We start from the raw sequence: 56,891 nt of genomic DNA, 5'->3' as shown, positions 1-56,891 counted from the left end.
CCCTTTTCCCTGCTGCGACACGCGGCGGACAATCGCACCAGCCCCAGCGGCAAGTTCCCGACTGCCGTCGCTGCTGTTATTGTCGAACACATAGATGTCGGCGGCAGGCAAAGCGCGGCGGAAATCCTCAACCGTCTGCACGATCGCGCCTGCTTCATTGTAGCAGGGCAGGATGACCGCGATCCGAGGCGTGGCAATCCCCTCTGCGCCCTCCACTGCCGGAAATTCCTTCATCGACCCCAAACCTTTTAAGCCCCTGTCTTCAGACCCGAGTCAGCCCTGCACCTGCCGTGGCAAGAGCATGATCTGGCCTGAATTCATTATCATGCCCGGGGATGACCGGGGTTGATTAACATTTCATCTGCCATGCCAAGGCAGAAATGAAAAGCGCCCGTCCTTCCCTCGGAAAGACGGGCGCTTTCACATTCCTGGCCTTTCGCCCGCCGGATGGACCATGGCGCAAAGGTCGAACCGCGCAGGCATTCGCCTGCCGCCTTATTCCGCCTTGGCGGCAGCCTTCTTGGCCGGTGCCTTCTTGGCCTTGGGCTTTTCTTCGGCAGCGACTTCATCAGCCACGGCCTCGTCCTTCTTGGCTGCAGCCTTTTTCGCCGGTGCCTTCTTCGCGGGTGCTTCAGCGGCAGGAGCCTCTTCAGCTTCGGCAGCCTTCTTTTTAGGAGCAGCGGCCTTCTTCGCCTTGGGCTTTTCGTCATGATCATGACCACAGCCCGGCCCGTGGACGTGGGGCTTCAGATCGCCGTCTTCGGCCTCGATCGCAGCTTCCAGCTCTTCACGGCTGACGGCGCGTTCGCTGATCTCGGCCTTTTCGAACAGGAAGTCGACGACCTTGTCTTCATAGAGCGGCGCGCGCAGCTGAGCGGCAGCCATCGGGTCCTGGCGGACATATTGCACGAAGCGCTCGCGATCCTGCGGACCATATTGCTGTGCAGCCTGCATGATCAGGCGGTTCATTTCCTGGTCGGAAACGGTCACGCCGTTCGCCTGGCCGATTTCCGAAAGCAACAGACCCAGGCGGACGCGGCGCACGGCGATGGCGCGATAGTCTTCCTTCTCCGCTTCCATTTCCTTGATGGCGGCTTCGGGATCTTCCTCATGGCCAGCTTCATGCTGAAGCTGCGCCCAGATCTGGTCGAACTCGGCCTCCACCATGGTCGGCGGCACATCGAAATCATGAGCAGCGGCCAGCTGGTCGAGCAGCTTACGCTTCATATAGGTGCGCGTCAGGCCGTTATGTTCCTGCTCGATCTGGCCCTTCAGCAGTTCCTTAAGCTTGTCCAGACCTTCAAGGCCCAGCGACTTGGCGAAATCATCGTCCAGCTTGGGCTTGTCCGCGTTCAGGATCGCCTTGACGGTGACGTCAAAGGTCGCCGTCTTGCCGGCGAGGTGCGCTGCGCCATAATCTTCAGGGAAGGGAACCGTGATGGTCTTTTCGTCGCCCTTCTTGACGCCGGTCAGCTGTTCTTCAAAGCCGGGAATGAACTGGCCGGAGCCGATCTTCAGCTTCACATCTTCAGCCGAACCGCCTTCAAAGGCTTCGCCGTCGATCTTGCCGACGAAATCGATGGTCAGCGTATCGCCGTCCTTCGCCTTGTGCGAAGCGGCATGTTCTTCCAGTGCGCCCTGCTGAACGGCGATGCGGCCAGCGGCCTCATCCACCTGAGCGTCGGCGACTTCGACCGTGAGCCGTTCCAGCTTCAAACCATCAATGCTGGGGGCTGCGATTTCCGGCAGCACTTCGAGTGCAACCTTCACCTCGGCGTCCTTGCCGAATTCGAACCCTTCATCCAGTTCAACCGACGGCTGCATCGCGGGACGCAACTTGTTGTCGGAAATCAGTTTCTGAATGCTGTCCTGAATGGAGCCGTTGAGGGCATCCCGCTGCAGCGATTCGCCATGCATCTTCTTGACGAGGTTGGCGGGCACCTTCCCAGGGCGGAAGCCGGGCATGCGGACCTGGGGGGCGATGGCGGCCACTTCCTTTTCCACCCGCGCGTCGATATCCTTCGACGTGATGGTCACGGTGTAGGCGCGCTTCAGGCCTTCGTTCAACGTCTCAACAGTCTGCATCTCTTCTCTCAAACGCTTTCTTCAGCTGAAATTCGATGGCGCCTGCTGTGACACAAGGCCTGGCGCACTGGTGCGGGCGAAGGGACTCGAACCCCCACATCTTGCGATACCAGAACCTAAATCTGGCGCGTCTACCAGTTTCGCCACGCCCGCATCGGTCGCCGGTCGGCGCGGCATAGAGAAAAGCATCCGGGGAGGCAAGCAATAGTGGACAAGGGGCATGGAACCCTATGTCCCGCCTGCGCGTAGCCTTTGTAAAGGAGACACGCATTGGCCACACAGCCCGACCCGGATCCGATCAACGTCCCCCCACCGGACACGATCCAGCCGCAATCGCCCCCGGAAGCGCCGCCGCCGTCGACGCCAAATGAAATGCCAGGCGATCGACCGCCCGGCTTTGCCCCCGCCCGTCCCGACTACGACCAGCCTGATCGATCGATTCCAGAGATTCCGCCGGATTGAAACACGCTTATCGGGGCATTTTGCGGACCAGCGAACAGTTTCATCACCGCCTAGCGAATTTTTCCTTCCGGCGCTGGACAGGTCCTTGCAGGCATGATTGAACCGCGAGAAACATGGAAAGCGGGAGAGGCGCGGCTGGCAACAAGGGAGTCGACGTGCATCAGGTTCGCGCCAAGTTAGATTGGTTCAAGACGGTCATCCTTCCTCAGGAATCGGCTCTTCGGGGACGGCTTCGACGGATATTGCCTGCCACTCAGGAACTGGACGACATGGTCGCCGAGGTCCTTACCCGCGCTTACGCCACTGAAAATTGGCAGAATGTGCTCACCGGTCGCGCTTATCTCTTCACGATCGCGCGCAATCTGGTCATCGACGCCGCCCGCCGCAACAAGGTCGTCAGTTTCGAGACGATCGCTGACCTGGAGCTGCTGCAGGGCGGCCATAATCTGGAGGCGCAGATTCATGCACGTGAAGCACTCCGCCAGGTGGAAGCGATTGTCGACACGCTGCCACCCCAGTGTCGCAAGGTGTTCATCCTCCGCCGCGTCCATGAAAAATCGATGTTGGAGATAGCGGCGGATCTGTCCTTGTCCGTTTCTACAGTTGAAAAACATCTGGCCAAAGCAATCGGGATAGTTATGCGGGCTTGGGCAGAACGTGAGGAAACGGATTTCGAGCGTGCAGGCGTCGGGGCCAAGTTCAAGCTGCGGAGGCAGGAGCGAGATAGAGGCGGAAGCCGCGCGCCTGCTGGCTAGGGTTCAAAGCGAACCCACGCCGCAGGATGAAGCTGAACTTTTGGCATGGATAGAGGCCGACCCACGCCATGCCGTGGCCTTCGCCAAGGCAGAGGCTGCGTGGGACGCGGCGGAACGGCTAAAATGTGTTGCAGCCGATATCCAGTTGTCATCCCCCGCGGCGGTCGTCGACACGAAACCGCGGTCGAGGCCTTCCCGAAATTGGTTGATCGCTTTGGCTCTCCCGCTGACATTGTTCATCATCGCGGCGCTTATTATTTTCTACAGCGTCGGCGCTGCAGACCTCTGAGCGTCTTCAACGGACCAGATTAGCTGAGCGAAGGCGTAGCGATGGTCAGAACCAGAAGCGCACGCCCGCGACAAAGCTGGTCGCCGACGCGTCATCGCCAGCGGCGCGCGTGAACCGGGCCGTATCCCCCAGCTTGCGTTCCCAATTCACCCCGACATAGGGCGCAAATTCGCGCGCCAGTTCGTAACGAAGCCGCAACCCCAGCTCAATGTCCGACAAGCCGGAACCGGTGTTCAGCTCGCGCACATCCTGCGCCGCGATGTTCAGCTCAACGGCAGGCTGCAGGATCAGGCGCTGGGTGATGCGCTGGTCATAGCTGCCCTCCAGCCGCAGGTGCGCGTCGCCCTTGTCCGACAGGAACGCCTGGGCGCTGACTTCAAACCAGTAGGGCGCGAGGCCGTCGATGCCGATCACGGCATAGCTGCGCTGCGGTTCGGGACGGATGTCGTGGCGAACCCCGACCTCCAGGTTGAACCAAGGATCGATCGCGCGGCTGAAAAGCGCCTGCACTTCGGCGCTCTCCAACGAGCCGCCGACCTCGCCTTCCCCTTCGGTCTTGACGGCGAAGCGATTGATGTCGCCGCCGATCCAGCCTTCGCCTTCCCAATGATAGCCGTTCGCGCCGCGCGCAGCCCGATATTCAAGGCGGTCCAGCATCCAGCGGGAAAAGGTCATGCCGCCATTTTCCTTGACCATCAGGCGGCGAGCGCGGGCCATGGCAGCGGGACCATAGACGGCGTCGGCGGCATGTTCGGTTGGCGGCGGCGGGGCGAGGCCGTGGGGAATGGCCGGGTCCGCCTTAGACGGGCCGTGACCAGCGTGGGGGTCGGCTGGCGGGGCTGGCGCTGATGGAGGAGCCTGATGGGCGGAATGATCCTGCTCCATCGCGCCGTGGTTCATATGCTGATGGTCTTGCGCTGCGCCGGACAGCGGTAGGGCAGCGAGCGTCAGCGCGGCGGCGGCCAGCGCTTTCACGCTCCCTCTCCGTCATGGCGGACGGTAACGACCCGCATCATGCCCGCATGCATGTGTAGCAGCATGTGGCAGTGAAAGGCCCAGTCCCCCAGCGCGTCGGCGGTCAGGTCGAAACTGACCTTGCCGCCCGGCAGCACGTTCACACTATGTTTGCGCGGATTATGGTCCCCTGCCCCGGTCACCAGTTCGAAGAAATGACCGTGCAAATGGATGGGGTGCGGCATCATCGTATCGTTGATGAGGTTCACGCGAACCCGCTCCATATGGCGCAAGGCGATGGGCTGCGCCCCATCCGACAGCTTTACCCCGTCGAACGACCACATATAGCGTTCCATGTTGGCAGTGAGGTGGATGTCCAACGTCCGGCTGGGCGGTCGCTTGTCGCTATTGGGGGTGAGCGATTTCAAATCGGCATAGGTCAGCACCCGGTGGGTGACATGCTCAAGGCCGGTGGGCCGTTCAGCGGTGCGATCGACCGGCATGGGGGACAGGGTGGCGACGCCCGGTCCCATCTTCACCTGCGGCGCGACGGCGGGATCGCGCATCTTCATGGAGTGGCCCTCCATGCCGTCATGGCCCATGCCGGACATGTCCATTCCCATGTCCTTCATGCCCAGCAGTGGGCGCGCGCGCAGCGGCGGCACTTGCGCAGCCATGCCGATGCGCGGAGCCAAGGTCGCGCGGACCAGCCCGGAACGGTCGATCGCTTCGGCAATCAGGCCATAGGCCTTCGCCTCGGACGGCTGCACCACCACGTCATAGGTTTCGGCGATGCCGATCTGGAACTCGTCGGTTTCCACCGGCTGAACATTCTGGCCGTCGCATTGGACCACCGTCATCGGCAGGCCCGGCAGCCGCACATTGAAGTTGGTCATGGCCGAAGCATTGATGATGCGCAGCCTGACCCGTTCGCCGGGCGTGAACAGGCCGGTCCAATTTTCCGTCGTGCCATGGCCGTTGACGAGGAAGCTGTATGTCGACCCGGTGACGTCCGAAATATCGGTGGGGTCCATCCGCATCGCGCCCCATCGCAGGCGTTCGTCGATGTCCTGATCCCTGCCCGCCAGCAGCCCTGCCAGCGTTTGCCGCTGCATGTTGAAATAGCCGCCATTCTGTTTGAGGCGCTTCAACAACATATGGGGGTGGATGGGGGTCCAGTCCGATAGCACTATCACATGTTCGCGGGTCGCCTGCACCGGGTCAGGCCCGGCGGGATCGATGACGATTGGGCCATAATGGCCGACCGCTTCCTGCATGCCCGAATGGCTGTGATACCAGTAAGTGCCGGACTGGCGGACGGGGAAGTCGTAGACAAAGGTTTCGCCCGGCGCGATGCCGGGGAAGCTGATGCCGGGGACACCGTCCATCTGGAAAGGCACGATCAGGCCGTGCCAGTGGATGGACGTATCCTCATCCAGCCGATTGGTGACGGCGATGCGGACATTGCGCCCTTCTTTCAGGCGGATGAGCGGCGCTGGCAGCGTGCCGTTGACGGTCACCGCATGACCCGAACGGCCGCCGGTCGAAAAGTGGCTTTTGTCGACCGTGAGCGCGATGGCGTCTCCGCTCAGCACGCCTGGCGAAGGCATGAGGCCGGGCGTTCCGCTGCGCGCCCAAGCGGGGAACGCGCCGCCCAGTCCAGCCAGCCCCGCAAGGCCTGCCGCACCCATGATCAGGTTGCGGCGGTCGACTTTGCCGTCGGGAGTTGGGGTCAAACCCATCCTTCCAGCACCTGATTGGGCGGGCGGTGGCCATCGGCCCAGCTGCGGATATTGGCGATGACGCGCGCGCCGGTAGCGTCGCGGCCTTCAAATGTCGCCGACCCCATATGTGGCAGCAGCACCACGTTCGACAGCGCCAGCAAACGCGCATCGACCGCCGGTTCGTGGGCATAGACATCCAGCCCCGCGCCCGCGATCCGGCCTTCGGAAAGGGCGGCGATCAACGCTGGCTCATCCGTGATTTCGGCGCGCGAGGTGTTGATCAGATAAGCGTCCGGCCGCATCAGCCCGATGCGTCGCGCATCGATCATGCCCCGGCTGTCACTGTTGAGCGGGCAGTTGATCGACACGATATCGCTGTCAGTCAGCAGCGAATCCACATCCGCATGCCATGTCGCCGACAATTCCTGCTCCACCTCGAAAGGCAGGCGATGGCGGTTGTGATAGGCGACGCTCAGGCCAAATGCCGCGGCTCGGCGAGCGACGGCGCGGCCGATCCGCCCCATGCCGATGATGCCCAGCCTCTTGCCACGGATGCGGTGGCCCAGCATGCCTGACGGGCTCCATCCGGGCCAGTTGCCCGACCGCACCAGCTTTTCCCCCTCCGCCAGTCGCCGGGGCACGGAAAGGATCAGCGCCATGGTCATGTCGGCGGTATCTTCGGTCAGGACGCCGGGCGTGTTGGTGACGATAATGCCCCGGCTGCGCGCGGCGCCAAGGTCGATATGATCGACGCCGCTGCCGAAACTGGCGATGAGTTGCAGCCGATCCGGCGCGGCTTCGATCAGGGCGGCGTCGATCTGGTCGGTGACGGACGGCACCAGCACGTCGCATTGCGCCATCGCGCGGGTCAGGGCGGCGCGATCCATCGGGACGTCGCCCACGTTGAAGACCGTATCGAACAGATCCGCCATCCGCGCCTCTACATTGGGAGGCAGGCGGCGCGTGACGATCACGCGCGGCGTGGCGGGACGCGGTTTCTTGGCCATGCAAGGCCGCTATTCCCCGTTGCTGCGATGGTCAAGCGCTTATGCCCGACAGAAAGACAGCGTGGGGAATAGAGTGGTTGTCGGGCAGGGCTGGCAACGGCTATGGTCTCATTCGTGAATTCAAGGGGAATAGATCAGCCATGAAGGGGTATCTGCTCGGCGCGGGAGCGGTCGCAGCGCTTTGCGTCGCGGCGGGAGCATGGGCGTCGCCCACAAAGGCCGTGCCTTACTGGGCCTCCATCAGTCAGGACGAGGCGCGGATGCGCGTGGGGCCCAGCCTGGATTACCCGTCCAACTGGGTCTACCGCCGCCGCGACCTGCCCGTAAAGGTCGTTCAGGTGCTGGGCCTGTGGCGCAAGGTCGAGGACCCAGCCGGAACCCAGGGCTGGATGCATGTCCGGTTGCTCAGCGATACCGCAACCGCCATCGTCACTGCCCCGGCCGCGCCGATGCGCGCCGCCGCCGATGATGGCGCGCGCACGGTCTATCGCGCGGAAAAGGGCGTGGTGGGCCGCCTGGCGTCCTGCAATGATGGCTGGTGCGCTTTTGACGTGGGCGGGCAACGGGGCTTTGTGCGGGCGAGCGACATATGGGGCGCGACGCAGTAGCGGATCATCCGACTGGCCCCTCGCCTTTTGGGTGGCGCGCCAGGCTGTCTTCCTCATTCAGTCGGTCGACATGCATCAGCCGCTTCACCAGCGGCGCGAGCGCCATCACCACGACCCCTATGGCAATCGACCACCAGCCGATCCGGTCATAAACCGCCAGCACCCCGTCGCGCGACGCAAGCCCGTCGTCCCCGCCCGTGGCCGCTGCGATCATGCCTGCCGCATATTCGCCCAGCGCCATGGCCAGAAACCATATCCCCATCATCAGGCCGATCATCCGTGAAGGTGCCAGCTTCGACATGGCTGACAGGCCAACGGGCGACAGGCACAGTTCGCCAAGCGTGTGGCAGAGGTACAGGAGGAAGATGAACAGCAGCGGGGTCAGCGTGCCCGGTGCGCCGCTGCCCGCGACCAGGACAAGGAACCCTGCCCCCACCAGCGCCAGCGCCAGGCCGAATTTGGCCGGGGTCGATGGCTCCCACCCCCGCTTCGCCATCCAGATCCACAAAGCGGCCATCACCGGTCCGAACAACAGGATGTAGGCCGCGTTCACTGACTGAAACATGGAAGCAGGCACATTGAAGCCCAGGATGCTGCGGTCGGTGTAGCGGTCCGTGAACAGGGCGAGCGAAGAGCCGGTCTGCTCATAAAGTCCCCAGAAGATCGGGTTGATGACCAGCAGGAACAGCACCGCCAGCATCCGGTCCCGCCCGATCCGCTCCATCCGGCCAAAGGCTTCCCAGAGGATGTAGACCACCACAAGTGCGCTGGACAGCGCCAGCATCCAGCCGACAATCGCATGCTGCTGGATCAGGAACCAGCATAGCGGGATCGACAACAGGCTGGACAGATAGACCAGCCATTCCCGACTGATGATGCCGCACACCCGCTCGGCCAGGCGCGCTGGGTCGGGCGGCTCACCGCCACCCTGCAACAGCGGCCTGCACCAGACGAAGCCGATGACCCCCGCGATCATGCCCACCGACGCCGCGCCAAAGCCCCAGTGCCAGCCCCAGCGTTGCCCCAGATAGCCGCAGATCAGCGGGCCGATGGTGGCCCCCACATTGATGCCCATGTAAAAGATCGTATAGGCCGGGTCCCTGCGCATGTCGGCGCGCGGGTAAAGCTGCCCCACCAGCGCGGACGCGCTGGATTTGAGAAATCCGGTCCCCGTGATGACGGTTGCAAGGCCAAGCCAGAACAGTCCCAGGCCCATGCCGCCGTCGGATATACCGCCTTCCAGCCCCAGGATGATGTGGCCCATGGCGATAACGACGCCGCCGAACAGCACCGCCTTGCGCTGTCCCAGATATCGGTCGGCCAGATAGCCGCCCATCAGCGGCGAAATGTAGATCAGCGACATATAGGCGCCATAGGCGTAGGAGGCGTCGCGATCGGAAAACAGGAAGTGCTGCGTCAGGTAGAAGATCAGCAGGGCGCGCATGCCGTAGAAGGAAAAGCGTTCCCACATTTCCACGAAGAACAGCAGGAACAGTCCGCGCGGGTGGCCGAGCCAGGTCTTGCCCGTTTCGCCCCCGCCCGTTTCCCTCGCAGTCGAAGTTGAGCCTGTCATCCACTTCCCTGCATGCTGTTCCCCCGTCGCGGGAGCCGTGCGGGCGAGCGTAGAGCGGAAATCATAGCAGTGTCAAAGTACGGGGCGCACTTGCGCGAAAAGGTGCGGCGCGCCATTTGGGGCGGCATGTTCAATGACCTCAGCAGCCCACTTTCCCTTCTTCGCACCCGCCGGTCGGGCAAGCCGCGCGACCTGATCGCGCCCGGTCCCGATGACGGGCAGCTGCGCCAGATATTGGAAGTCGCGCTGCGGACGCCCGACCATGGGAAAATTGCCCCCTGGCGCTTCGTCATCGTGCCGCAGGACAAGCGCGATGCACTGGCGGGTGTACTGGACGCGGCCTATCGCGCGGAAAAGCCGGGCGCTGGCAGGCTGGAGTTGGAGGCCATGCACCAGTTTGCCCATCAGGCCCCGACGCTGGTGGTGGCGCTATCCGCGCCCGTGGCGGGCAGCAAGATTCCAGTTTGGGAGCAAGAGCTGTCCGCTGGAGCCGCCATCATGAACCTGCTTCACGCCGCCCATGCGATGGGCTTTGCCGGGGGATGGCTGACCGGGTGGCCCGCCTATAATGAAGATGTGCGCGCCGCCTTCGCGAAAGATCAGGAGCGCATAGCGGGATTTCTGTTCATCGGCACACCGGGAAGAGCGCAGGAAGAGCGGCCACGCCCTTTATATGATGAAAAAGTGTCCTTTTGGGACAGATAGTTGCCGGGCCGGGTTCGACTTACACTGCGCTTTGCTTGACCTGAATGGCTGTATTATGGCAGTGATGCACCCATGGCCGAAGAGTCCAAGCCCGTATATCTGCGACTAAGGGAGATCATCGCGGCGTCCATATTGGACGGCAATTACAGCGATGGCGACCTGCTTCCTTCGGTGCGGGCGCTGGCAGCGCGGCAGGGCGCTAATCCACTGACCGTCGCGAAAGCCTATCAATGTTTTCAGGATGACGGGCTCATCGTGGTGAAACGTGGCGTCGGCATGTTCGTGGCCGATGGCGCGAGCCGCCGCCTGCGGGAAACGGAACGCCGCCGTTTCCTTGACTCCGTCTGGCCCCCGGTTGCCGACCAAATCAAAAGGCTGGGTATTTCTGCCGAGGATCTTGACCTCCAGCGCGTGTAGCGGGTTCAGCGCGCCGCCAGTTTTCCGCTACTTTCCTTCATCGCGGCATAAGCCTTCGCCAGATGCGCGCGCAACATTGGGTGGCGCGGGGCCAGCGCAACGGCCTTTTCCAGCAGATCAACGGCTGGTTGACGTTCTCCGTTTGCGAGCAGGACCCAACCATAAGCGTCCGCCGTCACCGGGCTGCCCGGCAACAGGCGATAGGCATGAGCGGCATAGGCGCGGGCGGCGCGCACATCGCCTGCTTCAAGCGTTGCGCGGGCAAGATCTGACATCAGCAACGCGTCATTGCTGCCAATGCGCGCCTGGACGCTGCGCAAAAGGCGTGTCGCGCCGCGCCAGTCGCCCTGCTGCATCGCCATTGCTGCCATGAGCCGCGATGCTTCTACATCATTGGGATTTTGGGCGAGATAAGTTTTGACGATCTGCGCCGAACGGGTCGCATCGCCGAGCCGCTGCCATGCCGCCGCCAGCCGCAATACAGCTTCCCGTGAATAGCGGATGTTCGCGCCCGCTTCATAAGCGCGGACGGCTTCGCGCAGCCGCCCAGCGGCATCGAGCGCGTCCCCCAGCACCAGCCATCCCGCCGGAGCGCCTGGATTGGCCTGGTTCAACAGCCGGGCGCGATCGACCGCCTGATCGGCGCGGCCGTTGTTCAGTAGGGCGCGGATATAGGGAATATTCTCGCTCGCGGACGCCGGATCGGCGGGCGCTGGTCCTTGCGCGATCATGGCGTCGCGCGGGCTGGCGAAGGGAGTGGCGGCAGGACGCACGGGCCATGCGGCGCGCGCCAGCATATCCTGCGCCATGTCCATTTGTCCCATCGCTTCCTGCACGCGCGCGGCGAGGGTCAGGACATAGGGATCAGCATCGCTCTGGGCGACCATGGGGGCCAGCGCCTGAGCCGCCCCGCCATGATCCCCGGCATCATGCAAGGCACGCCCCAGCAAGGTACGGGCGACGTCATTGTCGGGCTGTTCAGCGACAAGTGGGGCGAGCGTCTGGGCCGCCAGCACCGCATTGCCATTTTCCACCAGCAGCACGCTGCGCAGCAGGATCGTGGCCGGTTCAGCATCCAGCCTGCCGCCCGTGCGCGCCAGTAGCGACCGGGCGAGTTCCACCCTGCCCGCGCGCGCCGCCATCACCGCCTGCATGAACCAGGCGCGGGCATTGCCCGGATCAATCGCCAGCAATCGCCGCGATACGCTCAACATCCGTGCCGCCGCGCCGCTGTCCGCCAGCGTCGCGCCATATTGTTCCAGCGCAGGGACATTTTCAGGGTCGCGCGCCAGCGCACGCTCAAACCATGGAAGCGCGGCGGTCAGGCCATATTGCTCCCGCACCAGTTCGCCACGCACGGTCAGCGCCTTGAAGTTGCCGGGCGCGAGTTGCAGCGCGCGGTCCGCCGCCAGGATCGCACCCGCCTGATCGCCGACAGCCATCCGAAAGCGGGCCATCGCCACCCATGCCTGCGGATCGGTACCATCCAATTTCAGCGCGCGGTCAAAAGCCGCGGCGGCGGAGTGAAGCTCTCCCTTGGCGAGCCAGGCCTGCCCCTCTACCCGCGTCGCGATGGCGCGGGAATTGGCGGGAACATCGGCCATGCGGGCTTCGCGTAGCGCCGCGTCGGCATCGCCCTGAAGCAGCATCGCTTCGGCCATCAGATGGCGCGTCGCACCTGCGTCGCCGCTCAATTGCCGGGCGCGATCAATCTGGACACGCGCGCCTTCGCCGTCATGAAGGTCCAGCAGCGCCCGCGCCTGGGCGATGCGCGCCGCGATAGATCGCGGATGGGCGCGGATCGCGTTCATCAGTTCGACCCGAGCCGTGCGGGCATCCCCCTTCGCAAGGGCGGCGACGCCGCGCGACAGGGCCGCGTCCGCCCTCCCCCTATGCCATTGCCACAGCCCCGCCGCCGACAGCAGCACAGCCACGATGGCCGCAAACAACAGGAAGCGGGCGCGGCTCACAGCGTGCCTCAGCGCGCGCCTTCGGGCCATAATACGACCCGCAACGTCTGGATCAGGATCAGGAAATCCAGGAAGGGCGTATAGTTTTTCGCATAGTAGAGATCATATTCCAGCTTGTGCCGGGCGTCCTCTATCGATGCGCCATAAGGGTAGTTGATCTGTGCCCAGCCCGTAATGCCGGGCTTTACCATATGCCGTTCCGCATAATAGCGCAGATGCTGTTCCAGATCGTCGACGAACTGACGCCGTTCGGGGCGAGGCCCGACGAAGCTCATTTCCCCTTTCAACACAGTCCAGGTCTGGGGCAGTTCATCGATGCGCAGCTTGCGCAGCCAGTAGCCCAGGCGCGTGATGCGCGGATCGTCCTTTTCAGCCCAGACTGCCTGGCCGCTGACCTCCGCATCCTGCCGCATGGTACGCAGCTTCACGATCCAGAATTCCTCGCCGAACAGGCCGACGCGCTGCTGTCGGTAGAAAGCAGGCCCCTTGCTGTCGAGCTTCACCAATATGGCGGCGAGCAGAATGATGGGGCCGGTCAGCAGCAGCAGCAGCGAACTGGCGAGAATGTCGAACAATCGCTTGGCAATGGTCGACAGGCGGCGGCCCGATGAAAAACCGTCGGAAAAGATCAGCCAGCTGGGGTTCACGCTGTCCAGGTCGACGCGACCGGTCTCACGCTCCAGAAATGTAGATATTTCATTCACATGCACGCCGGTCGTCTTAATCCGTAGCAGGTCCGCCAACGGCAGCGCGTTACGCCGTTCCTCCAACGCCAGCACAACTTCGCTCGCGCTAAGACGGACGACAAAGTCGGCGAGATTGTAGATGGCGCTGCGGTTGATCGCTTCCTGGATCACCTGCGGCCCGTCATTCATCGCGATATAGCCGACGATCAGGAAACCCGACCCCTTGCGCTGTTCCAATTCACGGATGCGGTTGGCACGGTCTCCTGCGCCCAGCACGACCAGCCGCCGCTTGAAGGCTTCCCCGCCCAGCATCGATCCCAGCAACAGCCGCACCGCAAGCAGCAACGCGATCGACAGGCTCATGGCGTAAAGCGAATTGGACCGCCACAGCGTCAGGTCGGGCAACGCGAAATGCATGACCGACAGGAATATCACGCCCAGCGAAATCGCGACGAGCAGCCGCGCGAGGGCGAACCGGATCGATTGCAGTGCCTCCGTCCCATAGACGCCCACTGCGATCATGCCGGTCTGGATGGCCAAGGCAAAGCTCAACAACGGGCCGATGCGTGTAGCGATATGGTCTACGTCCATCCCGATCTGGCGGGCACGGATGATCCAGCCCGCCTCAGCGGCGCAGAGCAGCAGAATGAAGTCAAGCAATCCCAGCAGAAGCACCGCATGCGGCACATAATGTTTGAACAGCCTGATCATCGTTCGCGCTTATTCCCGGTGGCGGCCGCAAGGAAGGGGCCTGTGGCGTCAAACCGGCATGGCGCTGCAAGACGATCCGACGATGATCGGACCCTTGCATGAAATTCGCAAAGATTCTCTGAAGATAGCGCCTGGGGCGGGAAATGTGGGTGAGTGGGTCGCTGGGGAGCAAATAGGATTTAGCGGCGGTTCACCAATTGGCCAGCCGCATTGTCTGCCGCGTCGCCGACCAGCCGAACTGCGTCGTCCGCCGACGCTGCGGCCTCCGTCACGTTGCGGCCCTGCTCATTTTCCCGATCTTTCGTTAGGTAGAAAAAGCCGATGGCGAGGATCAGCGCGATAGCGATCAAAAAGAAGATCAGGCCGCTGCCACGCGCGTCTGCGGGTTCCGAAGCGTCATGCACTTCAGGATCATCGTCTGGCAGGCCTTGTCCATTCCCTACCACGCGTCCTCTCCTATAACCGCCTCTCCCCACCGAGACGGACCTCAGGATCTATTCCGCACTGGAGCCGCTTTCGTCTTCTTTCGTTTCCCGTCCTCGGCTCAGCCGGTCAACATCGTCCATAATCTCGTCCAGCACTGCTGTATCCCTGGTTTGCTGGCTCCGTCGCGACGGCAGGTCACCGCTATCCAGAATCTGCTCGAGTGCCGCGCGACCGCGTGCAACCCGGCTCTTGATCGTGCCGACGGCTACGCCGCAGATTTCCGCTGCTTCTTCATAGGCAAAACCGCCTGCGCCTACCAAAATCAATGCTTCGCGCTGCGGCTGCGGCAGTTGCAAAAGGGCGCGTTGCATATCCGAAAGCTCTACATGCTTATCCTGACCCGCTGGGGCGGCCAGCAACCGATCAGCCGTCAGATCATCCCAATCGCCACGAAAGCGCGAACGCCGCATTTGCGATAGATAATGATTGCGCAAGATGATGAACGTCCAGGCGCGCATATTCGTTCCAGCCTGGAACCGCGCACGCGCCGCCCATGCCTTTAGCAGCGTTTCCTGAACCAGATCGTCGGCCAGGTCGCGATTACCCGAAAGCGACCGGCCAAACGCGCGCAAATGAGGAATGACCGCAGCCAACTCTCGCTTGAAGTCGGAATCCGACAGCGCTTCGCGCGGTGGTTCCTGATGCTCCACCTGATGGCCCGGCCCTTCGCTCACGGGAACAGCCCCCTCATTGGCCGTCGCCCTCGTCACATGAATCGAAGTCGTCAAAGCCACAAAAGCGTCCGCATCCTATACTCATTGTTGCCGGCAACCAATGAACTTCACCCTTTATAATATGCCCAAAGCACAATCAGCATCCCGATCACCACCAAGGGCAAGGATATGCCCAGGATATAGCGGACGATGTGCGGCGTGGATCCTGAACGAGCTTCTTCCGTAACGATATGCTGTTCATCGTCCTGCATTGCGTCGTCTCCCGATCGTTACGCATCAATAACGCGGGGTCAGGGCAGCGGTTCCGCCTGCCTTCCACTCTTTCACCCGAGCGGGGCGGCAAATCAGGCAGGCGCGGTTGCTTCGTCAAAGAACAGGGCCTGCGAAATCGCCGCCTTCACGGTCGAACGCTGGAACGGCTTGGTGATAAGGAAGGTCGGCTCTGGCCGCTCGCCGGTCAGCAGCCTTTCGGGGAAGGCAGTGATAAAGATCACTGGGACCGAAAATTCGGCGAGGATGTCCTTCACCGCATCGATACCGCTGGAATCATCGGCCAGCTGAATATCGGCAAGCACCAGCCCCGGTCGTTCCGCCATCGCTTCGCGCACGGCATCTTCGCGCGTGACGGCGATGGCGGTGACTTCATGCCCCAGGTCGCGAACGATGGTTTCGATATCCATCGCGATGATCGGTTCGTCCTCAATGATCAGAACCTTGGCGCGGGTCTGCGATTCGATCTCGCTCAGAGCCTCTTCGACCAGCGCTTCGACATCGACGGGCTGCAACCCGACAAGGTAGCCCACATCATCGACGGTAAAACCTTCCAGCGCGGTCAGCAGCAGCGCCTGCCGGGGCAGCGGGGTCAGTCGTGCCAGCCGTGCCTGCGCGACGGCTTCGTGCCCGTCAGCGCCGGACAGAACAGGGCCGTCTTCCAGATGAGAGGACGACCAGATGGCATGGAAAATCTTGTAAAGCCCCAGTCGGGGATCGACATCAGCCGGAAACTCTTCCGGTGCGGCCACGATCGCTTCCAGCGTAGCTCGAACATAAGCGTCGCCGTGCGCCTGGCTGCCCGTGAGCGCACGCGCATAGCGGCGCAGAAATGGAAGGTGGGGGTGCAGTTGCTGTCCTAGCGACATCTGTAAATCTTCTCCCAGCCCCAGGGGGCGCATTGTTCCGAACCATTGCCAGAGGAGGAGGATGGATCGCAGATGCCGATGTGGCAAGTCCCCCGCCCCTGTGAAGCCGCCGATTGCCTGACAGCAAAAAATGCTTCGTGGGACGGAACCAACAAAGAAGCGATTTGTTTCACAGCCGTTCGGTTTTTTCATTGACGCCCTGAAATTTTCGTTGCGCGCCTTGCTCTACGATCGATTGACGTCATCCGGGAAAGCCGCGAAGAGATAGGTCGGGTATTCAAAGGGGCATTATTTTGGTGGCTTCAGCGACGGAACGGGATGTGAAGGGAGGGGACAAAACAGATGTCGGTGCCAACACCCCCACTTCGGGCGTGAAAGCTGGCCCCACATCTCGGAAAAGCCCGTCTTCTTCCAAGGAAGGGACCGAGGTTTCCAACGCCCTGCGCACCGTCTATCAGCGCGCCGTTGAAGAGGACATTCCCGCCGAAATGCTCGACCTGCTGCGCAAGCTGGACTAATCAGCAAGCTAGGCGACCTTGACCGCCGTTTGAATGCGGGCATGCAAAGGGGGTGATCTTGCGGTTCGAAGCGAGCCAGTCGAAACCATCAGCCGTCCCACCGGTTCATCGTGATTTAACGGGCGCTTTGTCCGAAAGCACGGAAACTGTTGCGAAATGCCGAATGCCCCTGACGATCACATGATCGCACGCTGCCCCTTTCGGCGAACCTGTTGCTCATGCGCCCTTTGAACAGCATCATCCAGTCCACCGGCGTCAAGATGTTCCTTATCCTGACGCTCGCATTGCTGCCGCTGGGCCTTCTCGCCCTGATCGCATCCCTGCAGGCGATCCGCACCGCCGATCTTGAAAAGGAAGCGTTGTTGCGGGTGGCCGTGACCCAAAGCGCGCGTAAGCTGACAACCGACCTCGCTTCTGACCGCACGGCGATGATGCTGACGGCGAATGCACTTGCGAGCGGAGATGCCGACATCCGCATGTGTCGCAGGCTCGCAGTCTTTCTGACGTCGCATGACCGCGAAGGCGCGCGCTATTATATTTATGATCGCAGCGGACGCCGCCTTTGCGGGTCGTCCCGGCCGGAACCGCGCGGACTGGCTGGGGAAAGCCGCTTTACAGCGCGGGCAGTCGAACTGCTGCCGCAGTCAGGCGTTCTGGTCAGCCGCGCGCGAAGCAGTAATGGCGGCATCGTGGCGCTGGCCTATTATTCGCGTGCCTATCTGGAGACGATCACTAATCCGGCAACCGGGTTGCAGAACCGACAGCTTAGCCTGCAACAGGGAGACCGCACCCTAATCGTCAGTCGCCCGGCCCATGACCTTGGCGGCCACAGCAGCAGCCTGTCGGCACGGCTGGATCCGCCCGACATCCTGTTGACCATGACCCTGCGCGATCCACCAGTCACTCTTGCACGTATGCTGTCGCTATTCCTGCCGCTGGTCATGTGGTTCGCGGCGGCGGCCATTGGCTGGTTCGTCGTGAACCGCCTGTTGATCCGTCCACTGGTCATGTTGCGCCGGACGGTCGCCGCCTATCACCCCGGCGAAGTGCTGGAACCGATGCGCCGCATCCGCACTCCCGCGCAGGAAATCGTCGCGCTGGGCGAAACCTTCCGCGAAATCAGCGAAGATGTCGCCACGCATGAGGCCGAAATGGCCGAAGGGCTGGAAACGCAGCGCAAACTGACGCGCGAAGTGCATCACCGCGTCAAAAATAACCTTCAGATCATCGCCAGCCTCATCAGCCTGCATGCGCGTTCGGCGCATGACCCGGAAGCAGTGGAAGCCTATGCATCGATACAGCGGCGCGTAGATGCCCTGTCAGTCGTCCACCGGAACCATTATGCGGAATTGGAGGAAAATCGCGGCGTGGGCGTTCGATCCCTGATCAGCGAATTGTCCGCCAGCCTGCGTGGAACCGCCCCGGCGGAGGCCCGCCGCTTCGCCATCCAGATCGACAGCGACAACCTGCACATCAGTCAGGATGTGGCCGTCCCGATCGCTTTCCTACTGACCGAGCTGGTGGAGCTTGCCATGGCGTCGGATCCCTACGCCAGCATGCGGATTTCCGCTCATCTCGACAGCGACAACGCCAACAGGGCCATCCTGCATGTCAGTTCACCCGCGCTGCGCGGTTCCGATGACATGAACGCCCGGATCGACGAACGCTATGGCCGGGTGATGACCGGGCTATCTCGGCAGCTCCGGTCGCCGCTGGAACATGACGCCGAAATTGGCGACTATGCCATCGCGATGACGGTTTTGCCTGACAATCAGGCGCGCTGATAATCCCTGCGGAAATCCGCCGCGAATGAAGCGAATTGGCCTTGAGCGATGCTATCGCGGATGGCCTGCATCAACGCCTGGTAAAAATGGATATTATGTTGCGTCATCAACATGGCGCCCAGCATTTCGCCCGCCTTCACCAGATGATGCAAATAGGCCCTGCCCCACGTCGCGCAGACTGGGCAGCCGCAGCGGGGATCGAGCGGTGACGTGTCTTCGGCAAAGCGCGCGTTGCGAATGTTGAGCGGTCCGGCCCAGGTGAAGGCCTGGCCATTGCGGCCGCTGCGTGTGGGCAAGACGCAATCGAACATGTCGATCCCCCGCTCCACCGCGCCGACGATGTCGTCCGGCTTGCCCACGCCCATCAGATAGCGGGGCTTGTCCACGGGCAGCATGCCGGGCGCATAGTCCAGGCAAGCAAACATCGCTTCCTGCCCCTCTCCCACAGCAAGGCCGCCGACCGCATAGCCATCAAAGCCGATCTCGATCAGTTCTTGCGCGGAAGCGCGGCGTAAATCCCCATTCAAAGACCCCTGCTGGATGCCGAAGAGCGCTGCTCGTTCCGCATGATCGCCGCCCTGGTCGAACCCGTCGCGCGACCGCTTGGCCCAGCGCATGGATCGTTCCATGCTTTTCCCGGCTTCGTCATGCGTGCAGCCATTCTTTGTGCATTCGTCGAAGGCCATGACGATGTCGCTGTCCAACAGCCGCTGGATTTCCATCGACCGTTCGGGCGTCAGCATGTGGCGCGAACCATCAATGTGGCTTGCAAAGGCGACGCCTTCCTCGCTCATCTTCGTCAGTGCCGACAGGCTCATCACCTGATAGCCGCCGCTGTCTGTCAGGATCGGTCGGTCCCATCCCATGAAACCATGCAGCCCGCCCAGCCGGGCGACGCGTTCAGCGCCAGGCCGAAGCATCAAGTGATAGGTGTTACCCAGGATGATGTCCGCGCCCGTCGCGCGCACTTCCGCGGGCCGCATGGCCTTCACCGTGGCGGCGGTGCCGACAGGCATGAAGGCAGGTGTGCGAATTTCACCCCTGCGCATCTGGATCGATCCTGTACGGGCCTTGCCGTCGGTGGCGGCGATGGTGAAGGAAAATCGGGTCTGGGTCACCCGCCGCGCTCTAAAGCATCGAACGGCAAAGTGGGACCCGCTTTTTCGCAAAATGCCATTACGAAGCGATCAGGACAGCTCCGACCATTCCGATGGCGCGAGCAGTGAGGTCGTCAGCCTTCGCGGCGGACACCGTCGAACGCGACGATCGCGTCGATATCGAACCCTTCCACGCGACGGTAATTGCCGATGAAACATAGGCAGTCGGCGGCAAGGCTCAGACGCCAGGACGCGCCCTCCTTGTCATGTAGCAAGAGCGTCACGATCTGGCGGTCGGTGCGATGCGGGTCCATGCATCAGGCTTCTAATTAATAATGGTTAACAAAGCCCTGACGCAATATTTTACAGACGTACATCAATCGGCATTGTTGCATTAATGCAACGTTAACTATGCTTATCCGGCTTTTACGGCGACTTAAGCGCAACAGTTGACGATAAAAAAGGTTAACGATGGCCGGTTTGCCACAGTGGCGGTTGCACCAACAGGTCAACACTGGTCTCTTCGGCATGGATCGAAATTTGGGGGCACAGATGATTGATTCCGCGCGATTTAGTCCTGCACAAAATGAGGTGGACGATATGTCTTCGGTGCAGGTGCCGGATGCAGCCGACATTCACCAGTTTGCCGCTACGGAAATCAACCCGGCTGGGCGTGAAGCGGGCCAGTCAATGTTGTTCGATCTGGGGCAGATCGATGTCAGCTGGGACGAGCCGTTGGATACATTGTGGGCGTTCATGACGCCTGCGACTCGGCCGAACTACAGCTTGCCGATGCTGCGCGACATCCGCCTTTGGCAGACCGAAGCCAAAAGGCTGTTCGATGAAGGTGCCCTGCCCGCCCGCTATATGGTGCTTGGCTCGCGTTTTCCGGGGGTGTTCAACCTGGGTGGCGACCTGGAGCTGTTCGCTGGCTGCATTGAACGGGGCGACCTGGCCGGGCTGGTCAAATATGGCCATGCGTGCATCGATGTCGTGCATCGCGCGTGGCGCAACGCCGACATGCCCGTGATCTCCATCGCGCTGGCCCAGGGCGACGCGTTGGGTGGCGGATTTGAAGCGCTGCTCTGCTTTGACGTGGTCGTGGCTGAACGTAGCGCCCGATTTGGCTTGCCCGAAATGTTGTTCGGCCTTTTCCCCGGCATGGGCGCATATTCTATTTTGTCCCGCAAGCTGGGGCGCCGCATGGCGGAACGCATGATCCTGTCCGGCAAGGTCTACACGGCCGAAGAGATGTACGACATGGGCGTCGTCACCATCCTGGCCGAAGATGGCGAGGGTGAGCAGGCGGTGCGTAACTATATCACTGGCAACCGACCCCATCACGCAGGACATGTCGGTGTGTTCGAAGCAGGCCGTCGGGTCGATCCGATCGAATATTCGGAGCTTAAGGACATTGTAGAAAATTGGGCGGCTACCGCGCTGAAGCTGGACCCCAAGGATTTGCGGATGATGCGGCGCCTGGCTTCGGCCCAGACGCGCCTGACGAAATAGCTATCGTTCAGGCGCGGCGTTGGTCCTGCATTAGCGTGACCACGTTGCTCTTGTCCCGAGCCATCACGCGCATCATGTCGAGCAAGTCTTCAGCCGGGATTGGACGGCTGAGCACAAAGCCCTGGACGTTGGTGAAACCCATGTCGCGCGCGGACTGGAGCTGTTCTTCCGTCTCTATCCCTTCGGCCACCGTCTCCACGTCCAGCGAATGCGCCAGATAAGCCACCGATTGCGCGATGGCGCGATCCCGCGATCCTTCCTTCACGCTGCGCATGAAGCTTTGGTCCACCTTCAGCGTGTCGAATGAATAGTCGCGCAAATAGCCGAGCGACGAATAGCCCGTGCCAAAATCATCCAGCGCCAGCCTTAGCCCGATCCGCTGCAGTTCCAGAAGGATCAGGCTGGTGCGGCCACTATCTTCCAGAAAGATCGATTCGGTCACTTCCAGTTCCAGCCTGCGCGCCTTTAGCCCCGACCGCATCAGCGCCGAAATAACGGCGCGGGGCAGTCCGTCGCTCTTGATAAGCGCGGGCGAAATATTGACGGCGACGCGAACATGATCGTCCCATGCCATCGCATCCTGACACGCGCGCTCCAGCGCCCAGGCAGTGATGGGTTCGATCAGGGAACAGCTTTCGGCGATCGGAATGAATTCAGCGGGCGAAATGCGCCCCATTACTGGATGATCCCAGCGCATCAGCGCCTCGCAAATGGCGATTTGGCCCGTCGCAGTGTCGAAGATGGGCTGGTAATGCAGCAGCAGCTCGCCATTGGCGAGCGCCGTGCGTAGCCCGACTTCCAGGTCATAGGTCCTATTCTGCCGTTCCTTCATCTTCCAATCGAAGAAGGCATAGCGATTTCGCCCGGCATTCTTGGCCTTGTAGAGCGCCATGTCGGCATGTTGCAGCAGTTCCTCGCTCCCATGACCGTCCTGCGGCGCGACCGCTATGCCCATCGAAGCTGTTATGGTGAGGTGATAGCCGCTCACATCGAAATCATGGCCGAATTCGACCATCACATCGTCGGCAATCTGTTGAGCGATATCCTGGTTCGCACCGGGGCAGATGAGGATGAATTCGTCTCCGCCAAAACGCGCAATATGCCCGCGATGGTCGAGGGCGCGAGCTAGGCGGTCCGCAACGGCGCACAACAATTGATCACCGATGATATGACCGAGCGAATCGTTGATTTCCTTGAACCTGTCGAGGTCCATCCAGAAAACCGACATCGGATCTTTATCCGAAGTTCGGTTATCGAACATTTCCCGGAGCCGCATCTGCATCGCCATCCGGTTTTCAACGCCCGTCAGGCTGTCGAATCGTGCGAGCCGCTCAAATTTCGTTGCCAGCTGGGACTTTTCATATTTGCCCTGAAGCGCCTCTACGACGATGCGGTGCGTGGTCCGTGTAATCTCTGCCATGGCGAAGATCATCAGGAACAGCATCGCGGACAGGACATAATAGCCCAGCCCCCCGGCCAGAACGAGACCAAGGGACGTCGGCAGAAGGGCAAAGCAGGTCTGGCCGATCGCGACCTCGACACGACCGGCATTGCGGCCGGAAATGCCGCCTGAATATGCTGCGACCAGGCAAACGCTCAATATGTGCAGCGATGCATCGCCGGTGAGCAGAAGCGTCGCAAAGGCAAGCGTGCCGAGAAGAGCGGCATAGCTCCACGCGCCCAGTTCGTAGGCCATGCCCCATATTGCCCGCGTGGGGCCGTGCTGGTGCGCCAGTTGGCGCTGGAAGTAAACTGCGGACACCGACCGGCTGATCGCGACGATGGTGATGAGGCAGGCGATCAGGGTGATCGGGGGCCGTTGCGCATGATAGGCGACGACGAAACTTAATGCGCCACCCGCAATCGCGCCGATCATCAGCGACGCGGGGGAAGCGTAAAGCGATTTGACGAGACTATCCCGCACCTCAGCGCTCTGCTGGGAATCGGGAGCAAGGCGCTCGCGCAAATTTGCGCTCAAGTGGCGGAGGATGCGAAACACGTCTCCGCCAGCTTTGGCGGAACATGATTTCCATTTCGTAAACTTTAGTCGCCCAAGACCGCCGCAATGGACCTTTTCCAGCGATTTCGAGCGGCGGACTTCTGACGTCGCCAATGGAAAAAGGCCGGCGGATCGCTCCGCCGGCCCTTCTCGTTTCGCGTGAGCGAGGACTTAGAAGTCCATGCCGCCCATGCCACCCATGCCGCCGCCGGGCATGCCCATCGGCGCCTTGTCGTCGGCAGGCGTTTCGGCGATGCAGGCTTCGGTGGTGATCAGCAGGCCAGCGACCGAAGCGGCGTCCTGCAGAGCAGCGCGAACGACCTTGGTGGGATCGATGACGCCAGCGGCGACAAGGTTCTCATAAGTGTCGGTCGCGGCATTGAAGCCCTGGGTCTCATCATTTTCGCGCAGCAGGTTGCCAGCGACAACCGCACCGTCGACGCCCGCATTCTGGGCGATCTGGCGCAGCGGCGCTTCGATTGCCTTGCGGATGATGTCGATACCACGGGTCTGGTCGTCGTTCACGCCCTTCAGGCCATCGAGTGCCTTGGTCGCGTACAGCAGAGCCGTGCCGCCACCGGGGACGATGCCTTCTTCAACGGCTGCGCGGGTTGCGTGCAGCGCGTCGTCGACGCGGTCCTTGCGCTCCTTGACTTCGACTTCCGAAGCACCGCCGACCTTGATGACGGCAACGCCGCCAGCCAGCTTGGCCAGACGTTCCTGCAGCTTTTCACGGTCATAGTCGGACGTGGTCGTCTCGATCTGAGCGCGGATCTGCTCGGTACGGCCCTTGATCGCTTCGCCATCACCTGCGCCATCGACGATGGTGGTGTTGTCCTTGTCGATCGTGACGCGCTTGGCGGTGCCGAGCATGCCGAGCGTGACGTTCTCAAGCTTGATGCCGAGGTCTTCGGAAATCACTTCGCCCTTGGTCAGGACGGCGATGTCTTCCAGCATGGCCTTGCGACGGTCGCCGAAGCCAGGTGCCTTGACCGCAGCAACCTTCAGGCCGCCGCGCAGCTTGTTGACGACCAGGGTCGCCAGCGCTTCGCCTTCGATATCCTCAGCGATGATCAGCAGGGGACGACCCGACTGAACGACCGCTTCGAGGATCGGCAGGATCGACTGAAGGTTCGACAGCTTCTTTTCATGGATCAGGATGTACGGATCAGCCAGTTCGACTGCCATCTTTTCCGGATTCGTGACGAAGTAAGGCGACAGATAGCCGCGGTCGAACTGCATGCCTTCGACGACGTCGAGCTCGAATTCGAGACCCTTGGCTTCTTCGACGGTGATCACGCCTTCCTTGCCGACGCGCTCCATCGCTTCAGCGATCTTTTCGCCAACGACGGTGTCGCCATTAGCCGAAATGATGCCGACCTGGGCGATTTCCTTCGTGCCAGCAACGGGTTTGGAACGGCCCTTGAGGTCATCGACAACCTTGGTCACGGCCAGATCGATGCCGCGCTTGAGGTCCATCGGGTTCATGCCAGCAGCAACCGACTTCATGCCTTCGCGAACGATGGCCTGAGCCAAAACGGTCGCGGTGGTGGTGCCGTCACCGGCGATGTCGTTGGTCTTCGAAGCAACTTCGCGGACCATCTGCGCGCCCATATTTTCGAACTTGTCCTTCAGTTCGATTTCCTTGGCGACGCTGACGCCGTCCTTGGTGATGCGGGGGGCGCCGAAGCTCTTGTCGATGACGACGTTACGGCCCTTAGGACCCAGGGTCACCTTGACCGCGTCGGCCAGGATGTCGACGCCGCGCAGAATGCGCTCACGAGCGTCACGCGAAAACTTTACGTCCTTCGCTGCCATGATCTTTTACCTCTCTTTGAGAATTGCAAATCTTGCGAAGTTCACACCGTTCTTGATGGCGGAAAATCGCGGAAAAACTGGAATGACTGCCTGGTTCGCAGCTTTACGCCACGACGCCCAGAATGTCCGATTCCTTCATGATCAGCAGGTCTTCACCGTCGACCTTGACTTCAGTGCCCGACCATTTGCCGAACAGGATGCGGTCGCCAGCCTTGACGTCCAGCGGGGTCACCTTGCCATCTTCGGCCTTGGAGCCGGTGCCGACGGAGACGACTTCGCCTTCCTGCGGCTTTTCCTTCGCGGTGTCGGGGATGATGATGCCACCGGCGGTCTTCTCTTCAGCCTCTACGCGGCGGACGAGAACGCGGTCGTGCAACGGACGAAATGCCATGTTGATTGCCTTTCCCTCTTTACGTTGTCGGGGCGATTTGGACATGAGCGGGCGGCGGAGATTCTCCAAAACCGCGAGCGCTGCAACAATCCTTCTCCCAACGGAACCTGATCCTGCTAGCACTCTTTACCGAAGAGTGCCAGCGCCGCTTCATATGGAAAAATCAAAGTCCGTATCAAGGGAGCGCGCCAAAATTTTTTTAGCCGAACCTGGCCAGCTCGCGACGCCACCATGGCCCGCCCCAATGGTTGCGCGGGCGTTTCCCGCCATTAACCATTCGTGGTCCGCTTGATAAGTTTGTTGTCCGCCGGGTCGGTCCCCGCCCCTATCCCGTTCCCCCTGCTAGGATGTCCCCACGAAGTCAGCAGAAGGAGCAAGGGATGCATTTTTCCACCATATTGGTTGCAGTCGATATCCATGACCCTGTCCACGGCAAGGCAGCCATAGCGCGCGCGGCCAGCCTGGCAGGGAGCGACAGCAAGATCAGCATTCTTTACGTCCGCTACTATCTGCCTTCCCGATATTCCGAATTGTTGGTGGGGGATTTCGACCAGGACGAACAGACTGAGGCTTTGACGGTGTTGAAACAGTGGTCTGCCGAAGCAGGCCTGGCCGAAAACCAGGTGGAGATAGTGACCCGCCGGGGTCCCGTGCGCGACGAAGTGCTGGCCATGGCTGAACGGTTGAAGGCGGACCTGATCGTGATCGGATCGCACCAGCCCACCATTTCGTCGCGTCTGTTGGGATCGAACGCGTCAGCGATCGTGCATCATTCGCAGGTCAGCGTTCTGGTGGTTCGGGCGTCGAGCGACCAGTGATCGCAGCGCGATGGGGTGCGGCGCGGGTTGCGAGATGCCGGGCCGCACCCTAACTGCTGGGTCAACGACGACCCAGCGGAGATGCCCCATCCATGACCGACAGTTATACCCCGCCCCGTGTCTGGACGTGGGACAAGGATAATGGCGGCGCATTCGCCAACATCAACCGGCCCATTGCCGGTGCCACCCACGACCGCGAACTGCCGGTCGGCAAGCATCCCCTTCAGCTCTATTCGCTGGGCACGCCCAATGGGCAGAAGGTCACCATCATGCTGGAGGAGTTGCTGGCGGCAGGGCATCGGGGCGCGGAATATGACGCCTGGATGATCCGCATCGGCGATGGCGACCAGTTTGGCAGCGGCTTTGTGTCGGTCAATCCGAACAGCAAGATCCCGGCGCTGATGGACCACAGCGCGTCCCCACCCCAGCGCGTGTTCGAATCGGGATCGATCCTGGTCTATCTCGCCGAAAAATTCGGCGCGTTCCTGCCGAGCGACTCCGCCCAGCGGACAGAGGCGCTCAGCTGGCTGTTCTGGCAAATGGGCAGCGCGCCGATGCTGGGTGGCGGATTCGGCCATTTTTTCGCCTATGCGCCCGAAAAGTTCGAATATCCGATCAACCGCTACGCCATGGAAGTGAAGCGGCAGATGGATGTGCTCGACCGGCGACTGGGGAGCCATGAATATGTTGCGGGCGACAGCTATACGATTGCCGATATCGCCATCTGGCCCTGGTATGGCGGCGTGGCGCTGGGCCGCGCCTATGAGGGAGCGGACGAGTTTCTGGACGTTCGCAGCTACGATAATCTCCAGCGTTGGGCGAAGCAGATTGACGCCCGCCCGGCAGTGAAGCGCGGTCGCATCGTCAATCGCACTTCCGGGCCGCTGGACGAGCAATTGCATGAGCGCCATGATGCCAGCGATTTCGACCTGAGGACGCAGGACAGGGTGGAAGGCGCCCAATGAAAAGCGGCAGGTGAAAAGACCTCTTCGACAGGCTCAGGGCGAACGGGGATGGTGATCTCGATCTAACGGTGCTGCTCTACCCCGCCGCTTTCACGATATCGGCCCAGGCTGCTTCGTCGATCACTTCGATGTTGAGGGCAGCGGCCTGTTTCAGTTTCGATCCGGCTCCGGGGCCTGCGACTACCAGGTCGGTCTTGGCGCTGACGGAGCCTGCGGCCTTCGCGCCCAGCCTTTCGGCCTGCGCCTTGGCCTCGTCACGGCTCATCGTTTCCAGCTTGCCGGTGAAGACGACCGTCTTTCCGGTCACGGCGCTGGCCGTGGTTTCCACGACATAGGGAGGTGGGGAAACTTCCGACAACAGGTCGTCCCATGCGTCGCGATTATGCGGTTCGTGGAAGAAATCCGCGAGGGCGTGGCCGACCGCCGACCCGACATTGTCCACGCCGATCGCTTCCGCAATGGCCTTGTCCAGCCGATTGGCACGCCTGGCGTCATCCTCGCCATCCAGAACGGGGAAGCTGTCACGCAGGGCGATGATCTGTTCCGCCAGCGCGCGGATCGCCGGTAGCGTTTCATAGCGTTTCAACAAATCGCGCGCGGTCACCGCGCCGACGTGGCGGATGCCCAGCCCGAACAGCAAGCGCGCGGCGTCCGGCGTCCGCTTCGCTTCGATGGCGGCGAGCAGATTGTCGACCGACTTTTCTTTCCAGCCTTCCCGCCGGAGCAGGTCGCCACGGTGCGCCTTTAGCCGGAATATGTCCGCCGGTTCGGTGATCCAGCCAAGGTCAAGAAATTCCTGGATCGTTTTTTCGCCCAGCCCTTCAATGTCCAGAGCGCCCCGGCTGACGAAATGGCGCAGCCGTTCGAACCGCTGCGCCCCGCAGATCAGGCCGCCGGTGCAACGGACATCGACTTCGCCTTCTTCGCGGACGGCTTCCGATCCGCAGACGGGGCAATGATCGGGAAAGACGAAGGGCGGGCGCGCCGCGTCGCGGGTCAGATTGTCAACCACCTGCGGGATGACATCGCCCGCGCGCTGAACGACGATGCGGTCACCCGGACGGACGCCCAGCCGGGCAATTTCATCCGCATTGTGCAGCGTCACGTTGGACACGACGACGCCGCCGACCGTGACGGGCGTCAGGCGACCGACCGGCGTCAGCTTGCCAGTGCGGCCGACCTGAATGTCGATGGATTCCAGCGTGGTCTGGGCGCGCTCCGCCGGGAATTTGTGGGCGATGGCCCAGCGCGGGGCCTTGGCAACGAAGCCCAGCCGCTGCTGCCAGTCGAGCCGGTCGACCTTATAGACCACGCCGTCAATGTCGAAGGGCAGGTCGGCGCGCGCTGCTTCGATAGCGCGATAATGGGCGATGAGGGCGTCCAGCGTATCGACGCGGGTCAAGCGATCCGACACCGGCAGGCCCCAGCCCGCAATCGCCTGCATGACGCCAAGTTGCGTGTCGGCGGGCAAGGCGCTGACTTCGCCCCAGCCATGGGCCAGGAAGCGCAGCGGTCTGCTGGCGGTGATAGTCGGGTCTTTTTGCCGCAGCGATCCGGCGGCGGCGTTGCGCGGGTTGGCGAACTGGCGCGCCTTCGCCGGGTCATCCGCTTGGGACAAAAGCCGTTCGTTGAGGGCAACGAAATCGCCCTTGGCCATATAGACCTCTCCCCTCACCTCGAACAGGTCGGGGATGTCGGGTCCGGTCAGCCGTTGCGGGATGTCACCGATGGTGCGGACATTGGCGGTCACATCCTCCCCCGTCATGCCGTCTCCGCGCGTCGCGGCCAGCCGCAATTCGCCCCCTTCGTAGCGGAGCGAACAGGACAGGCCGTCAATCTTCGGTTCGGCGGTCAGCGCTATCGCCGCATCGTCGGGCAAAGCGAGGAAGCGCCGCACCCGTGCCATGAATTCGGCGATATCCTCGTCGGAAAAGCCGTTATCCAGGCTCATCATGCGGACGGCGTGCGGGACTTTCCCAAGGCCCGATGTTGGCACCGCGCCAATCTGGGCATTGGGCGAATCCGCGCGGACAAGTTGCGGGAAAGCCGCCTCCAGCGCATTATTTTCGCGGATCAGCGCGTCATATTCGGCGTCCGTGACCTCCGGCTGGTCCTGGTCATGATAGAGCCGGTTGTGCCGCGCTATCTCTTTGGCGAGGCGCATCAGGCGGTTGGCGGCTTGGGCTTCTGTCATCGGCGCGGGGTCGGTCATGCCCGCTTCTTAACGTCAGGCGAAGGCGGCGGGTAGCGGCAAATCATGCAGCGCGGGAGGTGGCAGGCGGGCCTAGATCTTCTCCAGCAGGCGCTCCGCCTGGGCGCGCGCTTCTAGCGTGATCTCCGCGCCGGACAGCATGCGCGCAATTTCTTCGCGTCGTTCGATCTCGCCCAGTGCATGGACGCCAGTTCGGGTCACGGTGCCGTCGCTCGATTTCGCGATCAGCATATGGCCCGCGCCGCGCGCCGCGACCTGCGGGCTGTGGGTCACGACCAATATCTGGTTGCTCTGCGCCAGCCGCGCCAGACGGTCCCCGATCGCCGACGCGACAGCGCCGCCCACGCCCCGGTCGATTTCGTCGAAGATCAGCGTGTCCGCCCCGCCCCGTTCCGCCAGCGCGACCTTGAGCGCGAGGATGAAGCGCGACAGCTCGCCGCCGCTGGCGATCTTGACCAGAGGCGCGAAGGGCGCGCCGGGGTTGGTCGAAATTTCGAACTCCACCCGGTCCATGCCGTGGGCGGTCCATTGCCCTTCGTCCAGCGGCGCGACGATGGTGCGAAAGCGGGCGGCATCCAGCTTGAGCGGGGCAAGTTCCGCCGCGACCGCTGTATCCAGCCGGATTGCGGCCTCCCGGCGCGCTGCCGATAGAGCCTGCGCCGCCTGGCGATAGGCTGCTGCGCTTTGCGCGACCTGTGCCTCCAGCGCGGCGAGATGCCCCTCCCCGCCTTCAATCGCGGCCAGCTTTGCGGCCATCTCGTCCCGCAATGCGGCCAGATCGTCAGGCTGCACCTGATGTTTTCGGGCCAGCCCGCGCAGGTCGAACAGGCGGGTTTCGATGTCATCCAGCCGAGCCGGGTCGAAACTTAGCGCTTCTGCGGCCCCGGCCAGCCGATCCTCCGCCTCCCCCGCTTCGATCACCGCGCGGTCGAGCGCCGCCAGCACATCGGCCAGCGGATCATATTCATGAACGATCCGGTCCAGCCGCCGCGCCGCCTGCCGCAACTGGGCAAGGCCGCCGTCCGATCCGGTCAGGCAGTCGGTAACTGCGGACAGGTCGTCCGCCAGCCGCGCGCCTTTTTGCATCGTCGCGCGTTCGTCGGCCAATATGGCTTCTTCGCCCGGTTCGGGTGCGAAACGGGACAGTTCATCGACCGCGTGGGCCAGATAGTCGCGATCCCGCGCGGCGATTTCCACCGCTTCCCGGCTTTCCGCCAGCCTGTCGGCCGCAGCCCGCCAGGCGGCATAAGCGCCCGCCACCGCGCCGGTGCCGCAGCGGCCATAGCTGTCGAGCAGGCTGCGGTGTCCGCGTGGGTTGAGCAGGCCCCGGTCGTCATGCTGGCCATGGATTTCGACCAGCGCGCCGCCGACTTCGCGCAGCAGCGCAGCCGAGCAGGCCTGATCATTGATGAAGGCGCGGCTGCCGCCATCCGCCTTTACCATGCGGCGGATGATGAGCGGCTCGCCCGGTTCGACGTCTATGCCATTGTCCGCCAGCAGATTGACGGCGCGATGGCCGGATGCCGGGACTTCGAAGGTGGCGGAGACGCTGGCCTGCGCTTCGCCGTTCCGCACGAGGCCGCTATCAGCCCGCGCCCCCAGCGCCAGCCCCAGCGAATCGAGCAGGATCGATTTGCCCGCGCCGGTTTCGCCGGTCAGCACGCCCAGGCCTGCGCCGAACTCAAGGTCCAGCGCTTCGATCAGCACGACATTGCGGATGGAGAGATGTGTCAGCATCGCGCGAGCCCCCCTCCTTCCGACGCGTCTTCACGCAACCCTAGCCCCGGTGGCAAAAGGGATGGGAATGAAAGGGCGTCAGGCCGTCGCCCCATGTTCCTGCATGAGCTTGTAGGAACGCTGATACCATTTCGTGCCGGGATAGTTGCGCCCCAGCACCGCCGCCGCCTTCTGCGCTTCGTCCCGGATGCCCAGGGCCAGATAGCTTTCGACCAGGCGCTCCAGCGCTTCGGGCGTGTGGGTGGTCGTCTGATATTTGTCGATGACGGTGCGGAAACGCAGCGTCGCCGCCAGCCATTGGCCGCGACGCTGATAGAAACGGCCCACTTCCATTTCCTTGCCAGCCAGATGGTCGTTCACCAGGTCCAGCTTCAACCGTGCATCCGCCGCATAGCGGGTGTCGGGATAGCGGCGGATCAGTTCGCCCAGCGCGTCCAGCGACTGCTGCGTGATCTTCTGGTCGCGGGTAACGTCGGCAATCTGTTCATAATAGCAAAGCGCGATGAGATAATAGGCGTAGGGTGCGTCTTTATTGCCGGTGTGGATCGACAGGAAACGCTGCGAAGCGCCGATCGCTTCGTTGAAATCGCGGTTCATATAATAGCTGAATGCCGACATCAGCTGCGCGCGGCGCGCCCAGGGCGAATAGGGATGCTGGCGCTCCACTTCGTCGAACAACGCGGCGGCGAGCTTATACTGGCCGCGATCCAGCCGGTATTTGCCCGCATTGTAGAGCGTGGACACGTCCCGCGCGACATATTCGGTGTCGGCCTTGTTCTTGGATGTCGAACAGCCCGAAAGCGCAAGGGCGGCAAGCAGGACCGGAGCGGTGGCCGCGCCGATGCGCGTCATGGTTTTCGTCAGCATGGCCGGGTCATAGCCGAGCGAATGGCGCTCGCCAAGCGGCAGAATGCTCGGCAGGCACAGCCAAGCGTCACAACGCTCCCGCAGGCAGGTCGAGCCGCGCGACCACGCCGCCTTGCGGCCCGTGATCCAGTGCAAAATGGCCTTTCAACTGGGCGGCGAGCGCGGTCGCGATTTTAAGGCCGATGGAAGGACCGCTGCCCAGATCGAAGCCGGGCGACAGCCCTGCCCCATCATCACTGATTCTTAGCGACAATGCGCCGCTGCTATCCTGTAGCGTCACGGCGATGGAGCCGCCCCGGTCCGGCAGGCCATGTTCGATTGCATTGCTCACCGATTCCGCAACGATGATGGCGAGCGGGACCGCGACATGCGATTGCAGCGTCAATCCCGGCGGCGCTTCCACGCTGACCCGAATGTCGTCGCGGCCACTGGCGGTCAACACGTCCGCCGTCAGTCGGGTAAGGAAGGCCTGGATATCCTGACCTTCCTCCGCCGGGTCATAGAGCGTGCGGCTGATCCGACCGATCAGGGCCAGACGCCCGGCGGCGTCATCCAGCGCCGCGCGCGCCTGCGGATGGTCCACATGATTCGTTCGCAAGGCCAGCATCGCCGCCACGACCTGAAGATTGTTGGACACGCGATGCTGCAATTCATGGAACAGCAGTTCGCGATTTTCCGCCAGCACACGGCTGCGTTCGCGCTCCAATGCCAGGTTGACGTTCGCCTGTTGCAGGAAATGGATCAGCGCGATGTCCACCGCAGCGACCAGTCCATAGAAGCACAGCGCCAGAAACACGGCGGGATTGAGGGCAAATTCCATGCGGGGCGGAATGAAAACATACCAGGAAATAATGCCGCACAGAACCGTCGCGAAAATACCTGGCCGGACGCCAAAGAGGAAGGATGACAATATGACGACGGGAAAGAAGGCCACGAACGGGTAGCCGACGGGGAGGAAACCTTCCGCGAGCAGGCGACAGCCCAAAGCGATCAGACAGAATAGCCCGGTGAGCAGATAGGCATAAGCAGGATGGGGAAGAACAAGCGGCAGGCGCTCTACGAACCGTTCATTGGCACGCTGCATCAATTTCCCCTCAAAACAGGTGGCACAATATCAGAATTTTGCGCGCCGCCAATTGATGGAAATCAGAAAATGCCGATCTCATGAAAAAGGGGGCACCCTCATCGGACGCCCCCCCTTTGTCTGGTCATTGCAGAAGCAGAACGATCAGTCCTGCGTCAGGAAGTCCGGCAGGCCGGCGTTGGAGCCGTCGTCATTGCCCTTGCCTTCTTCACGCGGGCCACGGTCACGGCGCGGGCCGCGATCACCACCACGACCGCCACGGTCGCCGCCATCACGGCGAGGGCCACGGCCACGATCGCCACGGTCGCCGCGATCGCCACGGGGTTCGCGCGGTTCGCGGGCAGGACGGGTGTCCTCCAGCTCTTCGCCGGTTTCCTGGTCGACGACGCGCATCGACAGGCGAACCTTGCCACGCGGGTCGATCTCCAGGACCTTGACCTTCACTTCCTGACCTTCCGACACGACGTCGGTCGGCTTTTCGACGCGCTCATTCTTCATTTCGGACACATGGACGAGGCCGTCCTTGCCACCCATGAAGTTCACGAACGCACCGAAGTCGACGATGTTGACGACCTTGCCGTTGTAGATCTTGCCGACTTCGGCTTCCTCTACGATGCCGAGAATCCACTTCTTGGCGGCTTCGATCTGGTCGATGTCGGACGAGCTGATCTTGATGATGCCCTCGTCGTCAATGTCGACCTTCGCGCCGGTTTCCGCGACGATTTCGCGGATGACCTTGCCACCGGTGCCGATGATGTCGCGGATCTTCGACTTGTCGATCTGGATCGTTTCGATGCGCGGAGCATGCGCCGACAGCTCGGTGCGGGTCGACGACAGCGCCTTGCTCATTTCACCCAGGATGTGGGCGCGGCCTTCCTTGGCCTGACGCAGAGCGACTTCGAAGATTTCCTGCGTGATGCCGGCAACCTTGATGTCCATCTGCATGGTGGTGATGCCCGCTTCCGTGCCCGCCACCTTGAAGTCCATGTCGCCCAGATGATCTTCGTCGCCCAGAATGTCGCTCAATACAGCGAATTCCTTGCCTTCGAGGATCAGGCCCATGGCGATGCCCGATACCGGACGCTTCAGCGGAACGCCCGCATCCATCATCGACAGCGAACCGCCGCAGACCGTCGCCATCGACGACGAGCCGTTGGATTCGGTGATGTCCGACAGTACGCGGATGGTGTAGGGGAACTCGTCCTTGCTGGGCAGCACGGGGTGCAGCGCACGCCATGCCAGCTTGCCATGACCGACTTCACGACGGCCCGGCGCGCCGAAGCGACCGACTTCACCGACCGAATAGGGCGGGAAGTTATAGTGCAGCATGAAGTTTTCATAATAGACGCCATTGAGGCCGTCGATCATCTGCTCAGCGTCCTTGGTGCCGAGCGTGGTGGTGCAGATCGCCTGCGTTTCACCGCGGGTGAACAGCGCCGAACCATGGGTGCGCGGCAGGAAGCCGACCATCGCTTCGATCGGGCGGATCTGCGTCGTGGTGCGGCCATCGATGCGCTTGCCATCCTTGATGATGGCGCCGCGCACGATTTCCGATTCCAGCTTCTTGGTCAGCTTGATGCCGGCCATGACGGTCTGGGCATCGAGGCCTTCCTCAGCGAAGAACGCCTTCGCCTTGGCGCGGGCTTCGTTGATCGCGTTCGAGCGGGCCGACTTGTCGGTCAGCTTGTAGGCGGCGGTGATGTCCTTGCCGATCAGCTTCTTGAGCTTCTTCTTCAGGTCATCCAGGTCTTCGCCCTTGGCGACGTCCCACGGATCCTTCGCGGCCTTTTCAGCCAGCTGGATGATCGCGTCGACAATCTTCTTCGACGCTTCATGCGCGAACAGGACGGCACCGAGCATGACGTCTTCCGAAAGCTCCTTGGCTTCGGATTCGACCATCATCACGGCATCGCGGGTGGCGGCGACGGTCAGGTCGAGTTCACCGGTCTTCACCTCGTCCATCGACGGGTTCAGCTGATATTCGCCATCCTTGTAACCGACGCGGGCAGCGCCGATCGGGCCCATGAAGGGCACGCCCGACAGGGTCAGCGCAGCCGAAGCGGCGATCATCGCGACGATATCGGGCTCGCTTTCGCCATCGAACGAAAGAACCTGCGCTATGACGTTGATTTCATTGTAGAAACCATCGGGGAAAAGCGGGCGGATCGGGCGGTCGATCAGGCGGCTGGTCAGCGTTTCCTTTTCGGTCGCGCCGCGCTCACGCTTGAAAAAGCCGCCCGGAATGCGTCCGGCGGCGGAATATTTTTCCTGATAGTGGACGGTCAGCGGGAAGAAATCCTGGCCTTCCTTCACCGACTTGGCGGCGGTCACTGCGCACAGCACCACGGTTTCGCCATAGGTCGCCAGCACGGCGGCGTCGGCCTGACGCGCAATACGACCGGTTTCGAGCGTGAGGGTCTTTCCGCCCAGCTCGATTGATACCTTCTTTACATCGAACATAATGTTTTCCTTCGCCCGCCTGGCCCTATTGCCGGGCGGGGCCTTTGTTGGGCCAGTGACCCATGAGCGAGGAGCGTACTCCTCATTCCGTTCGCCCTGAGCGTGTCGAAGGGCTTTCTTTCTCTTTCTTCAAGAGAAGGAGTGGGCTTCGACTTCGCTCAGCCCGAACGGTGTGGGGAAAGTTCCCCGTTTCATGACGCCGTGCCGAATTGCCCGGAGCCATGTTGTCAGAATCAGAAACGGCCCCGACATGGGGGCCGCTCCTTCTTTAGCAGGCTTACTTGCGCAGGCCCAGCTTGCCGATGAGGTCGGTATAACGCGACCCATCTTTTTTCTTCAGATAGTCCAGCAGCGAACGGCGCTTGTTGACCAGCATGAGCAGGCCGCGACGGCTGTGGTTATCCTTGTGGTGACCCTTGAAATGCTCGGTCAGGTTCGAAATGCGCTCCGAGAGGATTGCAACCTGAACTTCCGGCGAACCGGTGTCGCCTTCGGCGCGGGCATGTTCCTTGATCAGCGCTTCCTTGCGCTCTGCAGTAATCGACATCGGCTTCCTTTCATTTTAGAGATTAAAGCCGCGCACCACCCGGATTTCCGGGCCACTGGCTTCGACCAGCGCGATGGGCGTTTCGCCCTCCATCGCCAGCATCAGGCCGGTATGCGGTTTCCCCACAAGCACCTTCCCCTGTCGGAGAGCCAGCGCATCGTCGGGAGAGACTGCGAGAGCCGGGATGTCGTCCAGCCCTGCGGTCAACGGCAGCATAAGCTGCGCGATGCCGCCGCCCCTAGCAGCTTCGTCCAATTTGTCCAGAGAAATTGCCGATTCCAGGGTGAACGGCCCGGCCTTCACGCGGCGCAACATGGTAACATGGCCGACGGTGCCGAGGGCGATGGCGATGTCGCGGGCGAGGCTGCGGATATAGGTGCCCTTGGATACGTGGGCGCGCAGGGTGACCTGGCTGATCCTCTCTCCCGGGAGAGAGGATATGGTGAGCGCGTGGATCGTCACGGCGCGCGTCTTCATCTCAACATCCTGCCCGGCACGCGCGAGATCATAGGCGCGCTGGCCGTCGATCAGGATCGCGGAATAGGCTGGCGGGGCTTGCTCGATCGGGCCGATGAAGCGGGGCAGCAGCACCTCCACCTCGCTGAACGTCGGCAGGTGATCGCTCTGCGCAATCACCTTGCCTTCGAGGTCCAGCGTGTCGGTTTGCGACCCGAACGCGATCGTGAAATCGTAAATCTTATCGCTGTCGAGCATCCGCCCGGCCAGCTTCGTCACTTCGCCCACCGCGATGGGCAACACGCCGGTAGCGAGCGGATCTAGTGTGCCGCCATGGCCGACTTTCCACTTGCCAGCCCCACTTTGGCGAAGGGCGCGCTTGACCGCGCTTACCGCCTGGGTCGAACCCAGGCCGTGCGGTTTGTCGAGGATGATCCAGCCGTGCATCGGATCAACGCAGCGCGTCAGCCCTCATCATCGGGCTGTTCAAGATCCTGCGCGACCTTGGGATTACGCAGTAGCTTGTCGATATGGCTACCCTCATCAAAGCTATCATCCGCCAGGAATTTGAGCTTTGCCGCATATTTGAGGTGTATGCGGTGCGCCACCTCGCGCTGGAGATAGGCAGTGTTGGTGCGCAGCGCCTTCAGCACCGCTTCCTCGTCCTGACCCAGCAGGGATTTCACGAACACGGTGGCGTGGCGCAGGTCCGGGGACATGCGCACTTCGGTGACGCTGACCACATGCTTGGCGAGCACATCGTCATGCACGTCACCGCGCTGCAAAATCTCGGACAGGATATGGCGCACCTGTTCGCCGACGCGGAGCAGGCGGACAGAGGGGCCTTCGGATGGTTGGACCATAAACCAAAACTCCCCCCTCCCTTCCAAGGGAGAGGCCGGGGGTGGGTGCGATTGCGTAAGCAATCGCCTAGGAGCCAGGTCGGAAGCTCGCGTTGCTCGCGCCTACCCCTAACCCCTCCCGCAAGCGGGAGGGGGACTTTATCGCATCATTACAGCGTACGCGCGCGCTCTTCGACTTCGAACAATTCGAGCGTATCGCCCGCCTTGATGTCGTTCGTGTCCTGCAGCACCGCGCCACATTCCATGCCCGCACGGACTTCGGACACATCGTCCTTGAACCGCCGGAGCGAGGCGATGTTGGTGCGCGATACGATGACATCGTCGCGGGTAAGGCGCGCGGCCAGACCCTTGCGAATGATGCCGTCGAGGACGAGCAGACCAGCGGCCTTGTCCTTCTTGCCTGCCGGGAAAACCTGAAGCACTTCGGCGCGACCGACGATCGTTTCGATGCGTTCGGGAGCCAGCTGGCCCGCCATTTCGCCACGAACTTCCTCAAGCAGGTCGTAGATCACGTCATAATAGCGCAGCGAGATTTTCTCGCGCTCCGCCAGTTGACGCGCCTTGGCATTGGGACGGACGTTGAACCCGATCAGCGGCGCGCGGCTGGCGGCGGCCAGGGTGACGTCGCTTTCGGTGATCGCGCCCACGCCCGCATGCAGGACGCGGACCTTGATCTCGTCAGTGGAGATGCGGTTGAGCGACGTCACGATCGCTTCGACCGAACCCTGCACGTCACCCTTCACCACGACCGGATATTCGATGACGGTCGTGTTGAGCGCAGAGAACATATGTTCAAAGCTGGTCGGGGCGGATGTGGTGCGCTTCTTGGTTGCCTGTTCCTGACGATAGGCGGCGACTTCGCGGGCGCGGGCTTCGTTTTCGACGACCGTGAGCTGATCGCCAGCACGCGGGACGCCGGACAGACCGAGCACTTCGACCGGGGTGGAAGGCCCTGCGGTCTTCACATTCTGGCCCTTGTCGTTGACAAGCGCGCGCACCTTGCCGCTTTCCGCGCCGATGACGAAGGTGTCACCGACCTTGAGCACGCCCTTGCGCACCAGCACGGTGGCGACAGCGCCGCGGCCCTTGTCGAGCTGCGCCTCGATCACATTGCCTTCGGCAGCGCGATCGGGGTTGGCGCTCAGTTCCATGACTTCGGCCTGAAGCAGGATCTTTTCGATCAGCTCGTCCAGGCCCGTCTTCTTGAGCGCCGAAACCTGCACGTCCTGAACTTCGCCGCCCATATCCTCGACGACAATCTCATGTTCCAGCAGGCGCTCGCGCACCTTTTGCGGATTGGCTTCGGGCTTGTCGCACTTGTTGATCGCGACGATCATCGGCACGCCGGCCGCCTTGGTATGATTGATCGCCTCAATGGTCTGCGGCATCAGCCCGTCATCGGCAGCCACCACCAGGATGACGATGTCGGTGACGTTCGCGCCGCGTGCACGCATTTCAGAAAAGGCTTCATGGCCCGGCGTGTCGAGGAAGGTGATGACTTCACCGCCCTTGGTCGTCACCTGATAGGCGCCGATATGCTGGGTGATGCCGCCGCTTTCGCCCGCGACCACATCGGTCCCGCGCAGCGCGTCGAGCAGCGAGGTCTTGCCGTGGTCGACATGGCCCATGATGGTCACGACGGGTGCACGCTGCTGGAGCGTTTCGGGCGCGTCAACATCGCCTTCAATGCCGATTTCGACGTCGGCATCGGACACGCGCTGGATGCGGTGGCCGAATTCTTCGACCAGCAATTCCGCCGTATCCTGATCGATCGGCTGGTTGAGCGTGACGGCTGTGCCCATCTTGAACAGGGACTTCACCAGATCCGCGCCCTTTTCGGCCATGCGGTTGGCGAGTTCCTGCACCGTGATGCTTTCAGGCACGATAACATCGCGCACCTGCTTGTCACGCGGCTGCGCGCCGCCCGCATAATGGGCGCGACGTTCCTTTTCGCGGGCGCGCTTGAGGGCGGCGAGCGAACGGGCGCGGGCGCTGTCATCGTCCGCCAGAGCGCGGGTGACGGTCAGCTTGCCCGACTGACGACGATTATCGTCGCCACGCTTGGCGCGATCCGGCTTGGCCGGTTCGGGACGCTTGGCCGGAGTGACCGGCGTAAAGCGGCGCGGCGGCGGAGTCGTGGCGGCTGGAGCGACGCTGGGCGCTGCTTCCGACGCAGAAGCAGCGGCCTTGGGCTCTTCAGCCGGAGCGGCGGCAGGTGCTGGCACCTCTTCCGCTGGCGGCGGTGCTTTGCTTTCTTCGTCGGCCTGGCGCGCGGATTCGGTCTCGGCCATTTCGGCGGCGAGTCGATTTTCCTCGGTCCGGCGCTTTTGATCTTCGCTGGCGGCAAGGCGCTGCGCGCTTTCGCGGCGGCGCGCTTCTTCCAGCGCGTTCATGCGGGCTTCCTCTGCCTCGCGCAGCAGCTTGGCCTGCAATTCCTGACGGGACATCAGGCTTTGCGCCGGAGCCGCACGTGCGGGAGCGACGGGCTGTGGCGCGCGGGCCTGAGGCGGCGGGGCGACCGGAGCAGCCGCTGCCGGTGCAGGCGTGGGATCAGGCTGAGGCGCAGCCGTGGGCGCGCCGGCTTCGCCCGGCTTGCCCAGAACGCGGCGCCGCTTCACCTCAACCACGACCGTATTTTTGCGGCCATGGCTGAACTGCTGCTGCACCTGGCCGGATTCAACGGTCCGCTTGATGCCCAGCGGCTTGCGGCCCAGAACCGGCTTGTCTTCCTTGCTGTCACTCATACGACTGAACTGTACCCTTCACTTACACCCGACCGGCAAGACCCGTCGGCGCCTTCATTCCATGCTCTTCAGGCGTCCAGCGCACCGGCGGAGTCCTGCTCCCCATGCACTGGCGTCCCGGTAGCGCAACCCAGATAGCTTTCCAAGCGGCCGATGGCCGCACGCAGACGCGACGCGGCACGCGAGTCGGTCACTGCGATATGGACGACATTATCTCGCCCCATTGCCATAGATAGGGCATTGCGGTCCACAGGCAAGACGATACCGGACAAATCCGTTCCTTCCGCTTCCCGTCCCACCCGATATGCCTGGTCCAATTTGCGGTTGCCATCGGCAGCGGCGTCAGCCGCGTGGAGCAGCAGCGCAACCATGCCCTTGCGGCAGGCGACGTCGATTTTTTCGGACCCGGTCAGCACCATGGATGCTTTCGCTTCCAGCCCCAGCCGGTCGAGCAGCGCCTTGCGCAGCCCATCCTCAATCAGGGCTGGCAGATTTTCAACAATCTGCAAGTCCCCGGTCTTGAACGCGCGGGCCAGTGCGCCCCTGAGCTTACCCTTGGTGAGCGCCTGTTCCAGTTCAGCGCGGGAAACGCCGATCCACGCGCCACGGCCCGGTGCCTTGGCGCGAATGTCAGGCAGGATTTGGCCATCGGGACCGCAAGCAAGGCGGACGAGCATGTCCGGGTCGGCGCGGTCGCCGGAAAGGATGCATTTGCGTTCGGTCATGTGCGCGCCTCCGCAAATGCAACTCGCATAGCTGCGAAGGGAGGAATGTGGTTCCACCGTTGCGGGCGCACGCACCCTCTGGGCTGGGCTCCTGCCTTCGCAGGAGCACGGCTGTCCTTTAACGCTAGTGGAGCGCTTAGCCTCTCATCGGGAAGTGACCGCAGCATGGGCGTCCTCCCCTGCACTTGACCCAGGCTTGGCAGCAACGGGCCGGTCAGAGATCAGCAAGCCGCCCGATCCGTAATTTTCCGTCGAAACCTCCGAAATCACCACCTGCACGGCAGCAGCCGACTTCCCCAGCCGCTGCACAAGCGACTGGGTAACGTCGGCGACGATGGCCGCTTTCTGTTCATGGGTGGCGTTTCCGGCCAGACGGATGTCGACAAAGGGCATGGAGGCTTAGGCTTCCTCGCCTTCGAACCAGTGGGCGCGCGCGGCCATGATGGTTTCATTGCCCTGTTCTTCGCTGAGGCCATATTCGGCGAGAATCCCGCCCTTGTCCTCAGACGTTTCGCTGCGGCGACGGCGCTGATCGACGCGCTTCTTCGCGATCAGTTCGTCGGTCGCAAGGTCGGCGAGATCGTCCAGCGTCTTGATGCCCGCCTTGCCCAGCGTCACCAGCATGGCTTCGGTCAGATGCGGCATTTCGGCCAGCGCGTCATCGACGCCCAGAGCGCGACGTTCCTCGCGCGCTGCAGCTTCGCGGCGGTCGAGCGCTTCCTGCGCGCGATTCTGCAGTTCGGCGGCGAGATCGTCGTCAAACCCTTCGATCGATGCCAGTTCGTCGATGCTGACATAGGCAACTTCTTCCAGCTCGCCAAAGCCTTCGGCCACCAGCAGCTGCGACAGCGTTTCGTCCACGTCCAGTTCGTTCTGGAACAGTTCGGAACGGCTGACGAATTCCTTCTGACGCTTCTCGCTCGCGTCGGCTTCGGTCATGATGTCGATGGCCTTGCCGGTCAGCTGGCTGGCGAGGCGGACATTCTGGCCGCGACGGCCAATGGCGAGCGACAGCTGATCGTCGGGAACGACGACTTCGATGCGTTCTTCTTCCTCATCAATGACGACGCGGGAGACCTGAGCAGGCTGCAGCGCGTTGACGACGAAGGTTGCCGTGTCTTCGCTCCAGGGGATGATGTCGATCTTTTCGCCCTGCATTTCCTGCACGACGGCCTGCACGCGGCTGCCCTTCATGCCGACGCAGGCGCCGACGGGATCGATGGAGCCGTCACGGCTGATGACGCCGATCTTCGCGCGGCTGCCCGGATCGCGGGCGGCGGCCTTGATCTCGATCACGCCGTCGTAGATTTCGGGCACTTCCTGCGCGAACAGCTTCTTCATGAATTCGGGGTGCGCGCGGGACAGGAAAATCTGCGGCCCGCGATTTTCGCGGCGCACGTTCAGGATGACCGAACGGATGCGATCGCCGACGCGGACGACTTCGCGCGGGATTTGCTGATCGCGGCGGATCACGCCTTCGGCGCGACCCAGATTCACGACGACATGGCCGAATTCGACCGACTTGACGACGCCGGTGATGATTTCACCCACGCGGTCCTTGAATTCTTCATGCTGGCGCTCACGCTCGGCGTCGCGGACCTTCTGGAAGATCACCTGCTTCGCAGACTGCGCGTCGATGCGGCCAAGGTCGATGGGGGGCAGCGGATCGACGATGAAGTCGCCGACCACGGCGTCCTTCTTCAGCTTCTGCGCCTGCTTGAGGTCAACCTGCTTGAAATAGTCGTCAACAGCCTCGACCACCTCAACCACACGCCACAGGCGCAGGTCGCCGCTTTCGGGGTCCAGCTTCGCGCGAATGTCGTTTTCCGCACCATAGCGCGCCCGGGCGGCGCGCTGAATCGCGTCTTCCATCGCTTCGATGACGATCGCTTTGTCGATCATCTTTTCGGTGGCGACGCTGTTCGCGATGGCGAGCAGCTCGGCCTTGTTGGCGGAAATGGCGTTGGCCATGGTCGTGAACCCTTACTCTTCGGTTTCGAACTCGTCCGCCCCATCGGAGGAGAGCGGCATGCTAGCAGAAATCAGTGCGTCGGTCAGTATCAGCTTGGCATCGCCGACCAGCGCGAAGGGGATGGCGACATCCCCGGCCTTATTATCGTGGAACTGGATGTCATCGCCTTCGACGCCTCTCAGCGATCCACGAAAGCTCTTGCGTCCCGCGACGATCTCCGTCGTCGAAACCTTCGCCTCATGCCCGGCCCATTCCATGAAGTCGTGCAGGCGGGTCAGTGGCCGGTCGATGCCAGGCGAGCTGACTTCCAGCCGATAGGCTTCCTCAATCGGATCGACTTCATCCAGAACGTCCGACAAGCGGCGCGAAATGGCGGCGCAATCTTCGATGACGAGCTGCTTCGTATCTGGCCGTTCGGCCATGATCTGCAGCGTATGTTCGTCACCGGACCCGAACAGCTTCACGCGCACGAGGTCGAAGCCGAGGGCCTTCACCTCCGGTTCGATCAGCGCGGTCAGTTCGGCGATGTCCGCCATGCAGTCTCCAACAAAATATGTGACTTCCCGCGCCGCAGGCGTTCCCGCCCGCGACCCTGACATGTTTGACGATGTAAGGAAGCAAGGGCGATATAGGCAGGATGCGATAATGCTGCAACATTATTCGTGCTGGGGAATTTTGATGTGGTGGGCACCCGACCCGTTCGGGCAGAGCTTGGGTGAACGGAGGCCCAGATGAACCGTGCGCTGATCACTACCCTGCCCCTCATTCTCATCGCCTGTTCGTCCGATAATGCGACGGGGCAGAATAGCGCGGAAGCCTCTCTCCCCTTCAAAACGTCCATCGTCGCCGACTTCGATTCGCCCTGGGCCATGACGTTCCTGCCGGACGGTCGCGCGCTGATCACGGAAAAGACGGGTGAGATGATCCTCTTCGATCCGAAGAACGGGACGAAGATTCCGATCGGGGGCATTCCCAAGGTCGATAGCGCCGGTCAGGGCGCGCTCATGGATGTCGTGCTTCATCCGCAGTTCGCGCAGAACAAGACGGTCTATTTCAGCTTTTCCGAACGTGGCGCGGGGGGCAAGGGCGTTGCGCTCGCCACCGGCATCTTCAACCAGGCGAGCGACGGGGCGACCACGCTGGACGACGTCCAGACCATTTTCCGCGCCACGCCCTATGTCGACGGCGACGGCCATTATTCGGGGCGCATCGCCTTTTCACCCGATGGCCGCCACCTGTTCTTCACCAATGGCGAGCGGCAGAAGTTCGACCCGGCGCAGGACCCCAAGGCCACGCTTGGCAAGCTGTTGCGGCTGAACCTGGACGGCACCCCTGCGGCGGGCAATCCGCTGACCGCCAAGGGATTTCATCCTGCGGTCTGGTCCTATGGCCACCGCAACCTGCTGGGCATAGCGTTCGACAAGGACGGGCGACTGTGGGAACAGGAAATGGGGCCGAAGGGCGGCGATGAGGTGAACCTGATCAAGCCGGGCCTCAACTATGGATATCCCAAGGCGTCGAATGGCGACCATTATGACGGCGCGCCGATCCCGGATCACAGCCCGCATGACGGTTTCGAAGCGCCCAAACTGTCGTGGAATCCGGTCATATCGCCCACCGGGCTGCTCTATTATTCAGGCGATCTTTTTCCGCAGTGGAAAAATTCGCTCTTCATCGGCGGCCTGTCGAGCAAGGCGCTGGTGCGGGTCAGACTGGATGGGGAGAATGCGTCGAAGGCCGACCAATGGGATATGGGCGCGCGGATTCGGGAGGTGGAGCAAGGCCCCGATGGCGCGCTCTGGCTGCTGGAGGATGGCGGGCGCGGGTCGCAGGGGCGGTTGTTGAAGCTGACGCCTGCGGGTTGACCTACCCCCCATCGGCGATGGGGGGATGACATATGGCCGTTGCGGTTACACCAACCGGCTCTGCTTGACCGCCGCTTCGATGAAGCTGGCGAACAGTGGGTGCGGGTCGAAGGGTTTGGATTTGAGTTCCGGGTGGAACTGCACGCCGACGAACCACGGATGATCCGGGCGTTCGACGATTTCGGGTAGCGTGCCGTCGGGTGACATGCCCGAAAAGATCAGGCCACCCTTTTCCAGCGGCTCGCGATAACCGGCGTTCACTTCGTAGCGATGGCGGTGCCGTTCGCTGATCTCATCCGTGCCATAAATGCCCGCGACGACGCTGTTGCCGGTGAGCTTCGCCGGATAGGCCCCAAGGCGCATCGTGCCGCCCAGATCGGTTTCAGCCGTCCGCTTCTGCAACCCTTCCTTGCCCATCCATTCGGTGATCAGGCCAACGACAGGTTCTGACGTCTCGCCAAATTCGGTGGTCGAAGCGTCGGGGATGCCCGCCGTGTTCCGCGCGCCTTCGATGCAGGCCATCTGCATGCCGAGGCAGATGCCGAAGAAGGGCACATTGCGTTCGCGCGCGAATTTGACGCTGGCGATCTTGCCTTCCGATCCGCGCACGCCAAAGCCGCCGGGGACCAGAATACCGTGCATCGGTTCAAGGTTGGCGGCGACATCATCGCCCTTCTCGAACAATTCGGCGTCGATCCACTTGATCTTCACCTTCACCCGATTGGCAAAGCCGCCATGGGTCAGCGCCTCGTACAGCGATTTATACGCATCGGGCAGGCCGACATATTTGCCAACGACGCCGATCGTCACTTCGCCTTCGGGGTTCTGCTGCCGGTCCATGATGTCCAGCCAGCGGTCGAGCGATGGCTTGGGCGCATCCCCGATGCCGAAGGCGCGCAAGACTTCTTCGTCCAGCCCCTCCGCATGATATTGCGTCGGGACGGCGTAGATGCTGCTCGCGTCGAGCGCGGGGATGACCGCTTCGGGACGGACGTTGCAGAACAGGGCGATCTTGCGCCTTTCGCTGTCCGGCAGCGGATGTTCGCAGCGGCACAGCAAAATGTCGGGCTGAATGCCGAGTGAGGTCAATTCGCGGACGCTATGCTGGGTCGGCTTGGTCTTCAACTCGCCCGCCGCCGCGATAAACGGCACCAGCGTTACATGGACGAAGATCGACTGGCCGCGATCCAGATCGTTATGCAGCTGGCGGATCGCTTCCATGAAGGGCAGCGATTCGATATCGCCGACCGTCCCGCCGATTTCGCACAGCACGAAGTCCAGGTCTTCCGTGTCGGCGGTGGCGAATGCCTTGATCTCGTCCGTGACGTGCGGAATGACCTGCACCGTCGCGCCCAGATAATCGCCGCGCCGTTCGCGCTGGATGATCGTCTGATAGACGCGGCCCTGCGTCACATTGTCCGACTGGCGGGCCGAAACCCCCGTAAACCGTTCATAATGGCCAAGGTCGAGGTCGGTTTCCGCCCCGTCATCGGTCACATAGACTTCGCCATGCTGATACGGGCTCATCGTGCCCGGATCGACGTTGAGATAAGGGTCGAACTTCCGAATGCGCACACGGAAACCTCGCGCCTGCAGCAGTGCTGCGAGCGATGCGGCCATAAGGCCCTTGCCAAGCGAGGAGACCACGCCGCCGGTGATGAAAATATACCGCGCCATGGGAGAGGAGGCTTAGCCTTTTACAAACAAGTTGGGCAAGCGCGCGAATCCACGCACGAGCAAAAAAGATCGAAATTAAGTGAGAAAGTCAGTTGGCGAGCGGAACCGCACCGTCATTGGCATTGCTGCCTGCCTGACCATTGCTGGCCGCGCCAGCCGCGCCTGCAAGCGGATCGGCGGTGCCTGCAGCGGGCGCGGGCGCGGCGGGAGCCACAGGCGCCTGCTTCACCAGCGACATATCGATATCAGTCTGCGCATGCTGGACCGACGCGATCACGGCCAGCACGATCGACAGCAGCACGAAAATGGTCGCCAGAACAGTGGTCGAGCGCGTGAGGAAATCCGCCGCGCCGCGCGCCGACATGAAGCCAGCCGGGCTGCCGCCGACGCCCAGTCCGCCGCCTTCCGACTTTTGCATCAGGATGACGGTGACGAGCAGGGCGGCCACAATGGCCTGGACAACGAGGATGAAGGTGAACATGCGCCGATATCTGTCCGCAAAAAGAATGTTGCGCAGCCCATAGCGGCGAAGGGTCGCCGGGGCAACCGGGGGCGCGCCCTTCCCCGTCTATTCATGCCATCTAACGGGCCGGAGTGCCGGGTTAAGCGGCTTTCCGGCCCGTTAGATTTTCAACAGCAGCGCGGGTTCAGCCCGCTGCGGCGATCACCGGGCCGAACTTGGCCGCCGTCAGGCTCGCGCCGCCGACCAGCCCGCCATCGACGTCGGGAATCGCCATCAGCTCCGCCGCATTGTCGCCGCTCATCGAACCGCCATAGAGGATTCGCATGGCGTCGGCTTCATGCGCGCCGATGCGGCTGGCAAGCGCCGCGCGCAAGGCGGCGTGCATGGATGCGACCGCCTCCATGGTCGGAATGCGGCCCGTGCCGATGGCCCAGATCGGTTCATAGGCGATGGCGAGCCAATCCGCCGCAGCGCCTTGCGGAAGGGACGCGAGCAGCTGATCGCACACCACGGCTTCAGCATTGCCGGCGTCCCGCACATCCAGGCTTTCGCCCACGCACAATATCACCTTCAGCCCAGCGGCTTTGGCCGCCAACGCCTTGGCCGCGACGTCCGCATCGCTTTCGCCCTGGGCTTCCCGCCGTTCGCTATGGCCGACGATGATATATTCCGCCCCGGCTTCAGCCAGCATATCCGCCGACAGGCAGCCAGTATGCGCGCCACTGGCGTTCATGTGGCAATCCTGCGCGCCGATGAAAGCGCCGCCTTTGCGTTCCGCCGCCGCCATGATCAAGGTGGCGGGCACGCATATCCCCACCTCTACCACCGGCCGTTCGGCGGCGATGCGGCCAATCGCCTCGATCTCCGCCAGATGGCTTTTCATGCCGTTCATCTTCCAATTGCCGGCAACCAGCTTTCGCCTGCCCATCGATCCGATACCTCATTTTATAATATTGCTGCACGTCGCCGGACATGGGCGATGAAACCTCTGGCCAGCTGGGCATGGCGATGAACGGCGCTCCGTCATTTGTCCAGCCTCGCAGCCCACGGCGCACTTGCCGCAACGACGATCCGCCCTTAAAGCGGGCCGCCACCCAGCCGCAGCTTTCTGGACTTTTCCGCCATGCTTTCATCCTTTCGCCGTTTCATCCATTCGAAATTCGGCGCGGTTTTCGCGCTGCTGTTCCTGGGCGTCATCGCGGCGGCGTTCATCCTGGGCGACATTAGCAGCGGCAATTTCGGGTCCTCCGCGAGCGGCGGCGCGACAGTGGCAAAGGCGGGCGGTTCCCGCCTGACGCTGAGTGCGTTTCAGGAACGGGTTCAGCGCGTGTTCGAAAATGCCCGGCGCGCCAATCCTGAACTTCAGATCACCGAATTTCTTGGCCAGGGCGCGGCCCGCGAGATTTACGACCAGCTGGTCGCGGCCATGACGTTGAAGGAATATGCGCAGGATCAGGGCGTGCATATCTCCAAGCGGCTGGTGGACGCGCAGATTGCGCAAATCCCCGCTTTTCAGGATGCGGCAGGCAATTTCAGCCAGGATAATTTCCGCCAGTTGCTGCAACGCGAACGCATCACCGAACAGGCGTTGCGCGACGATATCAGCCGCGAGGTTCTGGAACGTCAGATGCTGGCACCCGCTGGCCTGGGCGTGAAGCTGTCCGACAGCCTGGTGCTGCCCTATGCGTCGCTTCTGCTGGAATCACGGCAGGGTACGATTGCCGCCGTTCCGGCAGTGGCGTTCAACGACATCAAGGACCCTAGCGAAGCCCAGCTGAACGATTTTTACAAGTCGAACGCAGCGCGCTTCACCATCCCCGAACAGCGGCGCATTCGTTACGCCGTCATTGATGGACAACGCTTCGCACAGGCTGCGCAGCCTACGGACCAGGAAATCGCAGCCGCCTATAATCAGGACAAGGCCAATTACGCCGCCAAGGAAAGCCGCAGCTTTGAACAGCTGATCCTGCCCACTGAGGCGGGGGCCAAGGCGATTGCCGCGCAGGTGAAGGCGGGCAAATCGCTTTCCGCCGCCGCGCAGGACACGGGTCTTGCTGTTTCCACATTGCCCGACCAGAGCCGCCAGGCGCTGGCGTCGACATCGTCCGCCGCCGTTGCGGACGCTGGTTTCAGCGCGAAGCAGGGTGATTTGATCGGGCCGATCCGCGCGCCTCTGGGCTGGTTGTTGCTGCGGGTGACGGCGGTTCAGACAGTCCCTGCCCGCCCGCTGGCCGCGGTGAAGCAGGATATTGCGGCGACGCTGCGCGAGCAGAAGGAAAAGCGCCTGCTGACCGAGTTCACCGACAAGATCGAAGATGAGATTGCCGACGGCGGCAGCTTCGAAGAAGTTGTGAAGGACAATGGCCTAAAGCTTGAAACCACGCCGTTTCTGCTGGCGACCGGCAAGCAGGTCGAAGATCAGGCCTATCAGGCCGCAGCCGACGTCCAGCCCCTGCTCGCTCCGCTCTTCCAAATGAGCCAGGATGACGATGCGCAGCTGATCCCGATCACCCCGGACAAGCGTTATGCGCTGGCCGCGCCCGCCGAAATCCGGGCCGCCGCTCCGCCGCCGCTGGCGAAGGTCAAGGAGCTGGTCGTCCTGCAGTATAAGCTGGCAAAGGGCAACGAGAAGGCGAAGGCGCTGGCGGAGCAGATCCGTGACAAGGTGGCCAAGGGCATGAAGCTGGCCGAGGCCGTTTCCGCGGCAGGCGTACGACTGCCCGCGCCCCAGGTCGTGGGCGGTCGCCGCGCCGACATGCTGCGCGATGGACAGCGTCCCCCGGCAGAGGTCATGATCCTCTTTTCAATGGCGGCCAACAGCGTGAAAACACTGCCGATCGGGCAGGATCGCGGCTATTTCGTCGTGCAGCTGAACGGCATCAAGCGCGGCGACGCAGGCGATCAGCCGGAGCTGGTCAATCAGGTGCGCAGCCAGCTGGGCGATGTCGTCGGCCAGGAATATGCGCAGCAATTCGTCCGCGCCGTTGAAAAGGAACTGGACGTGGAACGCAGCCCCACCGCTGTCGCCGACGTGCAGCGCGCGCTCGCCAGCACCAATAGCGGCGCTCAATAATATGGCGGTCGCGCAGGACGTGCCGGGTAGCGGCATTCACAGCGCGCGCGCGGCGCTGGCCGATGGCAGGTCCGCACTGGTATGGCGTCGCCAGATTGCCGACACCGACACGCCCATTTCCGCCGCGCTCAAGCTGTTCGAACCCGACCGGGGCGACTTTCTGCTGGAATCGGTGGAGGGCGGCGCGGTGCGCGGGCGGTACAGCCTGATCGGCCTTGCGCCCGACCTTGTGTTCCGCGCCCAAGGGGAAAAGGCGCAAATCAATCGCCAATGGGCGACCGACCGGGACGCCTTTGTCGCTGAGCCGGAAGGCGCGCTGGACGCCCTGCGCACGCTTGTCGCCGAATGCCGGGCCGATTTGGACGAGGCGCTCCCGCCAGCGCTCGCCTGCCTGGTCGGCTATTTCGGTTATGAGACAGTTGGGCTGGTGGAAAAACTCCCCCGCCCGTCGCCCAACCCGCTGGAACTGCCCGACATGCTGTTCGTGCGGCCCACCGTCATCCTGGTGTTCGACCGGCTGGCGGACGCCCTGTTCCTGGTCGCACCGGTGTGGAAGGGCAGCTATCAGGATGCGGACGCAGCGATTGACGCGGCGCTGGAGCGGATCGACGCAACCGCCGCGCGACTGGCCGCGCCGCTGCCCAGCCTGCCGCCGCCAGTAGAAATCGCCGATGTCGAAGTCACGCCCGTCCTGCAGCCGGGCCGTTATGCCGCGATGGTCGAACGGGCGAAGGACTATATCGTCGCGGGTGATATATTTCAGGTGGTGCTGGCCCAGCGCTTTACCAGCCCGTTCACCCTGCCGCCGATCGCGCTTTACAGGGCGCTGCGGCGGATCAATCCGTCCCCCTTCCTCTATTATCTCGACCTGCCGGGCTTTGCGCTGATCGGGTCAAGCCCGGAAATATTGGTGCGCGCGCGGGATGGCGAAGTCACCATCCGGCCCATCGCGGGCACCCGTCCGCGCGGCAAGACCGCCGTCGAGGACGCGGCTAACCGCGAAAGCCTGCTCGCCGATCCCAAGGAGCGCGCGGAACATCTGATGCTGCTGGACCTGGGCCGCAACGATGTGGGGCGCGTCGCGGCGGCCGGGACTGTGACGGTCACCGACAGCTACACGGTCGAATTCTACAGCCACGTCATGCACATCGTGTCGAACGTGGTCGGTCGCATTGCCCCCGGCAAGGATGCGCTGGACGCCCTTTTCGCGGGCTTCCCCGCCGGAACCGTATCGGGCGCGCCCAAGGTGCGCGCCTGTGAGATCATCGCCGAACTGGAACCGGAAACACGCGGTGCCTATGCGGGTGGGGTCGGATATTTCGGACCGGACGGCAATATGGACAGCTGCATCGTCCTGCGCACCGCCGTCCTGAAGGATGGCGTCATGCATGTGCAGGCTGGGGCTGGCATCGTCGCCGATTCGACGGCGGAATATGAGCAGCGGGAATGCGAGGCGAAAAGCCGTGCGCTGCTGGCCGCCGCGCGGGAGGCGGTCACGCTGGCGCGGGAATCGCGGTTCGGCCAATAAGCGACGGGCCTATCGACAGGCTCGCCAGCCAAAGTCACCGCGATCCGCCTGGTCCAGGTGAAGATGATCGCGGTGCGCGGCATTATAGTCGGGCGACAGGACTGTGGAGAAAAGGCTGCACGCGCCATCGCGGACGCTGCGTAAAAAGGCGGCGGCATCCTTGTCATCGCCGGTCCAGTCGTTCACCACGCTCACGCGCCGTCCATCCTCCAGGACGAAGGCGGCGATGTCGATGGCGTTGGCAGTCGCATGTTCGCTAAAATCGCCTTCCGACCGGCCATAGAGGCGACGGCAGCTGAAGGACCCGAAATGGGATATCGTCCTGACCGGCTGCCCGAAATGGCGCTGCGCGGCGGGTTGCACGATGTGCCATTCCCATAATTTCAACGCGGCGGCCACCGGGCAGGCTGGCGCGACCGAGGCGGGCGATAACAGGATGGCGTCTTCACCGCCCTTCAGCCGCACGGCGTCGCTATAATGGCACTGCCCGCTGCCGGTCGGCGGCATCGCCGTGTAGGCGACCCCGGCCCGGTCCAGAAGCGCGCGGCACTGGTCCGGCGATGGTCCCAATGCCGCCAGTTTGCGCCCGGTGAACAATCCCACCGGCTGCGAAAGGTCGAGCGGGGTCCAGGGAAGATCCTGCGGTCGCTTGCTCAGATAGGCATAGCCGACCAGCAGCAATGACAGGATCGCGCCAATAATGACGATCCAGCGGGCAAGGGCATGAACGCGACGCATAGGCTAACCACGCCGGACCCCGCCCAAGGGTTCCGCAGTCACGGGATATCCGATATTTTCCGGGATGCAGGGGTGGGACTGTCCCGCCCGATCCTCTATCCAGGGCCGCACCATTTCGATTGGCGTGGAGGATGCGTGCGCCGCCATGGCGTCAAAGCTGTCGAAGAGCGCAAGCCGCTCAAGATTGCGCCGCGTCGGAAAGATGATGCGCCCCTGCCCCGCGTCGCAGCGCGCGATGGTGTCACCCGCCGCGCTCCAGAACAGCCTGACATTTTCGGTCGCGTCCACGCTTGGGGTCTGATCGCGGGGCGCGCGCACCAGATAGAAGCGCGTGTCGAAAATGCGCGTCACATGTTCAGCCGCCGCCGGATGCCAGCGGCTGAAGGGCACCAGCTGATCCAGCGCGAACTCCAGCCCATGCGCATCGGCGATAGCGGCCAGACTCTCCCCCGCCGCCAGGGCAGCGCGCATGTCCATCAGTTGCGCCGGAGCCGGGGGCGTCGTGAAACCGATGCCCAGGCCGCTTTCTTCCAGCGTTTCGCGGATAGCCGCAATCCGGGCGGCCATGTCGTCCGCGTCGCCATCTTTCGCAATCCCGGTGGCCAGGGCGCGATCCGCCGCATCGACCGCGCCGCCCGGAAAGACCAGCGCGCCGCCCGCAAAGGCCATGGTCGCCGCCCGCTCCATCATCAGGATGTGCGGCGGCGATCCGGGCATGTCGCGGACGATCACTACCGTTGCCGCAGGGCGGCCTTCACCAACATTTCGAGACATGGATGTCGCCTTAGGTCAGGAAAGCACCTGCGGCAAAATATTTGCCATCTCCCGGTCACTGGACGGGGGAAATGGTGGAGCCGAGGGGGATCGAACCCCTGACCTCGTCATTGCGAACGACGCGCTCTCCCAGCTGAGCTACGGCCCCAAAGGAGCGCTGGCTATAAGCGAGCGCCAAAAGCCTTGCAACGGTCTTTTGCGCCCGGAAAGCCGGTCTGCCTTGCGGCCTTCAGCATCGGCAGACCGGTCATCATCGCGGATATTACCGACGCGTAACGGCCGGAACGATGCGTCCTACCACTCATTGGTGCAGCAATGGCCCCTTCGGCATCGAGGGAGATTCCAGAGCAAAGGAGAAAGATGATGGGCTATCAAGACGGACGGCGCTATGGCGAACAGGATCGCAGCCGCAGTGATTGGGACAGAGGGTCCAATCGTTATCGCGGGCAGCGCGACTGGCAAGATGACCGCCAGTCCCGCTACGGAACGCGGGGACAATTTGGCGGACCGGACTATCGGCGTGGCCGCGAGGATTATGACCCGGACGATCGCGGATTTTTCGACCGGGCGGGCGACGAGGTCCGCAGCTGGTTCGGCGATGAAGAGGCGGAACGCCGCCGCGAATATGACGAATATTACAATCGCCCCTATGGCGATCCACGCGATGAAAGCAGCCGGATGGGATATGCCTCCGCCGCGCGCAGCCGCCAATATCTGCCCAATCGGGGCTATGCGCCCTTTGCGGGCGAACGCAGTGGTTATGGCAGCGAGGATCACGGCAACCGCATCCGCTCCTTTGGTCCTTCGCAGGATTATGGCGAGCATCATGACGCCAATTATCATGCGTGGCGGAAACAGCGCATCGATGAGTTGGACCGCGATTATTCGGAATATCAGCGGGAACATCGCGAACGGTTCAACCAGGAATTTGGCAGCTGGCGGACGAAACGCGGTGAACAGCGGCAGGCGGTCCAGCAGGTGCGCGAACATATGGAAGTCGTGGGCAGCGACGGCGAACATGTCGGCACCGTCGACAAGCTGAGCGGTGATCGCATCATCCTGACGAAGAACGACGAGGACGCCGATGGCATGCATCATTCCATCCCGTCTTCGTGGATTCGGTCCGTGGACGCGCAAAAGGTCACTATCGAGAAAACGGCGGACGAAGCCCATACCGCGTGGCGCACTGAGCGCGATCAAAATGCCATGTTTGGAAGCCAGGACGATCGTGGTGGCTGGGGCGCGCAAGGCTCCGGCTCTGGCAATCCCCAGGGGCAGGCCAGCCGCTATCGCTGAACAGTGATCGGGTAATAGGTGAGATGAAGGGAGGCCCGGCGGCAGCGCCGGGCCTTCCGATTTCTTGGCGGCACCACGCTGAAGCGTTCAGCGATGGAATACCCGCTCGTGAAAAAACCATTGATAAGGATAGCGCTCCAGCACCCGGTAGACGACATGGGTGATCGCCAGAGTGACGGCCATGACTGCGATCATGAAAACGGTCACCGACAACAGCCAATTGTCGCTGAACAGCCCGAATTGCGCGAAACCCTTCCGCATCAGCAGGTAGGAATAGGGGTGCGCAAGGTAGAGGCTGTAACTTACCGTGCCGAGATACAATATCGCAGGCCGGTCAAGCAGGCGTGACGTCAGACTACCGCGCGCAATGGCCATGTAGAAAAAAAGCGCGGTCGCCACATACAGGCCATAAGTCCTCCAGTCGCCAAGGTCCTCCGGCAGAAAGGTGTAATGCCTGACCGACGCGCAGTAGACACATGCGGCAAAGGCAAGCATCTCCAGGACGATCCGCGGACCAGGAGCTGGCCGGATGTTACGATCGTCGAGCAGGCGCGCGGCGATACCCGCGAGGAAGAACGCCATGGCGGGATAGCGGCACAGTAATGCAATGGCGAACAGCGCAAAGGGCAGCGTTTCCAGTAAACTGCGCCGCCGCACCGCGAAATGCACGATCGCGCAGGCCAGGGCATAGAATAGCACCTCATAGCTCAGGCTCCACGCATTGGGAGTGAGTTGCTGGGTCTGAGTCAACAGGTTGATCATCAGCAGGCCAGGCACGACGGTCCATGGCGAATTCAGTTCAGGATAGGCGTTGCTGGCGGCGTTAAGCGCGATGAACAGCAGCGAAAAGGCAAAGAATAGCGGATAGAGCCGAAAGAAGCGGCGCAGCGCGAACTCGCCCGGCAGATAACGCAGCACGCTGGGCAAGATGACATAGCCGCTGATCACGAAGAACAGCCACACACCCCAACGACCAAAATTGCCAGGCCCTTCGACAAGGGCAGAATAGGAAGGGTCCCCTGCATAGATATTTTCGGCCACCCCACTTAGCACATGCGCGAAGAAGACCATCATTGCCGCCACCCCGCGCAGCCCATGCACTGTATGGTTGAACTCCCGAGCCTTGGCCTTTGCAGGGGCGGCTGGCCTGGCCATCGCAGCGTCAACTGTGGTGCGCTGATATGTCTCCCCCGCCAGCGCAGGATTGTTGCTGCCCAGTTCAGCCATGAAAGCCCCTTCGAAACTGCGGGAGGGTAAGGCTACCTCCCGTCGTTCGGAAAGAACCGGTTTGCGGGCGGAACAGAATAACCGCAATTTCTCGTTGGATGGTCAGCCCGAATAGTCATCGATGCTACAAATTGACAGGGTGCGCGCAGAGATACGTCGCGCTGCTTGCGCCGTTACGCTTGGGGCAGCAGCAGCGAGGAATCGCCGTAGGAATAAAAGCGATAGCCCTGCGCGATGGCGTGGGCGTAGGCCGCCTGCATCCGGTCGCGCCCCATCAACGCGCTGACCAGCATGAACAATGTCGATTTGGGCAGGTGAAAGTTCGTCATCAGCCCGTCCACGACGCGGAAGCGATAACCCGGCGTGATGAAGATTCGCGTTTCGTCGGCAAAGGGGTGGATGCGGCCCTGATCATCCGCCGCGCTTTCCAGCAGGCGCAGGCTGGTGGTGCCCACGGCAATCAGGCGACCGCCGCGCGCGCGGGTCGCGTTCAATCGGTCGGCTGTGTCCTTGTCGATCCGACCCCATTCCGCATGCATGCGGTGGTCGTCCGTATCCTCGGCCTTGACCGGCAGGAAGGTGCCCGCGCCGACATGCAGCGTCAGCGTTTCCGACCCGATCCCGGCTTCGCCCAGCGCAGCCATGAGGTCGGGCGTGAAGTGCAACGCCGCCGTCGGCGCGGCGACCGCGCCGTCTTCGCGCGCGAACATGGTCTGATAATCGCTGCGGTCGCGCGCGTCCGTGGGCCGTTTGCTGGCGATGTAGGGCGGCAAGGGCATCCGCCCTGCCCGTTCCAGCAACAGCTCGACCGGATCGTCGCCTTCGAAACTGAGGGTGCAGCCGCCTTCTTCATCGCGAGGTCCGGCGATGGCGGTCACGCCCGCGCCAAAGTCGATCCTGTCCCCGTCGCGCACCCGTTTGGCATTGCGGAGAAAAGCCTGCCACTGGCGAAGCCCCAGCCGCTTGTGCAGCGTCGCCCCGACCTTTGCCTGCCCACGCATCCCTTCCAGCTGCGCCGGAATGACTTTGGTGTCGTTGAACACCAGCATGTCGCCGGGGCGCAGCATCGACGGCAGGTCACGCACGATCCGATCCTGAATCGGCGCATCCCCCGCGACCAGCATCAGCCGGGCGGAATCGCGTGGTGAGGCCGGACGGAGCGCGATCGACTCAGGCGGCAGGTGGAAATCGAACAGATCAACGCGCATGATGAAGCCGCCCGGTGTGGCGGATTAATTCCGCTTTGCCGCCTTCTTGCCCGCCGGGGCGGCAACCGCCGGAGTGGCAACCGAGGGAACAGGCGGCGTCGGCAGCGCCGTCATCGGCGGCTTCCCGTCGCTTTCGATCGACGCCTGCCAAATGACGGACGGGTTGGCGGGCGGCTCGCCCGGCGTGATCGCATCGACATATTGCATACCGTCGATCACGCGACCGAA

General features: G+C 62.5%; 52 protein-coding genes and 2 tRNA genes (2 of these 54 only partly in view). 14 read left to right on the top strand and 40 right to left on the bottom strand.

Going from position 1 to position 56,891, the window contains the following annotated elements; all coding sequences use genetic code 11:
• From FHS54_RS05660 to FHS54_RS05650, 3 genes are all read right to left on the bottom strand, one after another.
• Positions 1-234 carry the 5' portion of a glycosyltransferase family 2 protein gene (locus FHS54_RS05660; RefSeq protein WP_167302861.1) on the bottom strand. It extends 744 nt beyond the left edge of the window, so the window shows 234 of its 978 coding nt (coding positions 1-234); its start codon is at positions 232-234; the stop codon falls past the left edge of the window.
• Between the two features lie 261 nt (positions 235-495).
• On the bottom strand, positions 496-2,085 hold the full coding sequence (tig, locus tag FHS54_RS05655) for a trigger factor (RefSeq protein WP_167302860.1): 1,590 nt from the start codon (positions 2,083-2,085) through the stop codon (positions 496-498).
• Positions 2,086-2,153: 68 nt separating this feature from the next.
• Positions 2,154-2,238, bottom strand: a tRNA-Leu gene (locus tag FHS54_RS05650).
• 464 nt (positions 2,239-2,702) lie between these two features.
• On the opposite strand from FHS54_RS05650, the gene FHS54_RS05640 reads away from it, so the two are divergent.
• Together FHS54_RS05640 and FHS54_RS05635 are read left to right on the top strand one after the other, a co-directional pair.
• A complete protein-coding gene (locus FHS54_RS05640; RefSeq protein ID WP_167303561.1) occupies positions 2,703-3,302 on the top strand; it encodes a sigma-70 family RNA polymerase sigma factor in 600 nt (199 codons plus the stop codon).
• Positions 3,205-3,591 (top strand): FecR/PupR family sigma factor regulator, encoded by a 387-nt coding sequence (locus FHS54_RS05635; protein ID WP_341785944.1) that lies wholly within the window; start codon positions 3,205-3,207, stop codon positions 3,589-3,591. Before FHS54_RS05640 ends, FHS54_RS05635 begins: the two co-directional genes overlap by 98 nt.
• Before the next feature lie 45 nt (positions 3,592-3,636).
• Here the strand turns inward: FHS54_RS05635 and FHS54_RS05630 are convergent, their stop codons facing one another.
• From FHS54_RS05630 to FHS54_RS05620, 3 genes are read right to left on the bottom strand one after another with little or no spacing between them, the layout of a single operon-like run.
• Complete coding sequence (locus FHS54_RS05630) at positions 3,637-4,566, bottom strand: copper resistance protein B (protein WP_167302857.1); 930 nt, start codon at positions 4,564-4,566, stop codon at positions 3,637-3,639.
• Positions 4,563-6,281, bottom strand: a complete 1,719-nt coding sequence (locus tag FHS54_RS05625; protein WP_167302856.1) for a copper resistance system multicopper oxidase — start codon at positions 6,279-6,281, stop codon at positions 4,563-4,565. The genes FHS54_RS05630 and FHS54_RS05625 overlap by 4 nt, the downstream gene beginning before the upstream one ends.
• Complete coding sequence (locus tag FHS54_RS05620; protein ID WP_167302855.1) at positions 6,278-7,276, bottom strand: 2-hydroxyacid dehydrogenase; 999 nt, start codon at positions 7,274-7,276, stop codon at positions 6,278-6,280. Before FHS54_RS05620 ends, FHS54_RS05625 begins: the two co-directional genes overlap by 4 nt.
• Positions 7,277-7,416: 140 nt before the next feature.
• Here FHS54_RS05620 and FHS54_RS05615 point away from each other — a divergent pair, with 140 nt between their 5' ends.
• Positions 7,417-7,884 (top strand): SH3 domain-containing protein, encoded by a 468-nt coding sequence (locus tag FHS54_RS05615; protein ID WP_167302854.1) that lies wholly within the window; start codon positions 7,417-7,419, stop codon positions 7,882-7,884.
• 4 nt (positions 7,885-7,888) lie between these two features.
• Here FHS54_RS05615 and FHS54_RS05610 read toward each other — a convergent pair whose 3' ends face one another.
• Positions 7,889-9,457: a peptide MFS transporter gene (locus FHS54_RS05610; protein ID WP_167302853.1), complete on the bottom strand. Its 1,569-nt coding sequence runs from the start codon at positions 9,455-9,457 to the stop codon at positions 7,889-7,891.
• Positions 9,458-9,583: 126 nt separating this feature from the next.
• Between FHS54_RS05610 and FHS54_RS05605 the strand changes: the two genes are divergently transcribed.
• A complete protein-coding gene (locus FHS54_RS05605; RefSeq protein WP_167303560.1) occupies positions 9,584-10,162 on the top strand; it encodes a nitroreductase family protein in 579 nt (192 codons plus the stop codon).
• 72 nt (positions 10,163-10,234) lie between these two features.
• Complete coding sequence (locus FHS54_RS05600) at positions 10,235-10,579, top strand: GntR family transcriptional regulator (RefSeq protein ID WP_167302852.1); 345 nt, start codon at positions 10,235-10,237, stop codon at positions 10,577-10,579.
• 5 nt (positions 10,580-10,584) lie between these two features.
• Here FHS54_RS05600 and FHS54_RS05595 read toward each other — a convergent pair whose 3' ends face one another.
• From FHS54_RS05595 to FHS54_RS05570, 6 genes are all read right to left on the bottom strand, one after another.
• Positions 10,585-12,549 carry a tetratricopeptide repeat protein gene (locus FHS54_RS05595; RefSeq protein WP_167302851.1) on the bottom strand — a complete coding sequence of 655 codons (1,965 nt, stop codon included), beginning with the start codon at positions 12,547-12,549 and terminating at the stop codon, positions 10,585-10,587.
• Between the two features lie 8 nt (positions 12,550-12,557).
• Positions 12,558-13,946: a TIGR03013 family XrtA/PEP-CTERM system glycosyltransferase gene (locus FHS54_RS05590; protein WP_167302850.1), complete on the bottom strand. Its 1,389-nt coding sequence runs from the start codon at positions 13,944-13,946 to the stop codon at positions 12,558-12,560.
• A gap of 179 nt (positions 13,947-14,125) precedes the next feature.
• Positions 14,126-14,392 carry a hypothetical protein gene (locus FHS54_RS05585; protein ID WP_341785943.1) on the bottom strand — a complete coding sequence of 89 codons (267 nt, stop codon included), beginning with the start codon at positions 14,390-14,392 and terminating at the stop codon, positions 14,126-14,128.
• Between the two features lie 48 nt (positions 14,393-14,440).
• A complete protein-coding gene (locus FHS54_RS05580) occupies positions 14,441-15,106 on the bottom strand; it encodes a sigma-70 family RNA polymerase sigma factor (protein ID WP_341785942.1) in 666 nt (221 codons plus the stop codon).
• A 107-nt stretch (positions 15,107-15,213) separates the two neighbouring features.
• Complete coding sequence (locus tag FHS54_RS05575) at positions 15,214-15,357, bottom strand: hypothetical protein (protein ID WP_167302849.1); 144 nt, start codon at positions 15,355-15,357, stop codon at positions 15,214-15,216.
• Positions 15,358-15,450: 93 nt separating this feature from the next.
• On the bottom strand, positions 15,451-16,245 hold the full coding sequence (locus FHS54_RS05570; protein ID WP_167302848.1) for a response regulator: 795 nt from the start codon (positions 16,243-16,245) through the stop codon (positions 15,451-15,453).
• A gap of 296 nt (positions 16,246-16,541) precedes the next feature.
• On the opposite strand from FHS54_RS05570, the gene FHS54_RS05565 reads away from it, so the two are divergent.
• Together FHS54_RS05565 and FHS54_RS05560 are read left to right on the top strand one after the other, a co-directional pair.
• Positions 16,542-16,763 (top strand): NepR family anti-sigma factor, encoded by a 222-nt coding sequence (locus tag FHS54_RS05565; protein ID WP_341785941.1) that lies wholly within the window; start codon positions 16,542-16,544, stop codon positions 16,761-16,763.
• A 218-nt stretch (positions 16,764-16,981) separates the two neighbouring features.
• The gene (locus FHS54_RS05560) at positions 16,982-18,547 is read left to right on the top strand and encodes a sensor histidine kinase (protein WP_243855666.1); all 1,566 of its coding nucleotides are present in this window, start codon (positions 16,982-16,984) and stop codon (positions 18,545-18,547) included.
• Here the strand turns inward: FHS54_RS05560 and tgt are convergent.
• Positions 18,535-19,665, bottom strand: a complete 1,131-nt coding sequence (gene tgt / locus FHS54_RS05555) for a tRNA guanosine(34) transglycosylase Tgt (RefSeq protein WP_167302846.1) — start codon at positions 19,663-19,665, stop codon at positions 18,535-18,537. The genes FHS54_RS05560 and tgt overlap by 13 nt on opposite strands.
• A gap of 113 nt (positions 19,666-19,778) precedes the next feature.
• Positions 19,779-19,958 carry a hypothetical protein gene (locus FHS54_RS05550; protein WP_167302845.1) on the bottom strand — a complete coding sequence of 60 codons (180 nt, stop codon included), beginning with the start codon at positions 19,956-19,958 and terminating at the stop codon, positions 19,779-19,781.
• Between the two features lie 238 nt (positions 19,959-20,196).
• Here FHS54_RS05550 and FHS54_RS05545 point away from each other — a divergent pair, with 238 nt between their 5' ends.
• The gene (locus FHS54_RS05545; protein ID WP_208404795.1) at positions 20,197-21,156 is read left to right on the top strand and encodes a crotonase/enoyl-CoA hydratase family protein; all 960 of its coding nucleotides are present in this window, start codon (positions 20,197-20,199) and stop codon (positions 21,154-21,156) included.
• A gap of 7 nt (positions 21,157-21,163) precedes the next feature.
• Here FHS54_RS05545 and FHS54_RS05540 read toward each other — a convergent pair whose 3' ends face one another.
• The 3 genes from FHS54_RS05540 to groES all read right to left on the bottom strand — a co-directional run bounded on the left by FHS54_RS05540 (position 21,164) and on the right by groES (position 25,364).
• The gene (locus FHS54_RS05540) at positions 21,164-23,155 is read right to left on the bottom strand and encodes a putative bifunctional diguanylate cyclase/phosphodiesterase (RefSeq protein WP_167302844.1); all 1,992 of its coding nucleotides are present in this window, start codon (positions 23,153-23,155) and stop codon (positions 21,164-21,166) included.
• Positions 23,156-23,326: 171 nt separating this feature from the next.
• Positions 23,327-24,973: a chaperonin GroEL gene (gene groL, locus FHS54_RS05535; RefSeq protein ID WP_167302843.1), complete on the bottom strand. Its 1,647-nt coding sequence runs from the start codon at positions 24,971-24,973 to the stop codon at positions 23,327-23,329.
• 103 nt (positions 24,974-25,076) lie between these two features.
• A complete protein-coding gene (groES, locus tag FHS54_RS05530) occupies positions 25,077-25,364 on the bottom strand; it encodes a co-chaperone GroES (RefSeq protein ID WP_167302842.1) in 288 nt (95 codons plus the stop codon).
• Positions 25,365-25,744: 380 nt separating this feature from the next.
• Here groES and FHS54_RS05525 point away from each other — a divergent pair, with 380 nt between their 5' ends.
• Together FHS54_RS05525 and yghU are read left to right on the top strand one after the other, a co-directional pair.
• Entirely contained in the window at positions 25,745-26,182 is a 438-nt protein-coding gene (locus FHS54_RS05525; RefSeq protein ID WP_167302841.1) for a universal stress protein, read from the top strand.
• Positions 26,183-26,274: 92 nt separating this feature from the next.
• Positions 26,275-27,147: a glutathione-dependent disulfide-bond oxidoreductase gene (yghU, locus tag FHS54_RS05520; RefSeq protein ID WP_167302840.1), complete on the top strand. Its 873-nt coding sequence runs from the start codon at positions 26,275-26,277 to the stop codon at positions 27,145-27,147.
• Positions 27,148-27,223: 76 nt separating this feature from the next.
• Here the strand turns inward: yghU and ligA are convergent, their stop codons facing one another.
• From ligA to rimP, 13 genes are all read right to left on the bottom strand, one after another.
• Positions 27,224-29,359 carry an NAD-dependent DNA ligase LigA gene (ligA, locus tag FHS54_RS05515; protein ID WP_167302839.1) on the bottom strand — a complete coding sequence of 712 codons (2,136 nt, stop codon included), beginning with the start codon at positions 29,357-29,359 and terminating at the stop codon, positions 27,224-27,226.
• Positions 29,360-29,431: 72 nt separating this feature from the next.
• A complete protein-coding gene (gene recN, locus FHS54_RS05510; protein ID WP_167302838.1) occupies positions 29,432-31,096 on the bottom strand; it encodes a DNA repair protein RecN in 1,665 nt (554 codons plus the stop codon).
• Between the two features lie 78 nt (positions 31,097-31,174).
• Entirely contained in the window at positions 31,175-31,963 is a 789-nt protein-coding gene (locus tag FHS54_RS05505; RefSeq protein WP_167302837.1) for an outer membrane protein assembly factor BamD, read from the bottom strand.
• Between the two features lie 67 nt (positions 31,964-32,030).
• Positions 32,031-33,047 (bottom strand): sensor histidine kinase, encoded by a 1,017-nt coding sequence (locus FHS54_RS05500; protein ID WP_167302836.1) that lies wholly within the window; start codon positions 33,045-33,047, stop codon positions 32,031-32,033.
• Between the two features lie 144 nt (positions 33,048-33,191).
• Positions 33,192-35,507: a polyribonucleotide nucleotidyltransferase gene (gene pnp / locus FHS54_RS05495; RefSeq protein WP_167302835.1), complete on the bottom strand. Its 2,316-nt coding sequence runs from the start codon at positions 35,505-35,507 to the stop codon at positions 33,192-33,194.
• Positions 35,508-35,784: 277 nt separating this feature from the next.
• Entirely contained in the window at positions 35,785-36,054 is a 270-nt protein-coding gene (gene rpsO / locus FHS54_RS05490) for a 30S ribosomal protein S15 (RefSeq protein ID WP_167302834.1), read from the bottom strand.
• A 15-nt stretch (positions 36,055-36,069) separates the two neighbouring features.
• On the bottom strand, positions 36,070-36,957 hold the full coding sequence (gene truB, locus FHS54_RS05485) for a tRNA pseudouridine(55) synthase TruB (RefSeq protein ID WP_167302833.1): 888 nt from the start codon (positions 36,955-36,957) through the stop codon (positions 36,070-36,072).
• A 17-nt stretch (positions 36,958-36,974) separates the two neighbouring features.
• Positions 36,975-37,373, bottom strand: coding sequence for a 30S ribosome-binding factor RbfA (rbfA, locus tag FHS54_RS05480; protein ID WP_167302832.1), 399 nt, complete (start codon positions 37,371-37,373; stop codon positions 36,975-36,977).
• 149 nt (positions 37,374-37,522) lie between these two features.
• Complete coding sequence (gene infB, locus FHS54_RS05475) at positions 37,523-40,117, bottom strand: translation initiation factor IF-2 (protein WP_167302831.1); 2,595 nt, start codon at positions 40,115-40,117, stop codon at positions 37,523-37,525.
• Between the two features lie 68 nt (positions 40,118-40,185).
• A complete protein-coding gene (locus tag FHS54_RS05470; protein WP_167302830.1) occupies positions 40,186-40,842 on the bottom strand; it encodes a DUF448 domain-containing protein in 657 nt (218 codons plus the stop codon).
• Between the two features lie 144 nt (positions 40,843-40,986).
• Complete coding sequence (locus FHS54_RS05465; protein ID WP_167302829.1) at positions 40,987-41,235, bottom strand: tautomerase family protein; 249 nt, start codon at positions 41,233-41,235, stop codon at positions 40,987-40,989.
• 6 nt (positions 41,236-41,241) lie between these two features.
• Complete coding sequence (nusA, locus tag FHS54_RS05460) at positions 41,242-42,813, bottom strand: transcription termination factor NusA (RefSeq protein WP_167302828.1); 1,572 nt, start codon at positions 42,811-42,813, stop codon at positions 41,242-41,244.
• A 12-nt stretch (positions 42,814-42,825) separates the two neighbouring features.
• Entirely contained in the window at positions 42,826-43,350 is a 525-nt protein-coding gene (rimP, locus tag FHS54_RS05455) for a ribosome maturation protein RimP (protein WP_167302827.1), read from the bottom strand.
• A 195-nt stretch (positions 43,351-43,545) separates the two neighbouring features.
• Here rimP and FHS54_RS05450 point away from each other — a divergent pair, with 195 nt between their 5' ends.
• Positions 43,546-44,679: a PQQ-dependent sugar dehydrogenase gene (locus tag FHS54_RS05450; RefSeq protein ID WP_167302826.1), complete on the top strand. Its 1,134-nt coding sequence runs from the start codon at positions 43,546-43,548 to the stop codon at positions 44,677-44,679.
• 45 nt (positions 44,680-44,724) lie between these two features.
• Here the strand turns inward: FHS54_RS05450 and FHS54_RS05445 are convergent, their stop codons facing one another.
• The 3 genes from FHS54_RS05445 to tpiA form a co-directional block, all read right to left on the bottom strand.
• Positions 44,725-46,356, bottom strand: a complete 1,632-nt coding sequence (locus FHS54_RS05445) for a CTP synthase (protein ID WP_167302825.1) — start codon at positions 46,354-46,356, stop codon at positions 44,725-44,727.
• An 88-nt stretch (positions 46,357-46,444) separates the two neighbouring features.
• Positions 46,445-46,837 carry a preprotein translocase subunit SecG gene (secG, locus tag FHS54_RS05440; protein WP_167302824.1) on the bottom strand — a complete coding sequence of 131 codons (393 nt, stop codon included), beginning with the start codon at positions 46,835-46,837 and terminating at the stop codon, positions 46,445-46,447.
• A gap of 166 nt (positions 46,838-47,003) precedes the next feature.
• Complete coding sequence (gene tpiA / locus FHS54_RS05435) at positions 47,004-47,747, bottom strand: triose-phosphate isomerase (RefSeq protein WP_167302823.1); 744 nt, start codon at positions 47,745-47,747, stop codon at positions 47,004-47,006.
• 195 nt (positions 47,748-47,942) lie between these two features.
• Between tpiA and FHS54_RS05430 the strand changes: the two genes are divergently transcribed.
• Both FHS54_RS05430 and trpE read left to right on the top strand, forming a co-directional pair.
• Positions 47,943-49,892 (top strand): peptidylprolyl isomerase, encoded by a 1,950-nt coding sequence (locus FHS54_RS05430; RefSeq protein WP_167302822.1) that lies wholly within the window; start codon positions 47,943-47,945, stop codon positions 49,890-49,892.
• 1 nt (position 49,893) lies between these two features.
• Positions 49,894-51,420 carry an anthranilate synthase component I gene (trpE, locus tag FHS54_RS05425; RefSeq protein WP_167302821.1) on the top strand — a complete coding sequence of 509 codons (1,527 nt, stop codon included), beginning with the start codon at positions 49,894-49,896 and terminating at the stop codon, positions 51,418-51,420.
• Between the two features lie 9 nt (positions 51,421-51,429).
• Here trpE and FHS54_RS05420 read toward each other — a convergent pair whose 3' ends face one another.
• From FHS54_RS05420 to FHS54_RS05410, 3 genes are all read right to left on the bottom strand, one after another.
• Positions 51,430-52,158, bottom strand: coding sequence for an extensin-like domain-containing protein (locus FHS54_RS05420; RefSeq protein WP_167302820.1), 729 nt, complete (start codon positions 52,156-52,158; stop codon positions 51,430-51,432).
• A 3-nt stretch (positions 52,159-52,161) separates the two neighbouring features.
• A complete protein-coding gene (locus FHS54_RS05415; RefSeq protein WP_167302819.1) occupies positions 52,162-52,932 on the bottom strand; it encodes an NUDIX hydrolase in 771 nt (256 codons plus the stop codon).
• Positions 52,933-53,004: 72 nt separating this feature from the next.
• Positions 53,005-53,080, bottom strand: a tRNA-Ala gene (locus tag FHS54_RS05410).
• Positions 53,081-53,295: 215 nt separating this feature from the next.
• Between FHS54_RS05410 and FHS54_RS05405 the strand changes: the two genes are divergently transcribed.
• Positions 53,296-54,228, top strand: coding sequence for a DUF2171 domain-containing protein (locus FHS54_RS05405; RefSeq protein ID WP_167303555.1), 933 nt, complete (start codon positions 53,296-53,298; stop codon positions 54,226-54,228).
• A gap of 87 nt (positions 54,229-54,315) precedes the next feature.
• On the opposite strand, the gene FHS54_RS05400 is transcribed toward FHS54_RS05405, so the two are convergent.
• The 3 genes from FHS54_RS05400 to FHS54_RS05390 all read right to left on the bottom strand — a co-directional run.
• Positions 54,316-55,455: an acyltransferase family protein gene (locus FHS54_RS05400; RefSeq protein WP_167302818.1), complete on the bottom strand. Its 1,140-nt coding sequence runs from the start codon at positions 55,453-55,455 to the stop codon at positions 54,316-54,318.
• A 173-nt stretch (positions 55,456-55,628) separates the two neighbouring features.
• Positions 55,629-56,663, bottom strand: a complete 1,035-nt coding sequence (queA, locus tag FHS54_RS05395; protein ID WP_167302817.1) for a tRNA preQ1(34) S-adenosylmethionine ribosyltransferase-isomerase QueA — start codon at positions 56,661-56,663, stop codon at positions 55,629-55,631.
• A 24-nt stretch (positions 56,664-56,687) separates the two neighbouring features.
• Positions 56,688-56,891 carry the final stretch of a peptidylprolyl isomerase gene (locus tag FHS54_RS05390; RefSeq protein ID WP_167302816.1) on the bottom strand. Its footprint extends 549 nt past the window's final position, so only the last 204 of its 753 coding nucleotides appear in the window; its start codon lies off the right edge, out of view — the gene reads right to left on this strand; the stop codon is at positions 56,688-56,690.

It is taken from the genome of Sphingobium vermicomposti, from assembly GCF_011762025.1.
GTDB lineage: Bacteria > Pseudomonadota > Alphaproteobacteria > Sphingomonadales > Sphingomonadaceae > Sphingobium > Sphingobium vermicomposti.
Note: the sequence above shows the minus strand (reverse complement) of the source record. Positions and strands in the feature narration are given on the sequence as shown.

What these genes read in the sequence shown, in the direction of transcription:
- tig (WP_167302860.1), bottom strand. Translation starts at nt 2,085, where the DNA reads ATGCAGACTGTTGAGACGTTGAACGAAGGCCTGAAGCGCGCCTACACC.
- FHS54_RS05620 (WP_167302855.1), bottom strand. Translation starts at nt 7,276, where the DNA reads ATGGCCAAGAAACCGCGTCCCGCCACGCCGCGCGTGATCGTCACGCGC.
- FHS54_RS05615 (WP_167302854.1), top strand. Translation starts at nt 7,417, where the DNA reads ATGAAGGGGTATCTGCTCGGCGCGGGAGCGGTCGCAGCGCTTTGCGTC.
- FHS54_RS05610 (WP_167302853.1), bottom strand. Translation starts at nt 9,457, where the DNA reads ATGACAGGCTCAACTTCGACTGCGAGGGAAACGGGCGGGGGCGAAACG.
- FHS54_RS05605 (WP_167303560.1), top strand. Translation starts at nt 9,584, where the DNA reads ATGTTCAATGACCTCAGCAGCCCACTTTCCCTTCTTCGCACCCGCCGG.
- FHS54_RS05600 (WP_167302852.1), top strand. Translation starts at nt 10,235, where the DNA reads ATGGCCGAAGAGTCCAAGCCCGTATATCTGCGACTAAGGGAGATCATC.
- FHS54_RS05590 (WP_167302850.1), bottom strand. Translation starts at nt 13,946, where the DNA reads ATGATCAGGCTGTTCAAACATTATGTGCCGCATGCGGTGCTTCTGCTG.
- FHS54_RS05575 (WP_167302849.1), bottom strand. Translation starts at nt 15,357, where the DNA reads ATGCAGGACGATGAACAGCATATCGTTACGGAAGAAGCTCGTTCAGGA.
- FHS54_RS05570 (WP_167302848.1), bottom strand. Translation starts at nt 16,245, where the DNA reads ATGTCGCTAGGACAGCAACTGCACCCCCACCTTCCATTTCTGCGCCGC.
- FHS54_RS05560 (WP_243855666.1), top strand. Translation starts at nt 16,982, where the DNA reads ATGCGCCCTTTGAACAGCATCATCCAGTCCACCGGCGTCAAGATGTTC.
- FHS54_RS05550 (WP_167302845.1), bottom strand. Translation starts at nt 19,958, where the DNA reads ATGGACCCGCATCGCACCGACCGCCAGATCGTGACGCTCTTGCTACAT.
- FHS54_RS05545 (WP_208404795.1), top strand. Translation starts at nt 20,197, where the DNA reads ATGATTGATTCCGCGCGATTTAGTCCTGCACAAAATGAGGTGGACGAT.
- groL (WP_167302843.1), bottom strand. Translation starts at nt 24,973, where the DNA reads ATGGCAGCGAAGGACGTAAAGTTTTCGCGTGACGCTCGTGAGCGCATT.
- groES (WP_167302842.1), bottom strand. Translation starts at nt 25,364, where the DNA reads ATGGCATTTCGTCCGTTGCACGACCGCGTTCTCGTCCGCCGCGTAGAG.
- FHS54_RS05525 (WP_167302841.1), top strand. Translation starts at nt 25,745, where the DNA reads ATGCATTTTTCCACCATATTGGTTGCAGTCGATATCCATGACCCTGTC.
- yghU (WP_167302840.1), top strand. Translation starts at nt 26,275, where the DNA reads ATGACCGACAGTTATACCCCGCCCCGTGTCTGGACGTGGGACAAGGAT.
- ligA (WP_167302839.1), bottom strand. Translation starts at nt 29,359, where the DNA reads ATGACCGACCCCGCGCCGATGACAGAAGCCCAAGCCGCCAACCGCCTG.
- recN (WP_167302838.1), bottom strand. Translation starts at nt 31,096, where the DNA reads ATGCTGACACATCTCTCCATCCGCAATGTCGTGCTGATCGAAGCGCTG.
- FHS54_RS05505 (WP_167302837.1), bottom strand. Translation starts at nt 31,963, where the DNA reads ATGCTGACGAAAACCATGACGCGCATCGGCGCGGCCACCGCTCCGGTC.
- FHS54_RS05500 (WP_167302836.1), bottom strand. Translation starts at nt 33,047, where the DNA reads ATGCAGCGTGCCAATGAACGGTTCGTAGAGCGCCTGCCGCTTGTTCTT.
- pnp (WP_167302835.1), bottom strand. Translation starts at nt 35,507, where the DNA reads ATGTTCGATGTAAAGAAGGTATCAATCGAGCTGGGCGGAAAGACCCTC.
- rpsO (WP_167302834.1), bottom strand. Translation starts at nt 36,054, where the DNA reads ATGTCGATTACTGCAGAGCGCAAGGAAGCGCTGATCAAGGAACATGCC.
- truB (WP_167302833.1), bottom strand. Translation starts at nt 36,957, where the DNA reads ATGCACGGCTGGATCATCCTCGACAAACCGCACGGCCTGGGTTCGACC.
- rbfA (WP_167302832.1), bottom strand. Translation starts at nt 37,373, where the DNA reads ATGGTCCAACCATCCGAAGGCCCCTCTGTCCGCCTGCTCCGCGTCGGC.
- infB (WP_167302831.1), bottom strand. Translation starts at nt 40,117, where the DNA reads ATGAGTGACAGCAAGGAAGACAAGCCGGTTCTGGGCCGCAAGCCGCTG.
- FHS54_RS05470 (WP_167302830.1), bottom strand. Translation starts at nt 40,842, where the DNA reads ATGACCGAACGCAAATGCATCCTTTCCGGCGACCGCGCCGACCCGGAC.
- FHS54_RS05465 (WP_167302829.1), bottom strand. Translation starts at nt 41,235, where the DNA reads ATGCCCTTTGTCGACATCCGTCTGGCCGGAAACGCCACCCATGAACAG.
- nusA (WP_167302828.1), bottom strand. Translation starts at nt 42,813, where the DNA reads ATGGCCAACGCCATTTCCGCCAACAAGGCCGAGCTGCTCGCCATCGCG.
- rimP (WP_167302827.1), bottom strand. Translation starts at nt 43,350, where the DNA reads ATGGCGGACATCGCCGAACTGACCGCGCTGATCGAACCGGAGGTGAAG.
- FHS54_RS05450 (WP_167302826.1), top strand. Translation starts at nt 43,546, where the DNA reads ATGAACCGTGCGCTGATCACTACCCTGCCCCTCATTCTCATCGCCTGT.
- FHS54_RS05445 (WP_167302825.1), bottom strand. Translation starts at nt 46,356, where the DNA reads ATGGCGCGGTATATTTTCATCACCGGCGGCGTGGTCTCCTCGCTTGGC.
- secG (WP_167302824.1), bottom strand. Translation starts at nt 46,837, where the DNA reads ATGTTCACCTTCATCCTCGTTGTCCAGGCCATTGTGGCCGCCCTGCTC.
- tpiA (WP_167302823.1), bottom strand. Translation starts at nt 47,747, where the DNA reads ATGGGCAGGCGAAAGCTGGTTGCCGGCAATTGGAAGATGAACGGCATG.
- FHS54_RS05430 (WP_167302822.1), top strand. Translation starts at nt 47,943, where the DNA reads ATGCTTTCATCCTTTCGCCGTTTCATCCATTCGAAATTCGGCGCGGTT.
- trpE (WP_167302821.1), top strand. Translation starts at nt 49,894, where the DNA reads ATGGCGGTCGCGCAGGACGTGCCGGGTAGCGGCATTCACAGCGCGCGC.
- FHS54_RS05420 (WP_167302820.1), bottom strand. Translation starts at nt 52,158, where the DNA reads ATGCGTCGCGTTCATGCCCTTGCCCGCTGGATCGTCATTATTGGCGCG.
- FHS54_RS05415 (WP_167302819.1), bottom strand. Translation starts at nt 52,932, where the DNA reads ATGTCTCGAAATGTTGGTGAAGGCCGCCCTGCGGCAACGGTAGTGATC.
- FHS54_RS05405 (WP_167303555.1), top strand. Translation starts at nt 53,296, where the DNA reads ATGGGCTATCAAGACGGACGGCGCTATGGCGAACAGGATCGCAGCCGC.
- FHS54_RS05400 (WP_167302818.1), bottom strand. Translation starts at nt 55,455, where the DNA reads ATGGCTGAACTGGGCAGCAACAATCCTGCGCTGGCGGGGGAGACATAT.
- queA (WP_167302817.1), bottom strand. Translation starts at nt 56,663, where the DNA reads ATGCGCGTTGATCTGTTCGATTTCCACCTGCCGCCTGAGTCGATCGCG.